Annotated in this window: 52 protein-coding genes, 5 tRNA genes, 1 other RNA gene and 1 pseudogene (2 of these 59 cut by a window edge); 30 read left to right on the plus strand and 29 right to left on the minus strand. The window is 73.4% G+C overall.

Annotation, left to right across the window (positions count from 1 at the left end; all coding sequences use genetic code 11):
- From F1615_RS05860 to ffs, 5 genes are all read right to left on the minus strand, one after another.
- Positions 1-154, minus strand: the start of a protein-coding gene (locus F1615_RS05860; protein ID WP_149547813.1) for a N,N-dimethylformamidase beta subunit family domain-containing protein. It extends 1,379 nt beyond the left edge of the window; the window shows 154 of its 1,533 coding nt (coding positions 1-154); its start codon is at positions 152-154; its stop codon lies off the left edge, out of view.
- Positions 155-386: 232 nt separating this feature from the next.
- The gene (locus tag F1615_RS05865; RefSeq protein ID WP_149547814.1) at positions 387-2,231 is read right to left on the minus strand and encodes a hypothetical protein; all 1,845 of its coding nucleotides are present in this window, start codon (positions 2,229-2,231) and stop codon (positions 387-389) included.
- A gap of 284 nt (positions 2,232-2,515) precedes the next feature.
- Positions 2,516-3,769 carry a phosphoribosylamine--glycine ligase gene (purD, locus tag F1615_RS05870; RefSeq protein WP_149547815.1) on the minus strand — a complete coding sequence of 418 codons (1,254 nt, stop codon included), beginning with the start codon at positions 3,767-3,769 and terminating at the stop codon, positions 2,516-2,518.
- Positions 3,770-3,910: 141 nt separating this feature from the next.
- The gene (locus F1615_RS05875) at positions 3,911-6,157 is read right to left on the minus strand and encodes a DNA polymerase III subunit gamma and tau (RefSeq protein ID WP_149547816.1); all 2,247 of its coding nucleotides are present in this window, start codon (positions 6,155-6,157) and stop codon (positions 3,911-3,913) included.
- 47 nt (positions 6,158-6,204) lie between these two features.
- Positions 6,205-6,303: signal recognition particle sRNA small type (gene ffs / locus F1615_RS05880), an RNA gene on the minus strand.
- Between the two features lie 72 nt (positions 6,304-6,375).
- On the opposite strand from ffs, the gene F1615_RS05885 reads away from it, so the two are divergent.
- Positions 6,376-6,463, plus strand: a tRNA-Ser gene (locus F1615_RS05885).
- A gap of 228 nt (positions 6,464-6,691) precedes the next feature.
- Positions 6,692-7,348: a DUF1326 domain-containing protein gene (locus F1615_RS05890; protein WP_149547817.1), complete on the plus strand. Its 657-nt coding sequence runs from the start codon at positions 6,692-6,694 to the stop codon at positions 7,346-7,348.
- 18 nt (positions 7,349-7,366) lie between these two features.
- On the opposite strand, the gene F1615_RS05895 is transcribed toward F1615_RS05890, so the two are convergent.
- The 6 genes from F1615_RS05895 to F1615_RS05920 all read right to left on the minus strand — a co-directional run bounded on the left by F1615_RS05895 (position 7,367) and on the right by F1615_RS05920 (position 14,400).
- Positions 7,367-8,203, minus strand: coding sequence for a DUF2182 domain-containing protein (locus tag F1615_RS05895; protein WP_149548210.1), 837 nt, complete (start codon positions 8,201-8,203; stop codon positions 7,367-7,369).
- A 98-nt stretch (positions 8,204-8,301) separates the two neighbouring features.
- Complete coding sequence (locus F1615_RS05900) at positions 8,302-10,104, minus strand: copper resistance CopC/CopD family protein (RefSeq protein ID WP_149548211.1); 1,803 nt, start codon at positions 10,102-10,104, stop codon at positions 8,302-8,304.
- Positions 10,105-10,261: 157 nt separating this feature from the next.
- Complete coding sequence (locus F1615_RS05905) at positions 10,262-11,035, minus strand: SDR family NAD(P)-dependent oxidoreductase (RefSeq protein WP_149547818.1); 774 nt, start codon at positions 11,033-11,035, stop codon at positions 10,262-10,264.
- Positions 11,032-11,511: a cupin domain-containing protein gene (locus F1615_RS05910; RefSeq protein WP_149547819.1), complete on the minus strand. Its 480-nt coding sequence runs from the start codon at positions 11,509-11,511 to the stop codon at positions 11,032-11,034. The genes F1615_RS05905 and F1615_RS05910 overlap by 4 nt, the downstream gene beginning before the upstream one ends.
- Positions 11,508-12,116 (minus strand): GNAT family N-acetyltransferase, encoded by a 609-nt coding sequence (locus tag F1615_RS05915; protein WP_149547820.1) that lies wholly within the window; start codon positions 12,114-12,116, stop codon positions 11,508-11,510. The genes F1615_RS05910 and F1615_RS05915 overlap by 4 nt, the downstream gene beginning before the upstream one ends.
- Entirely contained in the window at positions 12,109-14,400 is a 2,292-nt protein-coding gene (locus F1615_RS05920) for a penicillin acylase family protein (RefSeq protein WP_425385628.1), read from the minus strand. Before F1615_RS05920 ends, F1615_RS05915 begins: the two co-directional genes overlap by 8 nt.
- A gap of 118 nt (positions 14,401-14,518) precedes the next feature.
- Between F1615_RS05920 and F1615_RS05925 the strand changes: the two genes are divergently transcribed.
- From F1615_RS05925 to F1615_RS05940, 4 genes are all read left to right on the plus strand, one after another.
- Positions 14,519-15,241, plus strand: coding sequence for a siderophore-interacting protein (locus tag F1615_RS05925; protein ID WP_149548212.1), 723 nt, complete (start codon positions 14,519-14,521; stop codon positions 15,239-15,241).
- Positions 15,242-15,265: 24 nt separating this feature from the next.
- A complete protein-coding gene (locus tag F1615_RS05930; RefSeq protein ID WP_149547822.1) occupies positions 15,266-15,868 on the plus strand; it encodes an HhH-GPD-type base excision DNA repair protein in 603 nt (200 codons plus the stop codon).
- A gap of 229 nt (positions 15,869-16,097) precedes the next feature.
- Positions 16,098-16,394 (plus strand): type II toxin-antitoxin system VapB family antitoxin, encoded by a 297-nt coding sequence (locus F1615_RS05935; protein WP_004943146.1) that lies wholly within the window; start codon positions 16,098-16,100, stop codon positions 16,392-16,394.
- 179 nt (positions 16,395-16,573) lie between these two features.
- Complete coding sequence (locus tag F1615_RS05940; RefSeq protein WP_149548213.1) at positions 16,574-17,188, plus strand: LytR C-terminal domain-containing protein; 615 nt, start codon at positions 16,574-16,576, stop codon at positions 17,186-17,188.
- A 32-nt stretch (positions 17,189-17,220) separates the two neighbouring features.
- Here the strand turns inward: F1615_RS05940 and upp are convergent, their stop codons facing one another.
- Positions 17,221-17,856 (minus strand): uracil phosphoribosyltransferase, encoded by a 636-nt coding sequence (gene upp, locus F1615_RS05945; protein WP_149547823.1) that lies wholly within the window; start codon positions 17,854-17,856, stop codon positions 17,221-17,223.
- Between the two features lie 138 nt (positions 17,857-17,994).
- On the opposite strand from upp, the gene F1615_RS05950 reads away from it, so the two are divergent.
- From F1615_RS05950 to F1615_RS05980, 8 genes are all read left to right on the plus strand, one after another.
- On the plus strand, positions 17,995-18,237 hold the full coding sequence (locus F1615_RS05950) for a hypothetical protein (RefSeq protein WP_149547824.1): 243 nt from the start codon (positions 17,995-17,997) through the stop codon (positions 18,235-18,237).
- A 265-nt stretch (positions 18,238-18,502) separates the two neighbouring features.
- Complete coding sequence (locus F1615_RS05955; RefSeq protein ID WP_149548214.1) at positions 18,503-19,042, plus strand: hypothetical protein; 540 nt, start codon at positions 18,503-18,505, stop codon at positions 19,040-19,042.
- A gap of 65 nt (positions 19,043-19,107) precedes the next feature.
- The gene (gene tadA / locus F1615_RS05960) at positions 19,108-19,539 is read left to right on the plus strand and encodes a tRNA adenosine(34) deaminase TadA (protein WP_149548215.1); all 432 of its coding nucleotides are present in this window, start codon (positions 19,108-19,110) and stop codon (positions 19,537-19,539) included.
- 44 nt (positions 19,540-19,583) lie between these two features.
- A tRNA-Ser gene (locus F1615_RS05965) sits at positions 19,584-19,668 on the plus strand.
- 100 nt (positions 19,669-19,768) lie between these two features.
- Entirely contained in the window at positions 19,769-19,945 is a 177-nt protein-coding gene (locus F1615_RS35550; protein ID WP_167533673.1) for a hypothetical protein, read from the plus strand.
- Entirely contained in the window at positions 19,945-20,238 is a 294-nt protein-coding gene (locus tag F1615_RS05970; RefSeq protein ID WP_149547825.1) for a Dabb family protein, read from the plus strand. Before F1615_RS35550 ends, F1615_RS05970 begins: the two co-directional genes overlap by 1 nt.
- Before the next feature lie 207 nt (positions 20,239-20,445).
- Positions 20,446-21,282: an RNA polymerase sigma factor SigF gene (locus F1615_RS05975; RefSeq protein ID WP_208818267.1), complete on the plus strand. Its 837-nt coding sequence runs from the start codon at positions 20,446-20,448 to the stop codon at positions 21,280-21,282.
- A 246-nt stretch (positions 21,283-21,528) separates the two neighbouring features.
- The gene (locus tag F1615_RS05980; protein WP_149547827.1) at positions 21,529-22,440 is read left to right on the plus strand and encodes an RNA polymerase sigma factor SigF; all 912 of its coding nucleotides are present in this window, start codon (positions 21,529-21,531) and stop codon (positions 22,438-22,440) included.
- Between the two features lie 138 nt (positions 22,441-22,578).
- On the opposite strand, the gene F1615_RS05985 is transcribed toward F1615_RS05980, so the two are convergent.
- Complete coding sequence (locus F1615_RS05985) at positions 22,579-22,773, minus strand: hypothetical protein (protein ID WP_149547828.1); 195 nt, start codon at positions 22,771-22,773, stop codon at positions 22,579-22,581.
- A gap of 229 nt (positions 22,774-23,002) precedes the next feature.
- Here F1615_RS05985 and F1615_RS05990 point away from each other — a divergent pair, with 229 nt between their 5' ends.
- From F1615_RS05990 to F1615_RS37060, 3 genes and pseudogenes are all read left to right on the plus strand, one after another.
- A complete protein-coding gene (locus tag F1615_RS05990; protein WP_149547829.1) occupies positions 23,003-23,494 on the plus strand; it encodes a MarR family winged helix-turn-helix transcriptional regulator in 492 nt (163 codons plus the stop codon).
- A gap of 13 nt (positions 23,495-23,507) precedes the next feature.
- Entirely contained in the window at positions 23,508-26,012 is a 2,505-nt protein-coding gene (locus tag F1615_RS05995) for an MFS transporter (RefSeq protein ID WP_149547830.1), read from the plus strand.
- 55 nt (positions 26,013-26,067) lie between these two features.
- Positions 26,068-26,265: pseudogene (locus tag F1615_RS37060) on the plus strand (hypothetical protein); the annotation flags it as partial.
- Positions 26,266-26,356: 91 nt separating this feature from the next.
- Here the strand turns inward: F1615_RS37060 and F1615_RS06005 are convergent.
- The gene (locus tag F1615_RS06005) at positions 26,357-27,121 is read right to left on the minus strand and encodes an ANTAR domain-containing protein (protein ID WP_149547832.1); all 765 of its coding nucleotides are present in this window, start codon (positions 27,119-27,121) and stop codon (positions 26,357-26,359) included.
- Positions 27,122-27,241: 120 nt separating this feature from the next.
- Here F1615_RS06005 and F1615_RS06010 point away from each other — a divergent pair, with 120 nt between their 5' ends.
- Together F1615_RS06010 and F1615_RS06015 are read left to right on the plus strand one after the other, a co-directional pair.
- Positions 27,242-27,589 (plus strand): STAS domain-containing protein, encoded by a 348-nt coding sequence (locus tag F1615_RS06010; RefSeq protein ID WP_149547833.1) that lies wholly within the window; start codon positions 27,242-27,244, stop codon positions 27,587-27,589.
- Between the two features lie 9 nt (positions 27,590-27,598).
- Complete coding sequence (locus F1615_RS06015; RefSeq protein WP_149547834.1) at positions 27,599-28,069, plus strand: PPOX class F420-dependent oxidoreductase; 471 nt, start codon at positions 27,599-27,601, stop codon at positions 28,067-28,069.
- A gap of 16 nt (positions 28,070-28,085) precedes the next feature.
- On the opposite strand, the gene F1615_RS06020 is transcribed toward F1615_RS06015, so the two are convergent.
- The 8 genes from F1615_RS06020 to F1615_RS06055 all read right to left on the minus strand — a co-directional run bounded on the left by F1615_RS06020 (position 28,086) and on the right by F1615_RS06055 (position 38,243).
- A complete protein-coding gene (locus F1615_RS06020) occupies positions 28,086-28,859 on the minus strand; it encodes a TetR/AcrR family transcriptional regulator (RefSeq protein ID WP_149547835.1) in 774 nt (257 codons plus the stop codon).
- Positions 28,860-28,933: 74 nt separating this feature from the next.
- Positions 28,934-30,457, minus strand: a complete 1,524-nt coding sequence (locus F1615_RS06025) for an MFS transporter (protein WP_149547836.1) — start codon at positions 30,455-30,457, stop codon at positions 28,934-28,936.
- 65 nt (positions 30,458-30,522) lie between these two features.
- The gene (locus F1615_RS06030) at positions 30,523-32,631 is read right to left on the minus strand and encodes an ArnT family glycosyltransferase (protein WP_149547837.1); all 2,109 of its coding nucleotides are present in this window, start codon (positions 32,629-32,631) and stop codon (positions 30,523-30,525) included.
- Positions 32,631-33,992 (minus strand): bifunctional glycosyltransferase family 2/GtrA family protein, encoded by a 1,362-nt coding sequence (locus F1615_RS06035; RefSeq protein WP_149547838.1) that lies wholly within the window; start codon positions 33,990-33,992, stop codon positions 32,631-32,633. The genes F1615_RS06030 and F1615_RS06035 overlap by 1 nt, the downstream gene beginning before the upstream one ends.
- A 14-nt stretch (positions 33,993-34,006) precedes the next feature.
- Entirely contained in the window at positions 34,007-35,557 is a 1,551-nt protein-coding gene (locus tag F1615_RS06040) for a sensor histidine kinase (RefSeq protein ID WP_149547839.1), read from the minus strand.
- Positions 35,554-36,294 (minus strand): response regulator transcription factor, encoded by a 741-nt coding sequence (locus F1615_RS06045; RefSeq protein ID WP_167533674.1) that lies wholly within the window; start codon positions 36,292-36,294, stop codon positions 35,554-35,556. The genes F1615_RS06040 and F1615_RS06045 overlap by 4 nt, the downstream gene beginning before the upstream one ends.
- Positions 36,295-36,420: 126 nt before the next feature.
- Complete coding sequence (locus tag F1615_RS06050) at positions 36,421-37,326, minus strand: amidohydrolase family protein (protein WP_149547841.1); 906 nt, start codon at positions 37,324-37,326, stop codon at positions 36,421-36,423.
- 44 nt (positions 37,327-37,370) lie between these two features.
- Positions 37,371-38,243 carry a DUF2797 domain-containing protein gene (locus F1615_RS06055; RefSeq protein ID WP_149547842.1) on the minus strand — a complete coding sequence of 291 codons (873 nt, stop codon included), beginning with the start codon at positions 38,241-38,243 and terminating at the stop codon, positions 37,371-37,373.
- Between the two features lie 146 nt (positions 38,244-38,389).
- On the opposite strand from F1615_RS06055, the gene F1615_RS06060 reads away from it, so the two are divergent.
- The 3 genes from F1615_RS06060 to F1615_RS06070 all read left to right on the plus strand — a co-directional run bounded on the left by F1615_RS06060 (position 38,390) and on the right by F1615_RS06070 (position 40,900).
- Entirely contained in the window at positions 38,390-38,830 is a 441-nt protein-coding gene (locus F1615_RS06060) for a DUF7144 family membrane protein (RefSeq protein WP_149547843.1), read from the plus strand.
- A gap of 65 nt (positions 38,831-38,895) precedes the next feature.
- Positions 38,896-39,357, plus strand: a complete 462-nt coding sequence (locus tag F1615_RS06065; protein ID WP_425385624.1) for a potassium channel family protein — start codon at positions 38,896-38,898, stop codon at positions 39,355-39,357.
- A gap of 154 nt (positions 39,358-39,511) precedes the next feature.
- Positions 39,512-40,900 carry an FAD-binding oxidoreductase gene (locus F1615_RS06070; protein WP_149548217.1) on the plus strand — a complete coding sequence of 463 codons (1,389 nt, stop codon included), beginning with the start codon at positions 39,512-39,514 and terminating at the stop codon, positions 40,898-40,900.
- A gap of 78 nt (positions 40,901-40,978) precedes the next feature.
- Here the strand turns inward: F1615_RS06070 and F1615_RS06075 are convergent.
- Positions 40,979-41,051: transfer RNA gene (locus F1615_RS06075), tRNA-Arg, on the minus strand.
- Positions 41,052-41,239: 188 nt separating this feature from the next.
- Positions 41,240-41,330: transfer RNA gene (locus tag F1615_RS06080), tRNA-Ser, on the minus strand.
- Between the two features lie 181 nt (positions 41,331-41,511).
- On the opposite strand from F1615_RS06080, the gene F1615_RS06085 reads away from it, so the two are divergent.
- Together F1615_RS06085 and F1615_RS06090 are read left to right on the plus strand one after the other, a co-directional pair.
- On the plus strand, positions 41,512-42,006 hold the full coding sequence (locus F1615_RS06085; protein WP_149547844.1) for an SSI family serine proteinase inhibitor: 495 nt from the start codon (positions 41,512-41,514) through the stop codon (positions 42,004-42,006).
- Between the two features lie 217 nt (positions 42,007-42,223).
- Positions 42,224-46,723, plus strand: coding sequence for a PAS domain-containing protein (locus F1615_RS06090; RefSeq protein ID WP_149547845.1), 4,500 nt, complete (start codon positions 42,224-42,226; stop codon positions 46,721-46,723).
- Between the two features lie 93 nt (positions 46,724-46,816).
- On the opposite strand, the gene F1615_RS06095 is transcribed toward F1615_RS06090, so the two are convergent.
- The 3 genes from F1615_RS06095 to F1615_RS06105 form a co-directional block, all read right to left on the minus strand.
- Entirely contained in the window at positions 46,817-48,493 is a 1,677-nt protein-coding gene (locus F1615_RS06095; protein WP_149547846.1) for a long-chain fatty acid--CoA ligase, read from the minus strand.
- A 104-nt stretch (positions 48,494-48,597) separates the two neighbouring features.
- Positions 48,598-49,158, minus strand: a complete 561-nt coding sequence (locus tag F1615_RS06100; RefSeq protein ID WP_149547847.1) for a SigE family RNA polymerase sigma factor — start codon at positions 49,156-49,158, stop codon at positions 48,598-48,600.
- Between the two features lie 273 nt (positions 49,159-49,431).
- A complete protein-coding gene (locus F1615_RS06105; RefSeq protein ID WP_149547848.1) occupies positions 49,432-49,755 on the minus strand; it encodes a hypothetical protein in 324 nt (107 codons plus the stop codon).
- A 358-nt stretch (positions 49,756-50,113) separates the two neighbouring features.
- Here F1615_RS06105 and F1615_RS06110 point away from each other — a divergent pair, with 358 nt between their 5' ends.
- The 6 genes from F1615_RS06110 (at position 50,114) to F1615_RS06135 (ending at position 54,515) form a co-directional block, all read left to right on the plus strand.
- A complete protein-coding gene (locus F1615_RS06110) occupies positions 50,114-50,986 on the plus strand; it encodes a bifunctional DNA primase/polymerase (RefSeq protein WP_149547849.1) in 873 nt (290 codons plus the stop codon).
- 87 nt (positions 50,987-51,073) lie between these two features.
- Entirely contained in the window at positions 51,074-51,505 is a 432-nt protein-coding gene (locus F1615_RS06115; RefSeq protein ID WP_149547850.1) for a hypothetical protein, read from the plus strand.
- Positions 51,502-52,038, plus strand: a complete 537-nt coding sequence (locus F1615_RS06120; protein ID WP_244328648.1) for a DinB family protein — start codon at positions 51,502-51,504, stop codon at positions 52,036-52,038. Before F1615_RS06115 ends, F1615_RS06120 begins: the two co-directional genes overlap by 4 nt.
- 46 nt (positions 52,039-52,084) lie before the next feature.
- Entirely contained in the window at positions 52,085-52,483 is a 399-nt protein-coding gene (locus F1615_RS06125; protein ID WP_149547851.1) for a YunG family protein, read from the plus strand.
- Positions 52,484-52,728: 245 nt separating this feature from the next.
- Entirely contained in the window at positions 52,729-52,914 is a 186-nt protein-coding gene (locus F1615_RS06130; RefSeq protein ID WP_149547852.1) for a hypothetical protein, read from the plus strand.
- 470 nt (positions 52,915-53,384) lie between these two features.
- The gene (locus F1615_RS06135; protein ID WP_425385625.1) at positions 53,385-54,515 is read left to right on the plus strand and encodes an ice-binding family protein; all 1,131 of its coding nucleotides are present in this window, start codon (positions 53,385-53,387) and stop codon (positions 54,513-54,515) included.
- A 146-nt stretch (positions 54,516-54,661) separates the two neighbouring features.
- On the opposite strand, the gene F1615_RS06140 is transcribed toward F1615_RS06135, so the two are convergent.
- Positions 54,662-54,748: transfer RNA gene (locus F1615_RS06140), tRNA-Ser, on the minus strand.
- Between the two features lie 80 nt (positions 54,749-54,828).
- Positions 54,829-55,862, minus strand: the 3' portion of a protein-coding gene (locus tag F1615_RS06145; RefSeq protein WP_149547854.1) for a S1C family serine protease. It continues 499 nt past the right edge of the window; 1,034 of the gene's 1,533 nt are visible here — the last part of the coding sequence; its start codon lies off the right edge, out of view — the gene reads right to left on this strand; it ends in the stop codon at positions 54,829-54,831.

The following is a 55,862-nucleotide window of genomic DNA, read 5'->3' on the forward strand; positions in this document are numbered from 1 at the left end:
GGTCCGGGTCCACGTACCAGGGGACCACCTGGCCGGAGTCGCCGAAGTAGGTCTCGCTGCCGCGCAGCCACGGGAGGGGGCCCTGTCCGAAAGGATCGTTCACGGCGTGCGCCAGCGCCCCCGAGTCCCAGCGGCGGATCTGCTCCGAGCCCATGATCGCTCCCCTCCCTCGTACCCCCGGTGCGGTGCGGTGGGTGGTGCTGTTCGGCAGTCGCCTGACGGGTGAGGTCCCCGCGTCAGTTATGTGCCTGTCGTATGTCGCGCGCCCTTGCCAGTGAGCGCGAACGGTCCAAGCACATCACATAACGCACGCACTCCGTCACCGTTCGTTGTGAATTGACCGAAAGCGGAAGGGTGAGATCCGGGCGGGGGTGACGGCCGTGGGCTCAGACGAGCCGTACGGGCTTCTCGGCACGTATGCCGTGCTCGGTCAGCCACACGCGCAGCGCCGAGGGATCGCCGTCCTCGATCAGGGCCAGGACCTGGGGCGACAGGTCCCCCGCTCGTACGCCGCCCAGGAGGAGGGCCGGGCCGTCCAGCCAGTCGAGGCCGGGGGTGGCGCCCGCGGTGTCCATCGCCGCGCAGCAGACCATCGCCGTGATGTGGTCGGCGAGCAGTTCCCGGCCGGTGCGCGGGGGCCGGAGGGGGAGGAGCGGGAGCGCGCCGTCGTCCCGCGGGAGGGCGGCGTCGGTGGTGCCGGGTGCCGCGGAGCCTCCCGGGCCTCCGGCGGAGGCGCCGGCCGCGGCGGCATCCGCCACCACCTCCTCGCGCGCCAGCTCGGCGCTCAGCCGGGCGGCCAGAGCGGCACTGCGCGGGGTGGTGCCGGACAGGTCCTCGTCGTCGTCCGGGGTGGGGCCACAGGGCGGGAGCGGGGCTGCCGCCACGGGTCCCTGGGGCCGGCCGGGGTCCGGGGACGGGGCCGCGTGCGGCTGCTCCCCGGGCGCGGGGCGGGTCGCCAGATGGGTGAGGACGCGGGTGAGGGTCGGGCCGGCCGGGGCCGGGGGTTCTCCCGGAGCCGGGGGCGCGTGGAGGGTGTCCAGGACCCGGTGGAGGCGGGCGGCGTCGGTGCGCCACGTGCGGTCGACGACCTCCTCGGGGTAGTCGCCCCAGTGGACCGGGGCCCAGTCGGTCCCCGTCTCCGCGGGCCCTCCGTGGAACAGGCGGGCGGCGAGCAGCGAGGCCGCCTCGTCGACCGCGCCCGGCTCCTCGAGCAGGTCACAGGCGGGACGCTCGCCGAGGCGGGAGGCGAAGCCCTCCGCCAGCCGGTCCCGGCGGGACAGCTCGGTGAGCGCCGCCACCACCCCCGCGTTGAGCCGTGAGGGCCAGCGGCCCATCCGCCAGGCGGGCAGCGCGACCCGGGTGAGCAGCCGGTCCCAGCCCGCGTACGCCAGGCCCACCTGCTCCTGGGCGACGATCCGGAGCCCGTAGTCCACAGCCTGTGCGCGCTCGGCCGCCGCGGCGGCGACCCCGCGCTCCATCTCGGCGGCATGTTCCCGGCACCCGCGCAGCAGCAGCCGGACGACCCAGCCGACGCCCGCGGACACCCCGCGCGGAACCGGCCCGCGGCGCGGCGCCGAGGTCACGGCCACGGCTGCGTCCAGCCCCTGCACGAAGCGCCGGGCGGCGGCTATGTCCGGGTGCGCCGACGGTCCCGTACCGGCCACGACCGGGGCGAGCACCGCGCGCAGCTCCCCCACCCGCATCCACCACAGGAACGGGGAGCCGATCACCAGCACGGGCGCGACGGGCGCCCCGCGCGGTGGCCGCCCCGCACCCGCTATGTCGTCGTGCTCCTCGGCCGGCGGAGGGCCGTGGGCCGGGTGGGTGCGGTCCTCCAGCCAGCTGTCGCAGTCCGGGGTGAGCGCTATCGCGGAGGGTGCGGGAACGCCGAGGCGGTCGGCGAGGTCGCGCACCAGCCGGTACAGGTCCGGGGCCGCCTCCTCGGCGACCGGCACGGTGGGGCTCATGGCGGGCCGGGCCCGGGCGACGACCAGGGCCACCCCGGAGGCGAGGAGCAGGACGAGCACCGCGACGGGCGTGACGAACCGGCGGGCGAGGTCCCAGCCGGCACCCGGGAGATGTCCGGTGGACCCGCCGACCAGCAGGATCACGGCGACGGCGGCCGGCAGCAGCGCGACGGCCAGCGCGCGGCTGCGGACCCGCAGCACGGCCAGCGCACGGGACCGCGCGCTCAGCCCGCCCGCCTCCGCCGCCCTTCCGCTTCCGCTCATGGCCCGACCTCACCCCCTCCCGGCTCCGGACGCTGTCCTGGCGTTGCCATGCCACCACTGTGGCACCCGTCACCGACATCGCAATGCCGATGGGCCAAGTGCCGGAACGCTTGCGCGGCACCCTAGTTGGGGCCCCGGTTCACGTCAGCCGGATGGCGTATCGCTCACTCGATGGAATGGCTTTGGGGAAAGGTGCATGACGGACGGCAAGGGTCAGGCCCCGGATCCTGAGACGGATCCGGGGCCTGCGGGGTTCATCGGCGCCGGGAGCGGACCGGCAGGCGCTAGGCCTCCCGGGCCGCCTTCGCCGCGATGTCCGTGCGGTGCTGGGAGCCGTCGAGGCCGATGCGGGAGACCGCGCGGTAGGCGCGGTCGCGGGCCTCGGTGAGGTCCTTGCCGGTCGCCGTGACGGACAGCACGCGCCCGCCCGCGCTGACGATCGCGTCGCCCTCGCGCCTGGTGCCGGCGTGCAGTACGTAGGCGTGCGGGGCGTCCTGGGCGGCGACCTCGTCCAGGCCGGTGATCGGGTCGCCGGTGCGCGGGGTGCCGGGGTAGTTGTGCGAGGCGACGACCACGGTGACCGCGGCCTCGTCGCTCCAGCGCGTCGGCTCCAGGTGGGCGAGGTTGCCGGTGGCCGCGGCCATCAGCAGGCCGCCCAGCGGGGTTTTCAGCCGGGCCAGGACCACCTGGGTCTCGGGGTCGCCGAAGCGGGCGTTGAACTCGATCACGCGGACGCCGCGCGAGGTGATCGCCAGACCGGCGTAGAGCAGGCCGGAGAACGGGGTGCCACGGCGCCGCATCTCGTCGACGGTCGGCTGGAGAACCGTCTCCACGACCTCGTCGACGAGCTTCGGGTCGGCCCAGGGCAGCGGGGAGTACGCCCCCATGCCGCCGGTGTTGGGGCCCGCGTCGCCGTCCAGGGCGCGCTTGAAGTCCTGGGCGGGCTGGAGGGGCACGACCGTCTCGCCGTCGGTGATCGCGAAGAGGGAGACCTCCGGCCCGTCGAGGAACTCCTCGATGACCACACGGTCACAGCCGCGGGCGTGCGCGCGGGCCGCCTCGATGTCGTCCGTGACGACGACGCCCTTGCCGGCCGCGAGCCCGTCGTCCTTGACGACGTACGGGGCGCCGAACGCCTTGAGGGCCGCGTCGGCCTCCTCGGGCGTCGTGCAGACGTAACTGCGGGCGGTGGGCACGCCGGCCCCCGCCATGACGTCCTTCGCGAAGGCCTTGGAGCCCTCGAGCCGCGCCGCCTCCTTGGAGGGGCCGAAGACCGGGACACCCGTGTCGCGTACGGCGTCGGCGACACCGGCGACGAGGGGCGCCTCCGGGCCGACCACCACCAGGTCCGCGCCGAGCCGCGCGGCCAGCGCGGCCACGGCGGCGCCGTCGAGGGCGTCGACCTGGTGCAGCTCGGCGACCTCGGCGATGCCGGCGTTGCCGGGGGCGCAGTGCAGCGCGGTGACATCGGGGTCGAGGGACAGGGAGTGGCACAGGGCGTGTTCGCGGGCGCCGCTGCCGATGACGAGGACCTTCACGGGGGTCAGCCTAACGGGAGACGGCGGGTTTCCCTTGTGCGGGCTTCCGAAGGAGCGGGCGGAGGCGGTTCGTGCGTTCCTCCAACCGCCGCCCGCGGCGGAGGACGTCTCGGTCCGGCGGGAGGTCTCCGGAGCCGGGCACTAGTCGTTCGCGATCTCCTCGACGACCGTCGCCCCCAGCTCCCGTACCAGCAGCTCCTGACCGGAGAGGGCCGACTCGTCCAGGTCGGGGTCGTCGTCCTCGGGGACGTCGTCCTCGGGCGAGACGGGCGCCGTCGGCTCCGGGGCCGACGGGCGGGGGGCCGGGCCGGGCGCGGGCGCGGCGGCCGCGCCGGGCGCGCTCGCCGGCTGCGCGGGGGCGGCCGGGGCGGCGGTCCGGGGGGCGGAGGGTCGCGTACCGCCGGTGGAGCCGCCGTATCCGCCGCCACCACCGAAGCCCTCGCCGCCGCCGCCGCTGCGGCCGCCGGGCGGTCCGGCCGGGGCGGGAGCCGCCGTACCGCCGCCGGACGGGTCCACGACCGCCTCGATCTTCCACTGCACGTTGAACTGCTCGGCCAGCGCCTGGCGCAGTACGTCCTCGCTGCCGCTGCTGAGGAAGTTGTCCCGCGCTCCCGCGTTGACGAAGCCGATCTGGAGGGTGGTGCCGTCGAAGCCGGTCACCTGGGCGTTCTGACTGAGCAGGATCCAGGTGAAGCGACGGCGGTTCTTGACCGTCTCCAGGATGTTCGGCCAGAGCATGCGGGGGTCGAGACCACCACCGCCGCCGCCCGGGGGAGCGGGAGCCGGCGGTGCCGCCTGAGGTGTGTGCACCGGCGTGGGCGCGGGGGCGTGGGCGGGGGCGGCACTCGGCGCCGCAGCCGGGGGCCGGCCACCGCCCGTCGGCGCCGCCGTGGGCCAGCCGCCGGGCCGGCGGCCGCCGCTGCCGGCGGGGGCGGCGGTGGGCCAGGCTCCGGGCGCGCCGGCCGGCGCGGCCGGACTCTCGGCGGCCGGGGCGGGGACGGCCGCCGGAGCCTCGGGCTGCGCGGCAGGCGGGGCCGGGGCGGGAGCAGGCGGCGCGGGTGTGGGAGCAGGCGGCGCCGGAGTGGGCGACGGACCCGGTGCCCGTACCGCGGCCCGGACGGCGGCGGCACCACCGCCCGGCTCGATGCCGCCCTGCCCCTGCGCCGGCCCGTGGGCCTCCGGCCCGGGGACGTACCCCACGGCGGGCGCACCGGCGCCCGCGGAGAAGTTCACACCACGCTCGATCCGGTCCAGCCGGGCCATGACCGAGCGCTCGTCGCCGTACGCGGCGGGAAGCAGCACGCGCGCGCAGATCAGCTCGAGCTGGAGACGGGGCGAGGTGGCGCCGCGCATCTCGGTCAGCCCCTCGTTGACGAGGTCGGCGGCACGGCTGAGCTCGGCGGGGCCGAAGGTGCCAGCCTGGGCCTGCATCCGCTCGATGACGTCGACGGGGGCGTCGATGAGCCCCTTCTCGGCCGCGTCGGGGACGGCGGCGAGGATGACCAGGTCCCGCAGCCGCTCCAGCAGGTCCGCGACGAACCTGCGCGGATCGTTGCCGCCCTCGATCACCCGGTCGACGACCTCGAAGGCGGCGGCGCCGTCCCCGGTCGCGAAGGCCTCGACCACGGAGTCGAGCAGCGAGCCGTCGGTGTACCCGAGCAGGGAGGTGGCCATGGCATACGTCACACCGTCCGCCGTCGCTCCGGCGAGCAGCTGGTCCATGACGGACATCGAGTCACGCACCGACCCGGCCCCGGCCCGCACGACGAGCGGCAGCACGCCCTCCTCGACGGGGATGGCCTCCTTCCGGCACACCTCGCCGAGGTAGTCCCGCAGGGTGCCGGGCGGGACCAGCCGGAACGGGTAGTGGTGCGTCCGCGACCGGATCGTCCCGATGACCTTCTCGGGCTCGGTGGTCGCGAAGATGAACTTCAGATGCTCCGGCGGCTCCTCGACGACCTTGAGCAGCGCGTTGAAACCGGCCGACGTGACCATGTGGGCCTCGTCGATGATGTAGATCTTGTAGCGGCTGGAGGCGGGCCCGAAGAATGCCTTCTCGCGCAGGTCACGGGCGTCGTCCACACCACCGTGGGAAGCGGCGTCGATCTCGATGACGTCGATCGAACCGGGTCCGTTGCGCGCGAGGTCGCGGCACGACTGGCACTCCCCGCACGGAGTCGGCGTGGGGCCCTTCTCGCAGTTCAGGCACCGGGCGAGGATCCGCGCACTGGTCGTCTTGCCGCAGCCGCGCGGACCGCTGAACAGGTACGCGTGATTGACCCGGTTGTTCCGCAGCGCCTGCTGCAACGGGTCGGTGACATGCTCCTGCCCGATGACCTCGGCGAACGACTCCGGGCGATAGCGGCGGTACAGCGCGAGAGACGACACGCATACGAGGTTATAGGCGTCCACCGACAACCGGACCGGGCGCCGGAGACGCAAGCGCCCCCCACGCACCCGCCAGAGCCGACCTACCCTTGCTGCCTTCCGGCCCTGGGGGAGTTCAGTCAGATAGCGCCGCGTGAGGGGCTACGCAGAGGCTACCCCATGTCGCGGGCGGGGAACGAGTTCGCGAGCACCCCTTTCGGTCATGTAATGTTTCCGGCGGAGGATTCGCCTAGAGGCCTAGGGCGCACGCTTGGAAAGCGTGTTGGGGGCAACCCCTCACGAGTTCGAATCTCGTATCCTCCGCCAGTGCCTCACCGGGCACGAAGTCGAAGGGCCCCCTGGAAACAGGGGGCCCTTCGACGTTGCCCGCGTCACCGGATCCGCGCGACCTCCTCGGTGCCGGGGTTCCCGTCACCGCGGCGTGGGGTGCAAGCTGGAAGTGAGGCCGCCTCGTCGTTCCGGGCGCGGGCTCGGGACACGCGGTCTCGCCACTCCGAGTGGGCCCCGCCAGGGGCCCGGCGGGAGGGAAGCGAGATGACCGATCACGTCACCACCGCCACACGCTGGCACCTGACCGGCGACTGGTTCGACGTGTGCAAGTGCGCCATACCGTGCCCCTGCACCTTCGCCCAGCCCCCGACCTACGGCGACTGCGAGGGCGTGCTGGTCTGGCACATCCGGGAAGGCAGCTTCGGCGACGTGCGGCTGGACGGCCTGAACGTCCTGATGCTCGGCTCCTTCGTCGGCAACCCCTGGGCCGGCACGCACACCGACCCGTACGCGGCGGTCTTCCTCGACGAACGCGCCGACGAGCGGCAGCGCGCCGCGCTCGGTGCCGTCTTCGGCGGTGAGGCGGGCGGGTGGCCGGCGGAGTTCGGGGAGATGTTCCACCCGGAGATGCGCGGCATGGACGTCGCCCCCGTCCACGTCGAGATCGACGAGGATCTCGCCACCTGGCGGGCCGAGATCCCCGGCCGGGTCACGGCCGTGGCGGAGGCGCTCACCGGCCCGACGACGCCTCAGGGCGCGCGCGTCCAGGTCCACAACGCCCCGGGGGCCGAGGTCGGACCGGGCCAGGTCGCCACCTGGGGCCGGGCCACGGCCGACCGCGCCGACGCGTTCGGCTTCTCCTGGGAACGCTCGGGGAGGTCGAGCAAGCACTTCCCGTTCGACTGGAGCGGCCCCGACTAGCAGCAGCCGTCAGGAGCGTCACATGCCGTCCGTCATCGGCATCGGCGCCCGCAGCCCCGGCAGCAGCCAGTCCTGGAACGGCGCGAGCACGGCGAGTACGAGGAACGCGACGCCCACGCCCCGGGCGAGCAGCGGACCACGGGACCACAGCTTCTCGACGAAGATGACGACGGCCAGCCCGGCCATCGCCGCCACGTTCATCACGCCGAGCGGCACCAGGACGACCATCAGGCCGGCGCAGCAGCCGACGCAGTAGGCGCCGTGATGGACGCCCACCCGGAGGTCGCGGGCCGGCCGGCGGAACCCGGCGTAGCGCACCAGGTGGGCCATGGGGTCGCGGCAGTGCCGCAGACAGACGTTCTTGAGGGGGCCGAGCTGATACAGGCCCGCGAGCAGGAAGGCCACCGCGCCGATCCAGCGTCCGGCGGTCGGACGGTCGTCCACGAGGTCACCGGTGAGGGCGAGGGCCGCGTAGGCGAGCAGGCCGAAGGCGGTCCACACCAGCAGGTAGCCGCCCGTGAACTCGACGGTGCGCACGGTCCGTGTCCAGCCGGAGGACCGGCGGCCGATCGCGCGCACCCACGTGAGGGCCACCGGTGCCATGGACGGCAGCATCATGGCCGCCGTCATCGTCACCCACAGCAGCAGGAACAGCGGCAGCGCCGTCCCCATGGTGCCGGGTCCCACCCCCATGTCGCGGGCCTGCCCGATGGTCAGCACCCAGGCGGGTACCGCGATCAGGAGGACCAGGAGCCAGGCGGCTGCCAGATCCCGCGCCGGCAGCAGGCCTCCGCCCGCTCCGGCCGGCGCGGGGTGCCGGGCGGAGGTGACGGTGGACGTCCTGCTGTGGCGCATCGGCATGTACCCCTGAGGCTGCTTCCAGGACAGCACGGATGCCTCCGCGCCGCGACCGCGCCCGGTCGGCCCGTCGACGCCGGGCCGTGGGGAGAGCCTCAGCGCGTGATCCGCACCTGCCGGGTCTCGGTCACCTGGTCCACCTCCGAGACCCGGACCGTCAGCCTCATGGTCCAGGTGCCTTCGAGGGGGAGAACGACGTCGCTGGTGGCCCAGTAGCCGCCCCGGTCGGTCACCTCGGCGTCGATGGGGCCGATGTCCTCGGCGGCGAGGCTGAAGGAGACCCGGACCTCCGGTACGGAGGTCAGGGCACCGGTGGGGCCGAAGACCACGGCCTGCAGGCCGTTCTGGCCGACCCGGCCGGGGTCCATCGTGATCTGCACCGTGCCCCGGCCCCCGGGTGTGCCGACGTCGTAGGGGACCGTGAACGCCTCCGCACCGGGAAGCCCTGCCACCTGCGGCCGGGGCGCCTCGGCCGCCTCGGCCTCCGCGCGGGCGGGGAGGGTGCCGGTCAGCACCGTGGTGATCAGCAGCACGACGACGGCCACGGCCACCTCGGCCAGCACGGACCGGCGCAGGGCGCGGCGGTAGTGGCCGGAAGCCGGCGGCGTCCCGGGCACGTCCGGCCCGTCCGGCGCGTCCGGAACGTCCGGCGCCGTCTCCGCGGGCCCGGGTCGCGGGGGCGCGCCGGACGCTCCCACCAGCTCGGGCACCCGTGCCTCCACCGCCGCCTGCGCCTGCGCCCCGCTCACCAGGAGCGCCGTCCAGCGGCGGGACAGACCCGCCGCCAGCAGCAGGAAGACGGTCGCGGCCAGTTTGGCCGTCAGGGTCCGGCCGTACGAGGAGTCCGTGAGGGCGGCCCAGGAGCCCAGGCCGCGCCAGGACTGGTAGGTGCCGGTGACGACGAGCACGGTCACCGAGAGGAAGGCCAGGCGGGAGAAGCGGGCGAGGGTGGCGGGCGGGGGCGGGGTCTTCGCGCGGTACAGGGTGAGGAGCAGCGCCGTCAGGCCGCCGAGCCAGCAGGCCGTCGCCAGCAGGTGGAGGACGGACGACGTCATCGCCAGCGGGACCTGGATCCCGGCGGAGGCGTGTTCGGCCGCCGCCCAGGTCAGGGCGAGGGCGACGGAGAACGCGGCGCCGGCCGCCAGGCGCGTCCTGGGGCCGCCGCGCCGGGCGAGCGGTGCCAGGACGGCCGCCGCGAGCAGGAGCAGGGCCAGCCGGGTCAGCAGGGCCAGGCCCGGCCGGCCGGTGAGGGCGCCGGAGAACGCGGCGGGGTCGAGGGCGGCGGAGGGCGGCGTGCCGTTCTCGTACGGGGCGCGCAGGACGAGCAGGGCGGCCGTGGCCGCCAGCAGGGTCCACCAGCCGGTGAGCAGCGCCGGCCGCAGCGGGGTGGTGTCCGGCGGACGGCACAGCCCCGCGAACGCCGCCGCGCCGATCAGCAGGGCGGCCGCGATGTACGCGAGGTAGCGGCCGGTGTCGTAGAGGCTCTTGGTGACCGGGTGCTCGGCGTGGTCCGCGGGTGCCGCGGGCGGGTGGGGCGAGGGCGAGCCGACGGAGAAGGTGAAGGCGCCGGAGACCGGGTGGCTGTCGGCGGAGACCACCCGCCAGGCCACCGTGTAGGTGCCGTCGGCGAGGTCGCCGGGCAGTGCGGCGCGCGCGGTGTCGGAGGCGCCGTCCGCGTGCCGCGGCTCGCCCAGCCGGACCCGGCGGTTGTCGGGGCTGTAGACGCGGAAGGAGTCGTCGAGCAGGCCGACCGGCTCCGTGAAGGTCAGCGTGAGGTGCCGCGGGGCGGACCCGACGACGCTTCCGTCCCCGGGGTCGCTGTCCCGGAGGGCGGCGTGGGCGCTCGCCGGGGCCGCGCTGCCGAGGAGGAGCAGGACCAGCACGGTGCCCAGCAGCACCAGCCCTCGGAGCCGCCGGGTCCCGCGGCCCGCGGCCCCGCCCCGTCCGCCGTCGGCCACCGCCTCGCTGCGCCGTCGCTCCACGTCGTACCCGCCTCCCGGCAATCCGGCTACGGGGTAGGTACGGACGGCGGGCCCGGCGTGCTCACCGGGCGGCTCACCAGGTCGGCCGGGCCGACACTCCCCCGTCCACCACCAGGTCGTGGCCCGTCACCCAGGACGCGAGCCCGGAGGCCAGGAACACGCAGGCGTCGCCGACGTCCTCCGGGCGGCCGAGCCGGCCCACGGCGGACGCCTCCCGCCACCGGCGCACGCCCTCCGGCCAGGCGTCGGCCAGGCCCTCGCGCTCGACCAGTCCCGGCGAGACGGAGTTGACGCGGACGCCCCACGGCCCGTACTCCACGGCCGCCGCGCGGGCGTGCGTCACCACCGCCGCCTTCGACACGCCGTAGTGGGCGTGGCCGGGGGCCGGGCCGCGGGCCTCGACGGAGGCGATGTGGGTGACGGAGCCGCCGCCGTCCTGCTCGCGCATGAGGCGTGCCGCCGCCCGGGTGCAGGCGAAGACACCGGTGAGGTTCGTGTCCACGACCGTGCGCCACTCGTCCGCCGTCATCACCGCGAGCTCCCGGACGGGCTGGATCCCTGCGTTGTTGACCAGCGCGGTCAGCCGGCCGCCGCCCCACTCGGCCGCCTCGGTCACCACGCGGACGCAGGCGTCCTCGTCGGTCAGGTCCCCGCGGAGGACGACGGCCGCGCCGCCCGACTCCCGGATGCGGCCGGCGGTGTCCCGCGCGGACGCCACCGACGTACGGCAGTGCAGCGCGACGGCCGCGCCCTCCTCGGCTAACCGCCGCGCGATGCCCCGGCCGATGCCGCCGCCCGCGCCCGTGACCAGGGCGACCTGGCCCCGGAGCAGCCCCTGTCCGCTCATGGTCGGCACAGCTCCGCGATGAGCGCCGCCCGGCCGGGATGCCGCTCCGTCAGTTCCGCCGCGTCGCCGTGCTCGTAGCCCTCGTAGGTGAAGCCGGGCGCCATCGTGCAGCCGAACAGCGTCCAGGCGCCGCCCGCCGCCACCCGCGCGCCCATCCAGGTGCCGGCCGGGACGGTGAGCTGGACGTGCTGGCCGCCGAGGACGTCCGGGCCCAGGACGGGGGTCCGGGAGGTGCCGTCCGGGGCGAGGAGGAGGAGCTGGAGCGGGTCGCCGAGGTAGTGGTGCCAGATCTCGTCGGCGGGCAGGCGGTGCAGGGCGGAGAAGTCGCCGGGTGCGTCGGTGAGCAGGACGACGACGGCGGTGCCCTCGGGCCGGCCGTCGGGGCGCACGGGACCCGCCCAGGTCTGCCGGAACCGCCCGCCCTCGCGGGGGATCGGCTCCAGACCGTAGTGGGCGACGAGGTCCTCGGGGGTCACCTGCCGAAGGCTACCTCGCGGGTGAGGAAGGCGAGTTGCGCCCTCTTCTCCGGCAGATACACGTCGGGCAGGTCGATCTCCGGCAGCACGACCTCGGGGCCCGCGGTGAAACCCTGCTTCGCGAAGCGGGCGATCGCCTTCCCGTTGGCGACGTCCGGGTCGACCACCACCCGCTGCCGGTCCAGCACCAGCAGGACGTACGTGGCGACGGCGGTCAGTACACCGCCCGTCCAGCCGGGTCGCGCGCCGTCCGGCCCGGCGGGGGCGAGGAGCAGGTGGACGCCGATGTCGCCGGGTTCGACGGGGTAGCACGCGCCGACGCGGTCCGCCTGCGGTTCATACGTCTGGAGCAGCGCGGCCGGGGTGCCGTCCACGAGGACGAGGTACGCGTGGTGGGTGTCGAGGGTGTCCATGTGGGCGTAGATCTCGGCGACCTGACGCACGGTCAGGCCGTTCATGCCCCAGAAGACGGCGCGTTCCCCGCTCACCCAGCGGTGCAGCAGGGGCGCGTCGGCGGCCGGGTCGAGGGGCACGACGCGCACGGAGCCGATGCCGTCGACCTCCTGCTCGTGGACGGCCGGGCGGGGGGTGTAGGGGTCAGACATCGGTCTCCTTCGTCAGCTGCGCCCAGTCGGTGAGGACCGGGGCCAGATCTCCGGCGAGCCACAGGGGCTGCTGGTCGCGGTGGTGGGGTGAACCGGGCACGCCGCAGGCGCCGAACGGGACCACCCAGCGGCTGTCCTCGCGCCGGGCCAGGTCCCAGACGTAGCGGGCGGCCGGACCGCGCGCGGCGAGGTCGGTGAGGCCGGGCACCGGCGAGGTGCACAGCACGCAGTCGTGGTCGCCGGACAGACCGGGCTCGTCGTACGGCGTCCCGGGCGGCAGGGCCCGCCAGGGGGCGAGGCGGTGGGTGTCGCCCCAGGTGCCGGCGGGCGGCCGTGCCGCGACCTCCTCCAGCGCGGCGCGGACGGCCGCCGGGCGGTCGATGCCGTACAGGTCGCCGGCGGTGAGGAGGTGTTCGAGGGCGTGGCCGACGCGCGGGACCAGCGCGAGCCAGGGCCGGAAGACCTCGGGGTACGGGGGTGGCGTGGCCGCCGCCGCGAACGCGGGGTGGGCCGCGAGCCGGCGTACGAGCGCCGTGCGCAGCGCGGCGAAGGCGGCCGCGTCGGCACTGTCCGCGTCCATGTGGCGGTTCCAGCGCAGGAGGCGGTCGCGCAGGGCGGCGGCGGGCCCGGTGAGGCCCGGTGCGTCGAGGGTGGCGAGGTGGTCCAGGAGGGGGGCGGCGGAGGCGAGGTGGGTGTCCATGTGGAGGGCGGGCATGTCCGCGGCGGACCAGCGCGTCCGCCCGGCCAGCAGGGCGGTGATGCGGTCGGCGCGGTGCGGCGGGGCGAATTCGACGCCGAGGGGTGCGGCCGGGCCGCGCTGGTTCGCCATCACGGCGACACCGTCGGTCAGTCCGTCGCGCGGCGGGGTGTGCCAGCCCTGCCACGCGTGCCCGGGCTCCCAGGCGGGCACCACGCGGGTCCGGTTGGCCTCGTGGCGGACGGGGACCCGGCCGGCCACCCGGTGCAGGGTGCCGCCGTCGGTGTCGGCGGCGAGGACGACGTTGACCGGCTCGGCCCACAGGTCGACGGCCCGGTCCACGTCGGCCACCCGGCGGGCCCGCAGCAGCGGCAGCAGGGTGCCGAAGCCGAGGTCGCCGGTCACGCGGGGCGGGTAGCGGAGGGCGACGGCGAGCGGGGGTTCGCCGGGCGGGGGCACGCCGTCGTCGAGGCCCTCGGGGCCGCCGATGACGACGGGACCGCGGTCGGTCTCGATGACCTCGACCTCGACCGGCTCCTCGCCCGCCACCTCCACCGTCTCGGTGTGCCGGACGGCCCGCCGCCACGTCCCGTCCGGGCCGAGCGCCTCCACGCCGGCGCCGGTGCGCCGCAGCCGCTCGCGGTAGAGGTCCTGGTAGTCGGCCATGGCGTTGGTGATGGCCCAGGCGACCGTGCCGGTGTGGCCGAAGTGGGCGACACCGGGCACGCCGGGCACGGCGAGGCCGACGACGTCGAACTCCGGGCAGGACAGGCGGATCTGCTGGTACACGCCCGGGTCCTCGATGAACCGGTGGGGGTCCCCGGCGATGACCGCCTGCCCGGTGACCGTGCGCTCCCCGGCGACCAGCCAGCCGTTGCTGCCGGAGGTGCCGGGCCCGTCGGCGGCGAACAGCCCCACGGCGTCGGCACCGAGGTGGGTGGTGATGTGCTCGCGCCAGAGCTTGGCGGGGAAACCGGCGAAGAGGATGTGGGTGGCGAGCCAGACCGCTAGCGGCGTCCAGGGCTCCCAGCGGCCGGGCGCGAGACCGGCACGGGCGAACTCGGAGGCGGCGCTCGCACCACCGCCGGGACCACCGTCTCCCGGGCCCGCGGTCCCGCCGGGGCCCCTGCCCCGCGCGCCCGGGCCGCCCGCGGGACCCCCGGCCCGCGCCCCCGCGCCCCGGGACGGCGCCGGCGCCTCGCCGGCGCCGTCCCCGCCGGGGCCCCCGGGCCCGGCGGAGCCATTCCCCCGTCCGGCCGGGTCACCGGCAGACGCGTCGGTCCATGACCCGGCCCGCGCGCCCGAGTCCCGCAGGGACGTCAGTTCCTCGTTGACCCCCGCCACGTACGCCCGTACCCACGCGGCCGTTTCCGGGTCCCGGCGCTCCAGTTCGGCGAAGCAGCGGCGGGCCGTGTCGGCCAGGCGGGCGCGGCGGGCGAAGCGGTCCCAGGAGAGGGCCTCGGGGCCCAGGAAGGAGGCGGAGGTGCCCTGGGCTCGGTGGCGTTCCACCTCGAGCTGCCAGGCCCGGTCGAGGGCGGTGACCCGGCCCTGGGTGCGCGCGAGTTCGTTCGCGCTGTCCGCCCGCAGGTGCGGGATGCCCCAGGGGTCCCGGAAGATCTCGCCGGTCACTGTGCCCTCATTTCCCTTTAGGTTAGGCTCCCCTAAGTTAGCCGTGGCGGAATCGTACGCGAAGGGTGACGAGGCGATGGGGCAGGGGCGGGGTTGGGAGGGCGCGGTCCTCAGACTGCTGCGCGCGAAGGACTTCGAGTGCACCGTGACGGGCGGCGAGGACGTCACCGCCGGCTACCGGCGGGTGCGCTTCACCGACGGGGGGATGCTGGCGGCGACCGGCGTCCACCCCACGATGTGGGTGCGGCTGTGGTTCGACAACGCGGGCAGGCCGCACCAGCGCGCGTACACCCTGGTCGACCCGGACCCGGCGGCCGGCACGTTCAGCCTGGAATTCGCGCTGCACGAGGGGTGCGCCAGCGACTGGGCGAGGACGGCGAAGCCCGGTGACACCATCGGGGCGACCGTGCAGGGCACGGGATTCGAGCACCCCGACCCCGCTCCCTCCCACGTCTTCGTGGTCGGTGACGCGGCCTCGCTGCCGGCCGTCAACTCCCTGCTCGCCGCGCTGGGCTCCGCCCCGGCGACCATCTGGTTCGAGGGCACCCTCGACGGGCTGCCCTGCCTGGCCGACCCCGGCCGGCACGAGGTGCGCGAGGTGCCCCGGCGGGAGGCGGGAGCGGCGCTGGTGGAGCGCGTGCGGGCCGAGCTGCCCGGGCCGCTGCGGTCCGTCCCCGACCCCTACGTGTGGATCGCCTGCGACACCGCGACCACCCGGGAGCTGTCGGCGTTCGTGCGCAAGGAGCTGGGCGTGCCCAGGCAGCGGCTGCAGGCGCTGGGGTACTGGCGCGCGAGCTGACCCGCGACGCGGGATCATCGGGACATGGACGTCACTCTTCACCTCGCCCAGGACCCCGACGCCGACCGGCTGCTGGGCCGCAGCCCGCTCGCCGCGCTGACCGGGATGCTGCTGGACCAGCAGATCCCGATGGAGTGGGCGTTCAAGGGCCCGGCGACGATCGCCCAGCGGCTCGGCGCGGACGATCTGGACGCGCACGGGATCGCCTCGTACGACCCCGACGCGTTCGCGGCGCTGCTCTCCGACAAGCCGGCCGTGCACCGCTACCCGGGCTCGATGGCGGGCCGCATCCAGCAGCTGTGCCGGTACCTCGTCGAGCACTACGACGGTGACGCCGAGGCCGTCTGGCGGGACGTCGGCGACGGCAGGGAGCTGCTGAAGCGGCTGGAGGACCTGCCGGGGTTCGGCAAGCAGAAGGCCCAGATCTTCCTCGCCCTGCTCGGCAAGCAGCTCGGGGTGCGGCCCACCGGCTGGCGGGAGGCCGCCGGCGCCTACGGCGAGGACGAGTCCTTCCGCTCCGTCGCCGACATCACCGGGCCGGAGTCCCTGTCCAAGGTGCGGGCGCACAAGCAGGAGATGAAGGCGGCGGCCAAGGCGGCGAAGGCCGCGAAGAAGCAGGGCTCGTAGCGGGACGGGCGGCCAGGGGCGCGCCGGGACGCGCCGGGACGCGCCGAACCCTTTCGGGGGAATCAGCCGCGGGGCCGCCGGATCGGGTCCGGCCACCTCGGAGGCGTCGCCGAACAGCGGACGCGCCTCACCGGGGAAGCCCGTTTACGCCCGGTTCGCGTACCTTTTCCGGCGTCGCACTGCGTCGCCATGGCTGCGCCCGGAACGTCTTGACCGGTAGGCTTTCCGTGTGATCTTCAAGCGCATCGGAAACGGCCGGCCGTACCCCGACCACGGCCGGGAAAGCACCCGGCAGTGGGCGGACGTCGCGCCGCGCCCGGTCCGCCTCGATCAGCTCGTGACGACCAAGCAGCAGCTCGACCTCGAGACCCTGCTCGCCGAGGACTCGACCTTCTACGGCGACCTCTTCGCGCACGTCGTGAAGTGGCAGGGCGACCTCTATCTGGAGGACGGGCTGCACCGCGCCGTGCGGGCGGCGCTCCAGCAGCGCCAGGTGCTGCACGCACGCGTGCTCGAGCTGGACTGACACCCGCCCCCGGGAGCCGTTCCCTCGCTCCGGCACCCGCACGGGCGTCCGTTCGGAGTCCTTTCCACGGCCGGTTTGGCCCTTTCGGGTCGGACTGCACCCAGTCGAATGATCATCTAGTAGGCATTGCAGCCCGGGCGCACTACGCTGCGCTCATGAGCATGCTCACTCCACCTGGCATGGGCGGCCAGTACCGGATCACCGGCGACCGGTACCCGCGGATGCGCCGGCCCCGGCGACGCGGAAGGCTCGTCGCGCTGACCGTCGCCTCCGTCGCCGTGCTCGGTGTGGGCGGCTGGGGCACGCTGCAGCTCATCGACGTGTTCACCGGCGGCGGCGACTCCGCCTCCGCGGTCGGCACCAAGGCGGGCTGCGCCACCAGGGCGACCCCCGCGACCGCCCCCAAGGTGCTCCCCGTGCCCGGCACGATCACGGTCAACGTCTTCAACGCCACGACCCGCGGCGGCCTGGCCCAGAAGACGGCCGACGAGCTGAAGAAGCGCGGCTTCAGGATCGGCGAGGTCGCCAACGCGACCAAGGAGTACGACAAGAAGGTGAAGGGGAACGGCGTGCTGCTCGGGCCCGCCTCCGCCCTCGACACCTCGCTGCCGGTGCTCGGCGCCCAGCTCGCCGGCGCCGAACGCCGCACCGACCCCGCCCGCAAGGGCGGCGAGATCGACCTGATCATCGGCGACGCGTTCCGGGAGCTGACGAAGAAGGCGGACGCCGACCGGGCCCTGACCGCACTGGCCGACCCGGAACCGACGCCCGCCTCGAAGAAGAAGAAGTGCTGACGGGCGACCGCTGAGGACGCGGGGACCGCGGCCTACTCGGCCGCCCCGTACATCCGGTCCCCGGCGTCGCCGAGACCCGGCACGATGTAGCCGTGCTCGTTGAGCCGCTCGTCCACCGACGCCGTCACGACCGTCACCGGCGTGCCGGCCAGCTCGCGCTCCATGACCTCCACGCCCTCCGGGGCGGCCAGCAGCACCACGGCGGTCACGTCGTCCGCGCCGCGCTTGATCAGCTCCTGGATCGCCGCGACCAGCGTGCCGCCCGTGGCGAGCATCGGGTCGAGGACGTACACCTGGCGCCCGGAGAGGTCCTCCGGCATCCGGGTGGCGTACGTCGAGGCCTGCAGCGTCTCCTCGTTGCGGATCATGCCGAGGAAGCCCACCTCGGCGGTCGGCAGCAGCCGGACCATGCCGTCCAGCATGCCGAGACCGGCCCGCAGGATCGGCACCACCAGCGGGCGCGGGTGGGAGAGCTTGACGCCCGTGGTCCGCTCCACCGGCGTCCGGATGTCGACCTGTTCGGTGCGCACGTCACGCGTGGCCTCGTAGGCGAGCAGGGTGACCAGCTCGTCGGCGAGACGGCGGAAGGTCGCGGAGTCGGTGCGCTGGTCGCGCAGCGTGGTGAGCTTGTGGGCGACCAGGGGGTGGTCGACGACGTGGAGACGCATGTGGTCAACAGTAACCGGGCCCCGAGGGCCGGTCGTCCCCGCGCACGGCGAGCACCCCCGGGCACCCGTCACTCCTTCGCTGGCGATAAACCGGCTGTCCGGGGGAAAGTGGGAGGGACGGATTGGAGTGATGCCCCCATGCCTGAGCAGCAGGAAGACCGAGGCAATCCGTCGCCGCGCGAAACGCCCGGCCCTGCCGGGGGCCGCGGAGGCCCGAGGACCGGTGCCCAGCCCGAGTCGGAGGCCGAGCGCCGGCGGCGCCGCGCCCGGTTCCTGCGCGAACTCGCCGAGGCCCGCGCACTGCGCGAGCGGGTCCAGCCGCGCCGCGCCAAGGCCGCCCGGCTGCGGCACGCGATGCGCATGCGCACCTTCCGCTGGTAGGAAGCACCTCCCGAGTGCCGCGCGGGTGCGGCGGGCGGGGCCGCGTACGATCCGCACGTGGCGGCGACAAGGGCGTCGGCGAGTCCTTCGGGGCGCACTCGGTGAACCGCGATCGAAACTGGCGGACACAGGGAGCCGAAGACATCCCCTGACGGCCTTGTTTCTGCCACGATTCCGAGTGGGTGGGGCTCGTGACCGACCTCGCCCGCACACCTCCGCCGGGGGGATTCCCGACCGGCACCCTATGACCAGTGGGAGAGTCACGGTGTACTTCGCCGCACTGCTCGCGCGCACCGAAGACGGGTGGGAAGCGAGCGACACGGAGCTCGACGATGTGGAAACCCTGTCGGATCTGGCCGACCTGGCCCGGGAAGCCTCTCCCGACGAGGACACGGTGCTCGTGCTGATCGAGCAGGAGGAGGGCTGGTTCGGCGTCGTCCGCGTGGACGGCGAGGAGGATCCCCGGGTCTACGTCTCCGACGCCGCCGCGGCCGCCCGCAGCAGCTACGGCGAGATCCTGCTCACCGACGAGCTGCTCGGCCGTGAGCCCGGGGACGACGGCCCCGACCTGGACGCCCTCGACCTCGACGGCACGGAGGACGGCGAACCGGACGGCGAGGACGCCGACGACGGCGCCGCGCCCGCCGGCTCCGCCGACGCCGTGCCGCACGGACCGGTGGGGGACGCGCAGGTCCTGGAGGACCTGGGCGTGAGCGAGAAGGAGCTGCGTGCGATGACCGGGGACGCCGTCAACGAGATCGCCGAGGTCCTGGGCGCCTCGGAGGTCCTGGAGACCGTCCGCTGACCGTGCCGACCACCACCACCGCGTCCGGACGGCCGGACCCGGTACGCGACCGCTGGCGGGCGGCGATGCGACTCGCCCTGGACGAGGCGGCCCTGGCCGTCCGGGGCGGGGACGTCCCCGTCGGCGCCGTCGTGCTGGCCCCGGACGGCACCGCCGTGCTGGCCGCCGCCCACAACGAACGCGAGGCGGCCGGCGACCCCACGGCCCACGCGGAGGTCCTCGCCGTCCGGCGGGCCGCCGCGGAGCTCGGGGAGTGGCGGCTGGCCGGCTGCACCCTGGTGGTGACGCTGGAGCCGTGCACGATGTGCGCGGGCGCGATCCAGCAGTCCCGGGTGGACCGGCTCGTCTACGGTGCCCGGGACGAGAAGGCGGGCGCGGTCGGCTCCCTGTGGGACCTCGTCCGCGACCGGCGGCTCAACCACCGGCCCGAAGTGATCGGGGGAGTGCTCGCCGAAGAGTGCTCCCAGCTGCTCACGGAGTTCTTCCGCGAGCGCTGAATCCGATTTCAAACCACGCCCCACCTTGCTGTAAGGTCTCCCTCGGTAGCGTGTCCGAGCGGCCGAAGGAGCTCGCCTCGAAAGCGAGTGTGGCGCAAGTCACCGAGGGTTCAAATCCCTCCGCTACCGCTGGTGAAGGGCCTCGTCGTCGGACGGGGCCCTTCGTGCGATCATGGGCCCGCTCGACGCATGTGACGACCGTGCACACCGGTGACAGGGGAGGGCCGCGATGGCGGTGAACGCGAAGAAGGCCGCCGTCTACGTCCTCGTGGTCTTCGTGCTGTATCTGATCATCACGGACCCGGAGAAGGCCGGCGACTACGTCACGGTCGGGTTCGAGGGCATCTCGGACGCCGCGAAGGCCGTCGGCGACTTCATGACCTGGCTCGCCGACGGAGGAAAGTGATGATCCGACACCTGGTGCTCTTCAAGCTGAACGAGGGCGTCGAGCGCGACGACCCGCGGGTCGTGCGGGGCGTGGAGGCCTTCCGCTCGCTCGACGGCAGGATCCCGGAGATCCGCTTCTGGGAATGCGCCTGGAACATCAGCGACCGTCCCATCGCCTACGACTTCGCCATCAACTCCGCGTTCGACGACGCGGACGCGCTGCGCCGGTACGTGGAGCACCCCGAGCACCAGGCCGGTGTCGGACTGTGGCGCGAGTTCGCCACCTGGGTGATCGCCGACTACGCGTTCTGACGCTCCGTCCCCGAGGTCTGAGGACATCCCGGACGTCTCCCGAGGGCCCCCCGCCGTGACGGCGGGGGGCCCTCGGGCGTCATGTCGCCGCCCTTCGCCCCTCAACACGGAATATGCGGTGCTTGCACACAGTGAGTCTGTCTTGTGATGCTATGACCGCTTTTGACGGATGAGTTGACGGACGACGAGTGCGATGAAGAGGTGGCGTTGACCGTGTCGGCCAGTACTGCGCCGCCCCAGGACGAGGTGTCCCCCGATCCGGTCCAGACCCCCGCCAGGCGACGCGGCGCCGACACCCGGGCGCTGACCCAGGTGCTCTTCGGTCAGCTCAAGGACCTGGAGCCGGGCACGCCGGAGCACACCCGCGTGCGCACGGCGCTCATCGAGGCGAACCTCCCGCTCGTGCGCTACGCCGCCGCCCGCTTCCGCTCCCGCAACGAGCCGATGGAGGACGTCGTCCAGGTCGGCACCATCGGGCTCATCAACGCCATCGACCGCTTCGACCCGGAGCGGGGCGTGCAGTTCCCGACGTTCGCGATGCCGACGGTGGTCGGCGAGATCAAGCGGTACTTCCGCGACAACGTCCGCACCGTCCACGTACCGCGCCGGCTGCACGAGCTGTGGGTGCAGGTCAACAGCGCCACGGAGGACCTCACGACCGCCTTCGGGCGCTCCCCGACGACGGCCGAGATCGCCGAGCGGCTGCGCATCACCGAGGAGGAGGTGCTGTCCTGCATCGAGGCGGGACGGTCGTACCACGCCACCTCGCTGGAGGCCGCACAGGAGGGCGACGGGATGCCCGGACTGCTGGACCGGCTCGGCTACGAGGATCCCGCCCTGGACGGCGTCGAGCACCGCGATCTCGTCCGGCACCTGCTCGTCCAGCTCCCCGAGCGGGAGCAGCGCATCCTGCTGCTGCGTTACTACAGCAATCTCACCCAGTCGCAGATCAGCGCGGAACTCGGCGTCTCGCAGATGCACGTGTCCCGTCTGCTGGCGCGCAGCTTCCAGCGACTGCGGTCCGCAAACAGGATCGACGCGTAACCGGAACGAGCGAATCGCTCACGAGTGCCGTTCTGTGCTTTTCTGGGCCGAAAGGCCGTCAGACCCCTTGTTTCCAGGGCCGATTCGCATCTCGGATGTCGACATGTCACTACAGCGCGTTGCCGACATGTGACATTCTGCCGGAAGCGCGTTTGCCGGAGCCTCGGCGCCGGTATTCAGGTGAAGGCTGCGTTCCTCGGATCGGGAGCGTTCGCCGCGACCGTCCCGCGACCCAAAGGGGGTGGCATGTCCGCAGATCAGGGCAGCTCGAAGGTGCTCACGCTCGCGGAGAGCGAGAAAGCTCCCCATGCTCTCGACGCACTCGGCCCCATCGACGAAGGCCCGGCCACACCGGTTCCGGAACTCCCGGACACGACGGAACTGCCGGACACGGCGGCCCTCGACACCCGCACCCTGTCCCGCTCCCTGTTCCTGCGGCTCGCCGCACTCGACGAGGACAGCCCGGAGCGTGCCTACGTCCGGGACACGCTGATCGAGCTCAACCTCCCGCTGGTGCGGTACGCGGCGGCGCGGTTCCGCTCGCGCAACGAGCCGATGGAGGACATCGTCCAGGTCGGCACGATCGGGCTGATCAAGGCGATCGACCGCTTCGACTGCGAACGGGGCGTGGAGTTCCCGACGTTCGCGATGCCGACGGTGGTCGGCGAGATCAAGCGGTTCTTCCGCGACACGTCGTGGTCGGTGCGGGTGCCGCGCCGGCTGCAGGAGCTGCGCCTGGCGCTGACGAAGGCCGGCGACGAGCTGTCCCAGAAGCTGGACCGCTCCCCGACGGTCGCCGAACTCGCCGCCGTGCTGGGCGTGTCGGAGGAGGACGTCGTCGACGGACTCGCCGTCGGCAACGCGTACACGGCGTCCTCGCTGGACTCCCCCACCCCCGAGGACGACGGCGGCGAGGGTTCCCTCGCGGACCGCCTCGGCTACGAGGACACGGCGCTGGAGGGCGTGGAGTACCGGGAGTCGCTCAAGCCCCTGCTCGCCAAGCTGCCGCCGCGCGAGCGGCGGATCATCATGCTGCGCTTCTTCGCCAACATGACCCAGTCGCAGATCGGCGAGGAGGTCGGCATCTCCCAGATGCACGTCTCACGGCTGCTCACGCGGACCCTCGCCCAGCTGCGGGAGGGCCTCATCTCGGACTGAGGCACCACACGGCACGGGGCGTCCGCGGGACGCTCCCGTCCGTGGGTTCGGGACTCGTGGCCGCCGGGGCGCCCTGCACGGGCGCGACGGCGGCCGCCGCCTTGTCCGCTCGCGCTCCTTCAGCGCGATCCGCTCGCGCTACTTCAGCGCGAGCCAGGCCACCGCCGCCACGACCGCCACGGCGACGACGATGCCGACGATCAGGCCGATCCGCGGCCCGCCGCCGGTGGACGGGGCCTGCCGGCCCTGGGGTGCCTCGTCGACGAACGCGCGGAACATCTGGGTGTTGCCGGCGGGGTCGTGATTGCCCTGCGGGCCCTGGGTGTTAGCCATGTCCCGAGACCCTAGCGAATCCCCGACGGGCGTCCCAAGCGGGGCAGGGGCGGGGCACTCGGCCGACGGCCCCGGGACACGGCGGAACGGGCCCCGACCTCGCCACCTGCGCGTTTACTGTCGCGATTACTTGCCTTTGCCAAGTTTTTGAGCCGCTCCGCCCGTTTTTATTTGCCTGTGGCAACCATCAATCTCTACGGTTGCTTCAAGCAACGAAACGGGAGATGCCATGGCCGAGTCGGCGCAGTACGAGGAGCTGGTCCGGCAGTTCAGCGCCTTCGGCGCCGTCAAGCGCGAGATGAACCGGATCATGCCGGCCGACTGCCACGGCGGTTCCGCGTCCGTGCTGGCGCTCCTCGGCCGCCACGGCGACATGCGCATGAGCAGGCTCGCCGAGCTGCTCTCCGTGGACATGTCGGTCACCAGCCGCCACGTCACCCACCTGGCCGAGCGCGGCTGGATCGAGCGCTCCCCGGACCCCGCCGACAGACGGTCCCGCATCCTGCGCCTCACCCCCGCCGGCCGGGAACGGCTCGACGAACTGTTCCGGAGGACCACCGAGCTCCTCGCCGAGCGCCTGGGCGACTGGTCCGACGAGGAGGTCGGCCGCCTCATCCAGCTGATGGCCCGGCTCAGGGACAGCTTCGGCGACTGCCGCACCGTGCCCCGGCCGGCACCTCCCGCACGCGCAGAGACCACCCGTACACCCGCAAGCACATAAGAGAAGGACGCCCATGGCAACGACCACACCAGCCGGTGTGCGGGCTCATGCCAAGCACGGGGGAGGCTCCTCCGGAGACGCTCCGATGACCCATCGGCAGATCATGGAGGCGCTGTCCGGGCTGCTGCTCGGCATGTTCGCCGCCATCCTGTCGTCGACCATCGTCACCAACGCCCTGCCCGAGATCGTGGGCGACCTCGGCGGCGGCCAGAGCGCCTACACCTGGGTCGTCACCGCCTCGCTGCTGACGATGACCGCCTCCACCCCCCTGTGGGGCAAGCTCGCCGACCTGTTCAGCAAGAAGGTCCTGGTCCAGACAGCCCTCTGCGTCTTCGTCCTCGGCTCCGTCGTGGCCGGCCTGGCGCAGAACCCGGCGATGCTCATCGGCGCGCGTGCCATCCAGGGCCTGGGCGCCGGCGGCCTGTCCGCCCTGGCCCAGATCATCATGGCCGCGATGATCTCCCCGCGTGAGCGCGGACGCTACTCCGGCTACCTCGGCGCCACCTTCGCCGTCGCGACCGTCGGCGGCCCGCTGCTCGGCGGTGTCATCACCGACACCAGCTGGCTCGGCTGGCGCTGGTGCCTCTACGTCGGCGTGCCCTTCGCGGTGATCGCGCTGATCGTGCTGCAGAAGACGCTGAACCTGCCCCTGCTCAAGCGCCGGGTCAAGGTCGACTGGGCGGGTGCCTTCTTCGTCACCGCGGCCGTCTGCCTGCTGCTCGTCTGGGTCACCTTCGCCGACGACAAGTACGCGTGGATGTCCTGGCAGACCGGCGCCATGGTCGGCGGTTCGGTCGTCCTGGCGCTGGTCTTCCTGTTCGTCGAGAGCAGGGCCGCCGAGCCGATCATCCCGTTGCGCCTGTTCCGCAACCGCACCATCACCCTGGCCTCGCTGGCCTCCCTGTTCGTCGGCATCGCGATGTTCGCGGGCACCGTCTACTTCAGCCAGTACTTCCAGCTGGCGCGGGACAAGTCCCCGACCATGTCGGGCGTCATGACGATCCCGATGATCGGCGGCCTGTTCGTGTCCTCCACGGTCTCCGGGATCATCATCACCCGGACCGGCAGGTGGAAGAGCTGGCTCCTGGCCGGCGGCGTGCTGCTCACCGCGGGCCTCGGCCTGCTCGGCACCATGCGCCACGACACCCCCTACTGGCACATAGGCGTCTTCATGGCGCTGATGGGCCTCGGCGTCGGCATGATGATGCAGAACCTGGTGCTGTGCACGCAGAACCAGGTGGCCCCCGGCGACCTGGGCGCGGCCTCCTCCGTCGTGACCTTCTTCCGGTCCCTCGGCGGTGCGCTCGGCGTGTCCGTGCTCGGCTCGGTCATGTCGACCCGGATCAGCCACCACGCCCAGGACACCATCGGGCAGCTCGGTCCGCGGGAGCGGGCGGCGGCCGCCGAGGCCTCCGGCAGTGGTGCCATCCCCGACATGGACCTGCTGCCCCCGGGCATCCGCACCTGGCTGGAGAGCGCCTACGGGCACGGCATCGCCGACATCTTCCTGTACGTCGCACCGATCGCCCTGCTCGCCTTCCTGGTGACCCTGTTCATCAAGGAGGTCCCGCTGCGCACCACGGGCGCGCTCGCCCAGGCGGCGGAGGAGACGGCCGGGGCCGCCCCCACGCCGGCACCGTCCGCCGAGGGCACCGCGCGCCGGGCCGCGGCCGGCACCGGGGCCGACGCGACGGGCACGGCCGCCCGGCCGCTGCCCACGGTCGCCGGCCCCACCCGCCCGGAGGAGTCCGCCGGCGGCGGCATCCCGGTCCGCGGTGCCGTCCGCGGCACCGGCAGCGCGCCCGTTCCGCGGGCGGCCGTCACCCTGATCTCGCCCGGCGGGCGTCAGCTGGGCCGCTCGGTGACGCAGGCCGACGGGTCGTACGCGGTGGACGCGCCCGGGACCGGGTCGTACGTACTGATCGCGGCCGCCGACGGCCACCAGCCGCAGGCGTCCACGGTCGTGGTGGACGGCGAACCGGTCACCCATGACGTCCTGCTCGGCGCCACCGGCGGACTGGCCGGTCTGGTCCGCGATGCCGGCACCGGGCTGCCGGTGCCGGACGCGATGGTGATCGTCACCGATGTGCGCGGGGACCTGCTGGCCACCGGGAGCACCGGTGAGGCGGGCGAGTTCACGTTCACCGAGCTGGTGCCGGGCGCGGTGACCGTCGCGGTGAACGCCGCCGGGCACCGGCCGCGCGCGCTGCCCGTCGAGGTCGGCGGCACCGGCGTGACCCGGATCGAGGTCGGCCTGGAGACCGGCGCCCGGGTGCGGGGCGTGGTCCGCGCCCCGCACGGGCCGCTGACCGACGCCCGGGTCACCCTGGTCGACGCGGCGGGCAACGTGGTCGGCACGGCGACGACCGGCTCGGACGGGGCGTACGCCTTCACCGATCTGGACGGCGGCGAGTACACGGTGATCGCCGCGGGCTACCCGCCGGTGGCCACCGCGTTGACGGTCGCGGACGGCGGGACCGACGACCACGACATCGACCTCGCCCACCCCGGCGTGTAGCGAACCCCGGCCCGTGGCGGGCCCGCGCGTCCTGGAGCGGAGACGCGCCCCGCCGCGGGCCGAGGCGGACGCCGAGGGCGCCGTACGGGACCCCACCGCGCCGGCGCCGGGTGCGTACACCGCCGTCACGGCGGTGGGGCACGCGCCCGCCGCCGGTGCGATCGTCACAGATGGGGCGCCTCCCGCTCGAGCGAGGCCGAGAGATGGGGGACGACGGGCCGAGGCCGGGACGGTGACGGCCAGGTCGTCCGGGCCCGGCGTCGCCGCGATCGGCACGGCCCCGGGGGGTGGCGCTGGACGTCCTGGCCGTGCGGGGAACGCGCTCCCCGCCGTGTGAGACGCCGTCAGGGCTTGTCGTGGGCGTCGACGATACGGCGGGCGAGGTCGCGCAGCTTCACGTTCTCCCGCTGCGAGGCCCGCACCAGGCTGTCGAAGGCGCCGGCCGCGTCGATGTCCAGACGCTCCATGAGGATGCCGGTGGCCTGGCCGATCAGGTCCCGGGTGCGCATGGCCTCGGTGAGCTGCTCGCGCACGGTGGCGGAGTCGAGGGCGATGCCGACGTGCGCGGTGAACAGCCGGCCGACCCGCAGGGCTGCCTCGTCGAAGGCGCGCGGCTTGCGGGCGTACGCGGTGAGCACGGTCAGCCGGCGGCGGTCGGCGCGCAGCCGCAGCGACAGCACGGAACGCAGGCCGAGGTCGGACAGCGCGCCCTCGCCCCCGTCGCCCTCGCTGTCCTCCACCTCGGCCACCGGAGCGGTCCACAGGCGGTGCCAGTAGGGCCGTTCGCCGGCCGCGGGGCCGCCGTCCTCGGCGGCCCGCACCACCTCGTCGGTCCACGCGAGCGTGCGGCGGCGGTTGTCGCGCTCTATCACGGAGATGCCGGCGTGGTCGGCACCGGGCACGAGGTCGACCGCCAGACGGACGGCGGTGTCCAGGGTGCTGTCCGGGGAGGACGTCTCGTGCAGTCGGCAGGCCGCGGCCGTCAGCGCTTCCGCCACATCGGAACCGTCAGAAAATGGGGGCAAATCAGAAAACCGGGACGCAACCACCACGAACCTCTTCGGCGTGCACGACCGAACGGCCGTGCGCAGGAGAGCTCCGCAGCACATTCCCGACTGCGAGCACAGGACGTACAGAACTTTAGCCGCTTTCACGGACGGGCTCAGACATGGTCCAATGGAGGGACAGGTCAGGAAGCGGCCTCGCCGAACAATCCTGACGTCTGCCAGGTGAGTGCCGTGACCTTCCTCCCGCATCCCTCCGAGCGCGCGCTGGTCCCCTTCCCGCCGGAGATCGACTTCTCCAACGCCGACGGACTGCTGCCCCTGATCATGGCCCAGGCCCGCCCCCGCTCCGGCCGGCCGCCCGAGGTCGTGGTCCTCGACCTCACCGCGACGCAGTTCATGGACTCCCAGGGTGTGCGCCTCATCAACGACGTACGCCGGCTGCTGCGCCCCGGGCCCCGCGTGTACGTGGTCGCCCGCCCGGAGAGCGTGGCGAGCCGCGTGCTGGAAGTGACCGGCCTGCGCCGGGACGTCCCCGTGTACGACAACCTCCCCGAGGCGATGGCCGCCTAGGCTGACGCCATGGCACCGAACATCGCGACGAACACCCGTGTCTCCCTCGACGAGTTGCTGGACTTCGTGCGGCCCCGGCACCGGGCGGTCCTGCTGACCCGGCGGGCCGACGGCGGCCCCCAGGGCTCGCCGCTGACCTGCGGGGTCGACGACTCGGGGCGGATCGTGGTCTCCACCTACCCGGAGCGCGCCAAGACCCGCAACGCCAAGCGTGATCCCCGGGTGAGCCTGATCGTCCTGAGCGACGACTGGAACGGGCCCTGGGTGCGGATCGACGGCACCGCCGAGGTCGTGGACTCGCCCGAGTCCGTGGAGCCGCTGGTGGAGTACTACCGGAACATCGCCGGCGAGCACCCCGACTGGGACGAGTACCGGGCGGCGATGGTCGAGCAGGGCAAGTCGATCATCCGGATCACTCCGGAGCGCTGGGGCCCGGTGGCGACCGGCGGTTTCCCCGCGCGGCTGGCCGAGGGGAAGTAGGACCCCCGCGGCCTCGTCAGTCCCGGCCGCGGGCCACCATCGCCTCGATGCCCGCGATCAGCAGGTCCAGGGCGAAGGCGAAGTCCCGCTCCAGCATCTCCTCGACGGTGTCGCCGCCGCGGGCCTTCATGATCCTGGCCGACTCCTCGATGACCTCGGCCGCGTCCGGCGACTGCGTCGCCTCGCTCATGGCGTGCCGGTGGTACTCGTCGGGGGTCATGCCCGTGGCGGCGACGCGGGCGTGGAAGTGGCCCTCGATCGTGCCGTAGCCGTAGACGAACTGGAAGACGGCCGAGATGGCCCCCGTCACCCCGTGCGCGGGCAGCCCCGTCTTGCGGATGACCTGCTGGATCACCCTCGAGAACGCCAGCGCGTTGGGCCCGATGTTGAGGAACCTGCCGGCCAGCGGCGACAGCCACGGGTGGCGCACCAGCAGCGCGCGGTACTCGCGGGCGAGGGCGCGCAGCTGGTCGCGCCAGTCCTCGTCGGCGGCCGGATCGGGCAGCACGAGCTCCCCGAAGGTGCGGTCGAGGGCGAGTTCCAGCAGGTCGTCCTTGGTGTCGACGTACCAGTACACGGACATCGCCGTCACGTTGAGCTCGGCGGCGAGCCGGCGCATGGAGAACTTGGCGGCGCCCTCACCGTCCAGCAGCCGGACGGTGACCTCGGTGATCCGCTCCCGGTCCAGTCCCGACGGCTGTCCGCCGCCGCGCCCGCCGCCGCGGGACCTGCCCTCCAGCCAGACGCTGGAGCGCGGAGCGCTCCCGGACCGCTGGGCTGCCCTCACCATGGCGCACCTTCCTCGACGTGCCGACACCGGTTCCTGCCAGGCACCCGGGTCCGGGTGCGCGGACGGTCCGGCTCTCAGGCCTTCTCCGGAGAGTCTGCCCGGTCCGCCCGGCGCAGCAACGCCGCCGCGATCAGTCCGCCGAGCAGCACGGCCACCGCCCCCACCAGCAGACTCGTCTCCAGGCCCGCGGAGAACGCGCCGGTGATCCGCGCCCGCTCGCCGTCCGAGCCCGCCGCGGCCAGCGCCGCGGGGAGCGAGGTCGCCGCCACCGGCACCAGTGCCGCGAACCGCGCGCCCAGCACCGCGCCCAGCACGGCGACCCCGAGCCCGGTGCCGAACTCGGCGAGGGTGCCGTTGATCCCGGCGCCGACGCCCGCCTTCTCGCGGGGCACGGAACTCATCACCGCGTGCGCCATCACCGGACTGCCGATCGCCGTACCCGCCCCGATCATGACCAGGCCGAGCAGCGTACCGGCGTAGCCCTGCTCGGTGAGCACGGCGATGGACACCAGCCCGCCCGCCATCAGCGTCATGCCGACGGCTATGGACAGCGGCGTGCCCATCCTCGCCGCCCATCTCGTGCCCACGCCCGTGAAGTTAAGGGCGACGACGGTCATGGCCATCGGCGCGGTGCGCAGGCCCGCCTCCAGGGGGCCGTAACCGAGGACGAACTGCAGGTACTGGGTGAGCAGGAAGAGCGCCCCGCCCATGCCGAAGGTGATCAGCACCAGACCGCCGACCGCCCCCGTGAACCGGTGGTCGCGGAAGAAGCGCAGGTCGAGCATCGGGTACGGGACGCGGGTCTCCCAGTACGCGAAGAGGCCGAGGACCAGGGCCGCCGCTGCCGCCGTGACCGGCACCCGGCCGGAGGTCCAGCCGTGTTCGGGGCCGGAGATGATCGCGTACACCAGGGCCGCCATGCCGAGGGTGGAGAGCACCGCGCCGACCAGGTCGGGCCGGTCGCCCTGCCGGTTCCTCGACTCGGGGACGTGGGCGGCGACGGCGGCCAGGCCGAGGGCCACGACCGGCAGGTTGATCAGGAAGATCGCGCCCCACCAGAAGTGGTTCAGCATGAATCCGCCCACCAGCGGGCCGGCCGCGAAGCCCAGCGAGTTGACGGCGCTCCAGATGCCGATCGCCTTGGGCTGCTCCTCGGGCGTGAAGATCTGCATAACGACGGCGAGGGTCGTGGTCAGCAGCAGGGCGCCGCCCACGCCCATGCCGGCCCGCGCCGCGATCAGCTGACCGGACGACTGGGCCAGCCCGGCCACCAGGGACCCGGCACCGAACAGGGCCAGGCCGACGAGCAGCATCTTCCTGCGGCCGTACCGGTCGGCGGCGTTGCCCGCGCTGAGCAGCAGACCCGACTGCACCAGGGAGTACGCGTTGATCATCCACTGGATGTCGGCGGTCGACGCGTCCAGCTCACGGGTGAGCGAGGGGATCGCCACGTTCAGCACCGTGTTGTCCAGCAGCACGGTGAGCTGGGCGAGGCAGATGACCCCGAGGATCAGCCAGCGCCGGGGGTGGCCCCGCGGCTCCCGGGACGCCCGGTCCGGGGACCGGTCGGGGGCGTGCTCCTGGGGGGACGTCGTCATGCTGTACACCGTAGAACACTTCCCATACGGTGTACAGCGTGACGGTCGTCGTGAGCTGCCGGGGGTCAGCCGCCGGTCGTCTTCCGGGTGAGGTCGTAGAAGGTCACCGAACCGGCCGTCACCTCCGCGAAGTTCTCCTCCACCCAGGACGTGATCTGCGCGGAGGTGCCGGAGCCGCGGCCGCCACCGCCCATGCCGCCGCCGGAGACGAAGTAGTGGATCCTCCCTTCCGCCACGTACTCCTTGAACCGGGCCAACGTCGGGGACGGGTCGGTGCCGTTGAAGCCGCCGATCGCCATCACGGGCTCACCGGTGGCGAGCTGATAGCTCGCGGCGTTCTGGGCGCCGACGGCCGCGGCGGCCCAGGTGAAGTCACCGGCGCCGGCCGTCAGCAGCTCCTTCGCCTCGGCACCGACACTCGCGCCGCCGAGGAGGCCGCCCATGCCGCCGCCCGCGCCACCGCCGGGCAGGCCGGCCTCGGCGCTGTTCCCGGGGGCGGTCTGCTGGTTGCCGCCCCCCGGGGACCGGCCGTTCGGCCCGGGGGCGGCGTTCCCGCCCGCCGGACCGCCGCCGGGGAAGCCGCCGGTGCCGTCCGCGGCGCCGCCGGGCGGGGTCCGGCCGCCGCCGGGGAAGCCGCCGCCTCCGGGCCGGCCCCCGCCGCCCGTGCTCGCCCCCGCCGGACCGGCCGTGACGATGGAACCGGAGTGCCCCTCCTGCACGGTGCTCAGCGTGTACGCCGTCGGACCGGCCAGCGCCGCGACCAGGCCCAGCCCCGCCGCCCCGAGCGCCACCCGGCGCCCCACCCTGCCCGCGAGGACCAGGCCGAGCGCGGCCACCAGCCCGCCGACCAGGACCAGCCACTTCAGCCACGGCAGATAGCCGGGCGTGCGGTTGAGCAGCACGTACCCCCAGGCCGCCGTCGCCGTGACGGCCGCCGCGAGGGTGAACGACGCCCAGAACGCCCGCCGCTTCTCCCACAGGGCCACCGCGCCCATACCCACCACGGCCGCGAGACAGGGGGCCAGGGCCACCGTGTAGTACTGGTGGAAGATGCCGGCCATGTAGCTGAAGACCGCCGCGGTCATCAGCAGCGATCCGCCCCACACCAGGAAGGACGCGCGGGCCGGGTCGGTCCGCGCGGCCTTCCTGGTGAGCACCAGCCCGCCGGCCAGCAGGATCAGCGCGGCGGGCAGCAGCCAGGAGATCTGGCCGCCGATCTCGGAGTTGAACATCCGGTCCCAGCCGGTCTCCCCCCACCGTCCACCGCCCGCGCCGCCGCCGACGCTGCCCGTCTCCTCGCCGTTGAGCCGGCCGAGGCCGTTGTAGCCGAAGGTCAGCTCAAGGAAGCTGTTGTTCTGCGAGCCGCCGACGTACGGCCGCGAGGACGCGGGCCACAGCTCGACGACCGCGACCCACCAGCCGCCGGAGACGACCAGCGCGACGGTCGCCACGGCGAGCTGCGCCAGCCGCTTCCTCGGCCGCACCGGGGCGCAGACGCCGTAGACGAGCGCGAGGGCGGGGAGGATCAGGAACGCCTGGAGGGTCTTGGCGAGGAAGGCGAAGCCGATCGCGACGCCGGCCCACACCAGCCACTTCGTGCGGCCGTCCTCGAGGGCCCGGACCACGAGGTAGCAGGCGACGGACATCAGCAGCGCCAGCATCGCGTCCGGGTTGTTGAACCGGAACATCAGCGCCGCGACCGGCGTGAGCGCGAGCACCGCGCCCGCGATCAGCCCCGCCGCCGCGCCGAAGCGGCGGCGGACGGCCGCGTACACGACGGCGACCGTGCCGACGCCCATGAGCACCTGGGGCACGAGGATCGCCCACGAGTTCAGGCCGAAGATCCTGACCGACAGCTCCATCGGCCACAGTGAGGCCGGGGGCTTGTCCACGGTGATGGCGTTCGCCGCGTCCAGCGAGCCGAAGAAGAACGCCTTCCAGGACTGGCTGCCCGCCTGCACGGCCGCCGAGTAGAAGGAGTTGGCGTATCCGGAGGCGCTGAGGTCGTAGAGGTAGAGCAGCCCGGTCACCAGGAGCAGGGCGAGGAGGGCGGGGCGCGCCCAGCGGGGGTCCTCCGGGGTGGGGGGCGCCGCGTGGCGGGGCGCCGTCGCCGGCGGTGGTCCCCAGGTGGCGGGGTCCGCCGGGGGGCTCGTCCGGTCGTGCTGCGTGGTCATCACAGGTCCCTCGGGTCGTGGTCGGCCGGGTGGGCCGGACGGGTGGGAAGCGGCGGACGGACCGGCCGGAGCGGCACGGCCGCGTCCTGCCGGGAAGGGGCGGCGGGGGCGGCGTGGGACGGGGCGCGGTCCGGGAACACCCACGCCCGGAAGAGCAGGAACCGCAGCACGGTCGCCGCGAGGTTGGCGACGACGAGCACCGCGAGCTCGGTGGAGTGGGCCGGGTCGCTGCTCGCCGTGTCCAGGGCGAGCAGCGAGCCGCTGGTCAGCGCGAGTCCGATGCCGAAGACCACCAGCCCCTGCGCCTGGTGCCGTACGGCACCGGCGCGCCCGCGCACCCCGAAGGTGAGCCGGCGGTTGGCGGCGGTGTTGGCGACCGCCGAGACGAGCAGGGCGAGCCCGTTGGCGGTCTGCGGACCGGTGAAGGACCGGAAACCGCTGTACAGCAGCAGGTAGAACAGGGTGGACAGCGCACCGACGACGCAGAAGCCGACCAGCTGGCGGGTCAGCCCCTGCGGCACGTCCTCGATGTCCCGGTCGCGCGGATCGTCACCGAAGGGCCGGGCCAGCCGGTCCAGCGGCAGCGAACCGGTGGCCAGGGCTTTGCCGACCCGCCAGACGCCCCTGAGGTCGTCGGTCGCCGTCCGCACCAGGTGCACGGTGGAGCGGGGGTCGTCGACCCAGTCGACCGGCACCTCGTGGATCCGCAGCCCCGCGCGTTCGGCGAGCACCAGCAGCTCGGTGTCGAAGAACCAGCCGCTGTCCTCCACCAGCGGCAGCAGCACCCGGGCCACGTCGCGGCGGATCGCCTTGAACCCGCACTGCGCGTCGGAGAAGCGGGCCCGCAGCGAGCCGCGCAGGATCAGGTTGTACGAGCGGCTGATGAACTCCCGCTTGGCGCCCCGCACCACCCGTGCGCCGCGGCTCAGCCGGGAGCCGATGGCGAGGTCCGAGTGGCCGGAGATCAGCGGGGCGACCAGCGGCAGCAGGGCGTTGAGGTCGGTGGACAGGTCGACGTCCATGTAGGCGAGGACGGGTGCGTCCGAGGCCGACCAGACGGTGCGCAGCGCCCGGCCGCGTCCCTTCTGCTCCAGGCGGACGGACCGCACCTCCGCGACGCGTTCCGCGAGCCGTCCGGCCACGTGCGGTGTGCTGTCGGTGGACGCGTTGTCGGCGATCGTGATGCGGAACGCGTAGGGGAAGGTGCGGGTGAGGTGCTCGTGCAGCCTGCGGACGCACGGCTGGAGGTCCTTCTCCTCGTTGTGTACGGGGATCACTACGTCCAGGACCGGCGTGCCGGCTCCGGTGGCCGGGAGGTGCTCCCGCGCCGGCAAGGTGCCGGGAGAGGAATCGGTTCGCATGGAACCGACTCTGATCAAGCGCCCTGTCGTGCCCGTGTGGTGAGGCTGTGCCGTGGCTGTGAGTGCGGCTCACGCGACAACCCGGCGGGCACGGCGGGCAGATGGAGGGTGAACACGGTCCGTCCGGGCACGCTGTCGACGGTCACGGCACCACCGTGGGCGGCCGCGACGGCCTGCACGATGGCCAGGCCCAGACCGGTCGAACCGGTGGCCCGGGTGCGCGCCGAGTCGCCCCGCGCGAACCGCTCGAAGACGTGCGGGAGCAGGCCGGGCGGGATGCCGGGACCGTCGTCCGCGACGTCCACGCGGAGCCAGGGGCCGCCGCGGCGCACCCGCGCGGTGACGGTGGTACCCGGCGGGGTGTGGGTGCGGGCGTTGCCGAGCAGGTTGACGAGAACCTGTTGAAGGCGGGCGGCGTCACCGGTCACGAGGGCGGGCTCGTCCGGCAGTTCGAGCCGCCACGTGTGGTCCTGGCCGGCGGCACGGGCGTCGCTGACGGTGTCCACGACGAGCGGTACGAGGTCGGTCTCCTCGAACCGCAGGGGCCGCCCGGCGTCCAGGCGGGCGAGCAGCAGCAGGTCCTCGACCAGCAGGGTCATCCGGCCCGCCTCGGACTCGATCCGCCCGAGCGCGTGCCGGGTGTCGGGGCCGGCCTCCTCCCCTCCGCGCCGGGTCAGTTCGGCGTACCCGCGGATGGAGGCCAGGGGCGTGCGCAGTTCGTGGCTGGCGTCCGCGACGAACTGCCGTACCCGCGTCTCACTCTCCTGGCGGGCGTGCAGGGCGCCGTGGATGTGGTCGAGCAGCCGGTTCAGCGCCGCTCCGACCCGGCCGACCTCGGTGTGCGGATCGCACTCGGACTCCGGGACGCGTTCCTCGAGGGTGACCTCGCCGGTGTGCAGCGGGAGTTCGGAGACGCGGGTGGCGGTGGCGGCGACCCTGCGGAGGGGACGGGTGGCGACACCGACGATGACGGCTCCGGCCAGGGAGGCGGCGACCAGTCCGGCGGCGGTGACACTGACCTCGACGAGGATCAGGGTGTTGACGGTGCTGTCGACGCCGCTCGTGGGGAGCGCCACGTAGAAGGCGCCGTTGGGGCCCACCTGGTGGGCGACGCGGTAGCTCCCGAGACCGGGTATGTCCACGGTGTGTTCCTCGCGGTCGCGCGGAACGGTCCCGAGGGCCGCCAGCTGGTCGCCGGCGAGGTCACCGGCCTCGGGCGTGTTGACCCCGTTCACGACCTTCTTGTTGCTCACGACGCCGTCGGTCACCCGGCCGTGCTCGACGGTCGCGCCGATGACGCCGAAGCCCTGCGGGCCCTTGGTGACGAAGTCGAGGGGGTCGTCCTGGTTCAGCGGCTCGGGGCGCGGCCGGCCGTCCACCGGACCGCCCGCCGCCCGCATGGCCACCTCACGCAGCTGACCGTCCAGCTGCTCGTACAGGTGGGACCGCAGCGCCAGCGTCGTCACCGTGCCGATCACCGCGCACACCACCGCGATCAGCGCCACGGACGCGACGACGAGCCGCGTCCGCAGGGTCCGCGGACGCGGTCGTCGCCGGCCGCTCACGACACCGCGGGCTTGATCAGGTATCCGGCGCCGCGCCGGGTGTGGATCATCGGCTCCCGGCCGGCGTCGATCTTCCGGCGCAGGTACGAGATGTACAGCTCGACGACGTTGGCCTGCCCGCCGAAGTCGTACGACCAGACCCGGTCGAGGATCTGGGCCTTGCTGAGCACGCGCCGCGGATTGCGCATGAGGAAGCGCAGCAGCTCGAACTCGGTGGCGGTGAGGTGGATGCCGTCCCCGCCCCGGGTGACCTCGTGGCTGTCCTCGTCGAGGGTGAGGTCGCCGACGACCAGCACCGATTCCGACCGGCGGTCGGCGGCGCCGGAGCGCCGGATCAGCCCGCGCAGCCGGGCGACGACCTCCTCCAGGCTGAACGGCTTGGTGACGTAGTCGTCACCCCCGGCCGTCAGCCCGGCGATGCGGTCCTCGACCGCGTCCTTGGCGGTCAGGAACAGCACGGGGACGTCCGGCAGCTCACGGCGCAGCCGCCCGAGGACGGACAGCCCGTCCATGTCCGGCAGCATCATGTCCAGGACGACGGCGTCGGGCCGGAACTCGCGCGCGGACCGCACGGCGCCCTGGCCGTCCCCCGCGCTGCGGATCTGCCAGCCCTCGTACCGCAGGGCCATGGAGAGCAGTTCGGTGATCGACTGCTCGTCGTCCACCACGAGCACCCGGACGGGGCTCCCGTCCGGCCTGAGCAGTTCGGTGCGCCCCCGGGGCGAGATCGTGGTCATACCGCACACGATGTCCGGGGCCTCTGAGAGCACTCTTTCGGCACCCTGTGTTTTCCCTGAGAAAGCCACAGGCGCGGCTGCCCGCCCACGCGCGGGCGCGTCCCGGCCGGCACCGGCCGGGGCCGTTCACCGGACGGCGGGGCCGAAGAGCCGGGCCGCGTTGTCGTGGCACACCCCCCGCAGCCACTCCTCCCCGAGCCCCAGCCGCTCCAGCGCGTGCAGCTGGTGGACGTACGGATAGGGGATGTTGGGGAAGTCCGAGCCGAGCAGGATGCGGTCGCCCAGGGCGGCCAGCCGGGGCAGGGCCCGCCGGGGGAACGGCGCCAGGCGTTCGCTGAAGTCGGTGAACGCCATCGTGGTGTCCAGCCGCACCTGCGCGTACCGCTCGGCGAGGTCCAGGAAGTCCTCGTACTCGGGCATCCCGAGGTGAGCCACCACCAGCCGCAGCCGGGGATGCCGCGCCAGCACCCGGGCGACCGGCCCGGGTCCCGTGTGCTTGCCGGGCGCGGGTCCCGACCCGCAGTGGATCACCACGGGCACACCGGCCGCGGCGAGCAGCCCCCAGGCGGCGTCGAGCGCCTCGTCGGCCGGGTCGTACGCGCCCACCTGCACATGCGCCTTGAAGACGCGCGCGCCCGCCTCGACGGCGTCCCGGACGTAGTCCGCGACGCCCGGCTCGGGGAAGAGCGTCGCGGTGTGCAGACAGTCGGGCGTGCGCCCGGCGAAGCCGGCCGCCCAGTCGTTCAGCCAGCGGGCCATGCCGGGCTTGTGCGGGTAGAGCATGGCGGTGAACGCCCGTACGCCGAACGCCCGCAGCACCTCGGCCCGTTCGCCCTCCTCCTCGCGGTACGTGATCGGCCACTCGACCCCGCCGGTCAGCGGCCCGAGCGCGTCGAAGTAGGCCCACACCTTGCGCAGCACCCGCTCCGGCATGAAGTGCGTGTGCACGTCGATGAGCCCGGGCAGCCCGAGCCCCTCCCAGAAACGCCGCACGTCGCCGGCTTCGGTACGGGTGTCGGGCCGATCGCTCATGCCGCCACGATCACCCGTGACCCGGCCCGCGGTCCAGGGGCCGGTCAGAACAGCCCGTCCTGCGCCGCCGTCCTCTCCCTCAGCGCCCTGACCGGCACGGCGAACTCCCGCCCGCCGGACGGCACCAGCCCCCATCCGGCCAGCAGCCGGGTGTCCAGGACCACGACCCCACTCGCCGTCGCCAGATGCAGATCGGGACCGGCGGCGGCCACCAGCTCACCGCTCACCGCGCCCCCGGCGACCAGTTCGGCGACCTCCCCCACGGCGGCGGGCACCCCCGGCAGCCCGAACACCTCCGCGTGGTCGGCCGGTTGGAACGGCGCCGGGTCCAGCGATTCCGGCCACCCGCTCAGGGCGACCGCCCGGGCGTGCAACCCGGCGATCTCCGCCGCCCGTTCCTGCCTCGTGGCCGGGAGGGCCGCCCTCGCCGCCCGCTTGTCTGCGTAGGGAATCCGGTCGGGCACCCCGAGCGCCGCGCGCAGCAGCTCCTCGGTGCGCCGCGCCGCCATCAGCGGCCCGGTGCCCAGCCACGTGAAGACGACCGCCCCCTGCTCCAGCAGCCGCGCCGCGCCCCGCCGCGCCCCGGTGATCCCGACCTTGACCATCCCGGGCCCGAACCACGCCAGATAGACGCGGTAGGGCCGCGGATCGTCCGCGAGGGTGTCGGCGGCCACCGAGTGCGCCCGGTCGAGCCGGGCGCACTCCTCGCAGCGCGCCCCCGTACTGCGCCCCGGAACCGCCGCACCGAGCGGACACGCGTGCCCCCGTGCCCCCACGCACGTCCGCACTCCCCCCTCCACGACCCCGAAGGCCACCCGCTTCCCCCGGGGCAGCGCGGAACTCCGGCCGCCGTCCCACACCAGCACGGGACCGTCCGCCGACCACCGCAGCCCCGAGCAGCTCCATGCCTGTGCCATCCCTGCCGAGACTAGGGGGCACCACTGACAACGGGTCCGCCCCGGATGGCCACCGGGCGATCGCGGGCCGAGGTGCCGGTTGCGATCAGGGGTGCCAGTCTGGATGAGGCATCGCACCGCTCGGGGACGTCCGGAAGGCCGAGAACATGGCGAGCAATGTCAGCGGTACGCGCCACCACCGTGCCGGGTGGGAGGCGGAGAGCCCTTGGGCGACGAGCTGGACGGCCGCCGCGGCGGTCCTGATGACCTTCGGCGGCATCATGGCGGTCCTGCAGGGCATCGCCGCCATCGCCAAGGACGACGTGTTCGTCACCACTCAGAACTTCACCTACGAGTTCAGCCTGACCGGCTGGGGCTGGGTGCACCTGATCCTCGGCGCACTGATCACCGCCACCGGTCTGGCCCTGTTCACCGGCGCGACCTGGGCCCGTGTGGTGGGCATCGCGCTGGCCGGGCTCAGCATGATCGCCAACTTCCTGTGGCTGCCCTACCAGCCGGTGTGGTCGATCGTCCTCATCGTCATCGCCGGCTTCATCATCTGGGCCCTGTGCGCACCGCGCCGCGAGAGCCGCGAGTCCCGCGCGTAGAGCGCGCGTCCGGGACCTGGAGCACCCTGTGGCCCCTGCTGGCGCAGGCGGCGGGGGTGGCGGTGATGGTCACCGCCTACTTCCTGCTGCCGCTGGACGGACTGGGCCCGCGTCGCCCGGTGCTGAGCTGGGTCCTCCTCGGCATGGCGCTGGGGCTGATCGCCGTCCTGCTGCTGAGGCAGGTCGTCCGGGTGCTGCTGTCCGTCCCGGGAGCCCGTCCGGGGCTGGTCATCCCGCCGCTGATGAGCCTGTCCATCCTGGTCTTCGCCTCCGCCTACCAGGCCCTGGCCCAGGACCCCGGACAGCTCGACGGCATCACCACCCGCCTGGACGCCCTCTACTTCACGCTCGTCACCCTCGCCACCATCGGCTACGGCGACATCACCCCCCACGGCCAGGCGGCCCGGCTCGTGGCCATCCTGCAGATCCTCTACAGCTTCGTCTTCCTCACCGCGGCGGCCACCGCCCTGACCCAGTCGTTCCGTGCGACGCTCCGTCGCCGCGACGCCCCCCGCCGGCCGCGCTGACCCTCCCACGTCGCGCACCCATGTGACTCACGTCACACTGGAACGGTGGGGATTCGATCCCCGGGCCCCTGGACGACGGCCGATCCGCCGGTTCCGTCCACCCGCGGCCATCCGGTACCGCAACCTTCCCGAGGGGTGTCCGCTCATGAGCGGCATGGACGCAACTGCTCTCGACAGCCTGCGCACGGCCTTGCGAGGACGTGTCGTCACACCACAGGACGCGGACTACGACGAGGCCCGCAGCATCTACAACGCCATGATCGACCGGCGTCCCGCCGCCATCGCCCGGTGCACGGGCACGGCGGACGTACGGACCACCCTGGCCTTCGCCCAGGAGACGGGGGCCGATCTAGCCGTCCGCGGGGGCGGGCACAGCGGGCCTGGCCTGTGCCTGATCGACGGCGGGCTCACGCTGGACCTCTCCCCCATGCGCTGGGCGCGGGTCGACCCGGAGGCCGGCACCGTGCAGGTGGGCGGGGGCAGTCAGCTGGGCGACATGGACCACGAGACCCACGCCTTCGGGCTCGGGGTACCCGCCGGGATCAACTCGACGACGGGGATCGGCGGTCTCACCCTGGGCGGCGGACACGGCCACCTGACCCGCGCGTACGGGCTGACGGTCGACAGCCTGATCGCCGCGGACGTGGTCCTGGCCGACGGCAGCGCCGTCACCGTCTCCGAGAAGGAGCACCCGGACCTGCTGTGGGCGCTGCGGGGCGGAGGCGGCAACTTCGGTGTGGTCACGTCGTTCACCTACCGGCTGCACCCGGTGGACACCGTCGGGGTCGCGGTCACCGTGTGGCCGGTCGACCGCACACCGGAGGTGCTGCGCTGGTACCGGGAGTTCCTGCCCGCCGCGCCGGAGGAGCTCAGCGGGTTCTTCGCGGTCATGACCGTCCCGCCCGGACCGCCCTTCCCGGAGCCGGTCCAGGGCCGGAAGGTGTGCGCGGTGATCTGGTGCTACACCGGGGACCTGGCCGACGGCCGCCTGGAGGACGTGCTGGCCGTGGTCAACGACCCGGCCCCGCCGGCCTTCCACTTCGCCACGCCCATGCCCTACCCGGCCCTGCAGACCATGTTCGACGAGCTGGTCCCCAAGGGACTGCAGTGGTACTGGCGCGGCGACTTCTTCGACGGCATCCCCGACGACGCGATCGCGGTCCACGAGCGCTACGGCCAGGCGCTCCCCACCGAGCTGTCGACGATGCACCTGTACCCCGTGGACGGAGCGGCCCACCGGGTCGCCCCGGGCGAAACGGCCTGGGCCTACCGGGACGCGGTGTGGTCCGGCGTCGTCGCCGGCATCGACCCCGACCCGGCCAACGCCGAGCTGGTCCGGCAGTGGTGCGTCGACTACTGGACCGACCTGCACCCGCACTCCATGGGCGGCTCGTACGTCAATTTCCTCGGCGAGTCCGAGGGCCCCGAACGCGTCCGCTCCACCTACCGCGACCACTACGACCGCCTGACCGCGGTCAAGCGCGCCTACGACCCGCACAACTTCTTCCACGCCAACCAGAACATCCCGCCGTCCGCGGCCTGATCCGGGCGCCCGCGAGAACGTCGTCGGCACCAACGCCGGAGGCCCCGTGGATCACTCCACGGGGCCTCCGGCCTGCTGTGCACTCGGCAGGATTCGAACCTGCAACCTTCTGATCCGTAGTCAGATGCTCTATCCGTTAAGCTACGAGTGCTTGTCTCTTCAGTTTTCTCGCCGCTCCCGGCCCTTTCGGCCCGCTCGCGGCGACAGGAAGAACATTACATGACTGCCGCCGCCATGTGAAATCCGTTTGGCCCACCCCTTGTGAGCTGCGCAAACGCGGGATCTGGGGGTGACAACGACGAAGCCCCGGCCGCAGGGGCCGGGGCTTCGTGATGAGGGCGGAGGCGGAGGGATTTGAACCCTCGATGGGCTTTAAGACCCAAACCGCATTAGCAGTGCGGCGCCATAGACCGGACTAGGCGACGCCTCCATGCACAGGTCCTCCCGCGCGTGAGCACGAGCGGGTCGGTGCGTGCCGATGATGACACAACCGCGTGGGGTGTCACCAATCGGTCCCCACGGTACTAGGCGGGGAGGCCGCAGGGCAAAGCCCTTCCCGCGATCACGCCGGCGTGGCGCAACGTCCCGGGCGGTGGCGCGTTGATCAGGTCATGTCTCAGAAACTCGCGCAGGTCGCGCCGCGCGCCGCCCGCCCCGTGCCGCTCCGGCTGGTCGCCGGTGCCGCCGCCTCCCTCGCCGCCTTCACCTGCCTGTCCGCGGCATCCCCCGTGGCGTACGCGCAGGAGCCGCCCGGGCGCGGCGACCGGCTCACCGTCACCGTGCGCGGCACGGGCGGCGGAGCGGACAGGACGTACGAAGTGCGCTGCCGGCCCGGCGGCGGCAGCCATCCCGACCCCGCCGGGGCCTGCGCGGCCGTCGAGCGGAACACGCGGTGGGGTGCGGACCCCTTCGCCCCCGTGCCGCGCGACGCCGTCTGCACCATGCAGTACGGCGGGCCGGCCACCGCCCGGGTCACCGGCACGTGGGCCGGCCGCCCCGTCGACGCGACGTACGACCGTACGAACGGGTGCGCGATCGCCCGCTGGGACCGGCTCGTGCCGCTGCTGCCCGAAGCGCCGCGGCGAGTCGGGGCACGGGGGGCGTAAAGGTCCCGCGAAGGTTCGGGCCGCGTCGGCGCAGGCAGCCACGGGTCCGGGGCGTACCGGGCGTCACACCGTCGTCACTTCCTGATGCGATGTCCGTCCCATCCGGCGTCGCGGGCGCAACCCCAGCCCTTAGACTCCCTCGCGTGACACGTTGCGGGCGGGTTGGCAAGATGGCCCGAGCGGTCGGCACGTCGCGGTAACAGGGAGGAAGCGTCTCGTGAGCAGCAGGCCATCCCGAGGCGCTGCTCGCCTCGCAGCCATACTGGACGCGCTTCCCGACGCCCTGGTGCTGGTCAACGCCAACGGGACCGTCGTCAACGCCAACACCATCGCCCTGGAGGCCTTCGAGACCCCGGGCACCGCCCTGGTGGGGCGGGGGCTGCTGGATCTGCTGCCGCAGTTCGACAGCAAGCTCATCCCGGGGTCCATGCGGCGGCCCGACCACATCGACCCGCGCGCGCGTACCAAGCCGACGCGGATGATCGCCCGGCGGACCGACGGGAGCGAGTTCCCGGTCGAGGTCACCAGTGCGAATCTGGAGACCGGCCAGCAGGCGTACGACACCTACGGCTACACAGGCGACGAACTCCTGATGCTGGTCGTCCGCGACCTCTCCGGCACCGTCGACACCGAGGCCGAACTCGCGCGTTCGCAGCGGCAGACCGAGATGATCCTGCGGGCCGCCTCCGAGGGCGTCGTCGGCACGGACACCGACGGCAGGGTCGTCCTGGTCAACCCGGCCGCCGCCCAGATACTGGGCTACCGGGCCGGCGAACTCGGCGGACGCGAACTGCACACCCTGGTCCTGCACTCCCGCGCCGACGGCTCCCCCTTCCCGTACGACGAGTCCCCGCTCGCCGACACCCTGCGCTCCGGGCGCAAGCACCGGGTGCGCGGGCAGGTGCTGTACTCCAAGAGCGGCGACAAGGTGCCGGTCGACCTGACGACCGCGCCCGTGCGCGACGGCGACCAGCTCGTCGGCGCCGTCATGACGTTCCTCGACCGCCGCCCCTACGACGCGCTGGCCAAGGAGAAGGAGGCGGCCGAGGCGGAGCACGCCGAGGAGCTGGAACGGCTCGCGGAGGAGCACGGCTCCGAACTGACCGCCCTGCGCCAGGGCCACGTCACCGAGCTGGAGCAGCTGAGCGAGCGGCACGCGGAGGAACTCGCCGCCCACGAGGAGCGGTACGCCGCGCTCGGCGAGCGCGAGAAGGACCGCTACGAGGCCCTCGCCGCCCGGCACGAGCAACTGCTCACCCTGCTCGGGCAGTCCCTGCGGGGCCCGCTGGACGAACTGCGCCGCGAGCTGTCCGCGCTGGCCGCCGACGACGCCGGACAGCTGTGGCCCGAGGCCAACCAGGTGCTCCACCACCTGTCGGCCGGCTACGCCCGCATCACCACCCTCATCGACAACGTCCTCGGCTACCAGCGGCTCGACGCCGGGGCCGAGCAGGTGGCCCGTACGAAGGTGATGCTGGACGCCGTCGTCGCCGCCGGGGTCGACGGCGCCGTGGAGCTGATCGGCCCCGGGCGGGTGCAGTTCGCCGTGCACGCGCCGCCCATCGAGGCGGAGGTCGACCCGCGGCTGCTCGCGACCGCGCTCGCCCACCTGGTCGCGGACGTCGCGGGTGTCGACGCGACCGGCAACACGCCGCTGTCGGCGGGCGGTTACCTGGACAACACCGTGGTGGTCGCGGCGGCGCAGCGCGGTGAGGTCGTACGCATCGAGGTGCGCGGACCGTACAGCGGCGGGGACCCGGTGCACGAGCCGATCGTGCGCGGGATCGTCCGGGCGCACGGTGGCGTGCTGCAGACGCACGAGGTGCCGGGGATGAGCGGGAGCGCGTTCGTCCTCGAGGTGCCGATCGGGGGCGGGGCGGGGGCCGTGGCGGCCACCGCCGCGCCGGCCCCGGCCGAGGAGCCCGCTCCCGCCGAGCCGGCCACCGGTGGCGGTAGGCGGCGCGCGCGGCGCTCCTCCGTGGACGCCTTCCTGGACGGCGAGGTGCCGGACGCGCCCGACGGGGCCGGCGCCGAGGCCGCGCCCACCGGCCGGCGCAGGCGCCGGGCGGCCGCCGCCGAGCCCGCCCGGGCACAGCTTCCGGCCCAGGCGTCCGGCGAGGACGCGGCGGTCTCCGGCGGCACCGGACGCCGGCGCGGCCGGCCGGCCGAGGACGCGCCGGTCGGCGCCGAGCTCGAGCTCTCCGGTACCGGGGTCTCCGAGGGGGCCGTCGTCACCGCCGCCGAGCATGCGGCGGGGGCCGCCGCGTCGAACACGGGGCTGGGCGGGACCGTACCGCCGCAGGGGGTGCCCGCGCCCTCCGGCCGGCGCGCCCGGCGCGCGTCCGGCGAGCAGCACGCGCTGCCGCCGGCGCTGCCCGCGCCGGCCAGCGGCGGGAACGGCTCCGCCGAGGTGGCCGTGCACGTACCGGCCCAGGCATCGGGGCAGCCGCAGGAGCAGCCGACGGGACGCCGGCGGCGTGCGCTGGCCGCCGCGACCGAGCGGGCGGCGGCACAGGAGGCCGCGCCGCGCACGGTGTTCGCGCTGCCGCCGGCCGAGGCGGACCAGGGGGAGCAGACCGGACAGGCCGAAGTCGTCGGCCGGGCCCCGCAGTCGGGCGTGGCGGACGGGTCCGCCGTGCCCGGTGACGTTCCGGCCGACGCCGGACGCCATGACGCCGTACCGCACGACCAGGCCGACGACCACACCCCGCCGCAGCCCCATCCCACCAGCGCCCCGACGGGCCGCCGACGGCGAGCGACCGCCCCGGCGGCTCCGGGCGGTCAGGCAGCGGCGGCGGCAGCCGCCGGGCAGGCGCCGAGGGCTCCGGAGCAGTGGGGAGCAGTGCCCGCGCAGGGGGTGCCCGTCCCGGCCCACGGGGCACCGCAGGCTGCCCCCGTCCCGCAGCAGGGGGCCCATGGGGCAGCCGCGGCGCCACAGGGTGCCCCCGTCCCGCCGCACGGGGCGCCCGCAGCTCCGCAAGGCGCCCCCGTCCCGCAACAGAGTGCGCCCGTCCAGCCGCACGGGGCAGCCGCGGCGCCACAGGGTGCTCCCGTCCAGCCGCACGGGGCAGCCGCGGCGCCACAGGGTGCTCCCGTCCCGCCGCAAGGCGCCCCCGCCCAGCAGCAGGGCGCGCCCGTCCCTGCCCACGGGGCGCCCGCGGCACCACAGGGTGCCCCCGTTCCGCCGCACGGGGCGCCCGTGCCCGGTCAGGTCGACCAGGGGCAGGGCGCACCGGGGGCCGTCGCCGTGCCGGTGACGCGGGACCCGGCTCCCGGGTCCGGGGCGCAGGGGCCGGAACAGGCGCAGCGTCCTGCCGCCCAGCCGCTCCCCGCCGAGGCCGCCCCCGGACCGGGCACCCCGGCCCCGCAGCCGTGGCCCGCCGCCGGTGACGGCACCGGCGCCGGTACGCCCGTACCGCAGGCCCCGAACCCGCCCCAGCCGACGCCCGCCGCCGGCACCCCGCTGCCCCCCGAGGGCGCACCGGCACCGGCGCGGCGAGCCGCTCAGCCGCTGCCCGCGGAGGCGGAGGCGCCGGTGGACCCGAACTCGACGCAGGGGCGGGCGATCAGCGTGCGGACGCTGGGGCAGGGCGTGCCGTTCAACCGGCAGGCCGCTCAGGTGCAGCAGCCGCTGCCGTCGGCCACGCCTCCGCCGCAGCAGCCGGGCGGGTCCGGGCGCCGCCGCAAGCTCGGTACGCGTCCCGACCCGGCCGCGGGCAACGAGCAGAACGGTCGCCCGCACCCGGCGGCCGAGCCCGCCGCCGCGCAGGCACCGGCACCGGCGCCCGCACAGGCACCCGCCGCCGCGCAGGCACAGCCCCAGCACTCGCTCGCCGGCCAGTCCCGGCTCGCCCCCGGTACCGAGGGCACCGGGCGTTCGTACGCCATAGGGGCGCCCGACGCGGACGCCGCCGAGGGACCCGAGCCGCTGGACGGCCCGGGCGGGGCCGTGGAGGTGGCGGACACCCCGCGTCCGCAGCCGATGGACGACGAACTGCCGCCGGAGCCGCTGGACAACCCGCGCCGGCTGCTGGTGTGGCCCGCGCCGGACGTCTCGACGCAGCAGGCGCTGAGCGACCGCGGCTACCGGCCGGTGATCGTGCACTCGCGCGAGGAGGTCGACGCGCAGATCGCGGCCTTCCCCGCCGCGCTGTTCGTGGACCCGCTGACCGGGCCGATCACCCGTACGGCGCTCCAGTCGCTGCGGCAGGCGGCGGTGGCGGCCGAGGTGCCGGTGCTGGTCACGGCCGGGCTCGGACAGGCCTCGCGCGATGCCGCGTACGGCGCCGATCCCGCGGTACTGCTGAAGGCGCTCGCGCCGCGCGACAGCGAACAGCACCCTCCGCGCGTGCTGCTGATCGAGGAGCACGCGGAGATCGCGCTGGCGCTGACCGGGACGCTGGAGCGGCGCGGGATGCAGGTCGCGCGGGCCGCGAGCGACGCCGACGCGGTGGCGCTGGCGGGGCAGTTCCGCCCGAACCTCGTGGTGATGGACCTGATGCAGGTGCACCGCCGGCAGGCCGGGATCATCGACTGGCTGCGGGCGAACGGGCAGCTCGACCGCACCCCGCTGGTCGTCTACACGGCCGCCGTCGACCAGGCGGACCTGCCGCGGCTGGCCTCGGGCGAGACGGTGCTGTTCCTCGCCGAGCGGTCCACGAGCACCGAGGTGCAGGACCGGATCGTCGACCTGCTCTCGCGGATCGGGACGAACTGACGGGTGACCGCGCCGCCGGCGGACGAACGACGCGCGCCGGGCGGTCAGCGGGGAATTTCCCGCTGACCGCCCGGCGCGTTCTCCGTCCGTGCGTCAGATCCGGGTCACGTCCAGCGAGCCCTCCGCGTACTGCCTGCGCAGCACCTTCTTGTCGAACTTGCCGACGCTGGTCTTCGGCACCGCCTCGATCACCGTCCAGCGCTCCGGGAGCTGCCACTTGGCGATCCTTCCCTCCTCCAGGAGGAAGGTGCGCAAGGTGGTGAAGTCGGCGGTGGAGCCCTCCTTGAGGACGACCGTGGCCAGCGGGCGCTCGCCCCACTTGTCGTCCGGGACGGCGACGACGGCGGCCTCGGTGACGTCCGGGTGGGACATCAGCGCGTTCTCCAGCTCCACCGAGGAGATCCACTCGCCGCCGGACTTGATGACGTCCTTGGCGCGGTCGGTCAGGGTCAGGAAGCCGTCCGGGCTGATGGTGCCGACGTCGCCGGTCTTCAGCCAGCCGTCCTCGCTGAACTTGTCGGCGGGCCGGAGGGGTTCGGCGTCGGGGCCGTTGTAGTAGGCGCCCGCGATCCAGGCGCCGCGGACCTCCAGCTCACCGGCCGACTCGCCGTCCCAGGGGAGGCGTTCGCCGCCGGGGCCGGTGAGGCGGGCCTCGACCCCGGCGGGGAAGCGGCCCTGGGTCAGCCGGTAGGCGAACTCGGACTCGGTGCCGACCGCGCTCGCCGGCGGGCGGGCGATGGTGCCGAGCGGGGAGGTCTCCGTCATGCCCCAGGCGTGGCAGACCCGCATGCCCAGCGTGTCGAACGCCTCCATCAGGGAGGGCGGACAGGCGGAGCCGCCGATGGTGACCTGGGTGAGGGAGGAGACGTCCCGGGGCTTGGCGGTCAGCTCGGCGAGCAGGCCCTGCCAGATGGTGGGGACCGCCGCGGCGTGGGTCGGCTTCTCGCCCTCGATCATCTCGGCGAGCGGGGCGGGCTGCAGGAAGCGGTCCGGCATCAGCATGTTGACGCCGGTCATGAAGGTGGCGTGCGGCAGGCCCCAGGCGTTGACGTGGAACTGCGGGACCACGACCAGCGAGGTGTCCTCGTCGGTCAGGCCCATCGACTGGGCCATGTTGACCTGCATGGAGTGCAGGTAGATCGAACGGTGGCTGTAGACGACGCCCTTGGGGTCACCGGTGGTGCCGGAGGTGTAGCACATGGCGGCGGCGGCACGCTCGTCCAGCTCCGGCCAGTCGTAGGCGACGGGCTGTCCGGCGAGCAGGTCCTCGTACTCGTGCACGCGGGCGGTGGCGTCCGCCAGCGCCGAACGGTCGCCGGGGCCGGAGACGACCACGTGCTCGACGGTCTTGAGGTGCGGCAGCAGGGGCGCGATCAGGGGGATCAGCGAACCGTTGACGATGATCACGCGGTCGGCGGCGTGGTTGACGATCCACGCGAGCTGCTCGGCGGGCAGGCGGAGGTTCAGGGTGTGGAGGACGGCTCCCATGGAGGGGATCGCGAAGTACGCCTCGACGTGCTCGGCGTTGTTCCACATGAGGGTGGCGACCCGGTCGTCGCCGGTGACACCGAGGTCCTCGCGCAGGGCGTGGGCCAGCTGGGCCGCGCGGGCGCCGATCTCCGCGTAGGAACGGCGCTGCGGCTCGCCCTCGCCGGTCCAGGTGGTGACCTGCGATGTGCCGTGGATCGTCGACCCATGGGTCAGGATCCTCGAGATCAGCAGCGGTACGTCCTGCATGGTGCTCAGCACGGCGTCCTCCTGAGGCGACATCGCCTACGCGTCGGTACGGGTTGCGCTGATTCTGCGCACATACCGCGTGGTATGTCACTAGGGGAGCGGATGATCGATCACGCCCCACCGGAGGACTTTTTCCGTCAGCTTCGAACAAGTCCCAGCTCAGCGTCGTCGCGGAGCTTGCTGAGAGCCCTCGATACGGCGGACTTGACCGTACCGACCGATACGCCGAGCACCTCGGCGGTCTGGACCTCGCTGAGGTCCTCGTAGTACCGCAGCACGACCATCGCCCGCTGCCGCGCGGGCAGCCGCATAATCGCCCGCCACATCGCGTCGCGCAGCGCCTGCTGCTCGGCGGGGTCGTCGCCGCCTGGCACCGGATCGGGCTCGGGCAGCTCGTCACAGGCGAACTCGTCGACCTTGCGCTTGCGCCACTGCGACGTGCGTGTGTTGAGCAGTGCCCTGCGCACGTAACCGTCCAGCGCGCGGTGGTCCTCGATGCGCTCCCAGGCGACGTACGTCTTGGCGAGCGCGGTCTGCAGCAGGTCCTCCGCGTCGCTCGGGTTCCCGGTCAGCGACCGGGCGGTACGCAGGAGCACCGGCTGGCGGGCCCGCATGTACGACGAGAACGACGGGTACGGGAGGAACTGCGTCGGTGGAGCAGCGGCGTCCGAAGCGCTGGTGCAGACGGGTGTGGTCATGTCTCCACGCTATGAGCGGGCCCCGTCCGGCGGATCGGCCGCAGGTCCCGAAGCCGGGTCCCCCTCAGGTTGTAGGGGTGGGGCCGGCCACACCTCCTGAAGGTGGACGAGCGGGTGAGGGGTACTGCGGGTCGCCCCCTGAGGACGGCCGCGCGGCGTGCGGGCCGTCGGCGGCGAGGCGCCCGGGAACGCCTGCGCGGCGGCGCCGGAGCACCGCCGCGCGGAACGCCTCGCACCCCACGAAGCACACACGCTCCCGTCAGAAGGCCGGCCTCACCACAGCGGGGTGAAGCTGATGGCCACGTTGTCGGTGCCCTGGTTGACGGCGGTGAACGCGGAGCCGTTGACCTGGGCGGAGTTGCTCTGGTTCGCGGCACCGGGGCCGGTGGCCTGCTGCTGCGCGGTGGCCGAGGTGCCGAAGTTGTCGCCGCCGACGCCGCTGCCGAGGGCGTCGGCCGCGGAACTCGTGGCCGTCGCGTTCGATCCGTCGTCCGCGAGGGCGCCGCTGTCCGCCGCCGCGACGCCGGCGAAGAGGGCGGCCGCGAGCGGAAGCGCGGAGACCGCGGCGATGACGCGGGCGGTACGGATGCTTGCCATGTTGTGTTCCCTCCAGAACCAAGGACGCACCGGCTTATGGCCGTCTGTGCGTGAAGTACGGCTTTCACCGGGGAAGTCGACCCCCCGCCCCGGTGCTGTGCACGACGTCGCGAGATCAGGGTTGCCCACCGGATCCCGCCGAACCACCCCGGAAGCCGCCGTTCGCACGCAAGCGTGACAACAGGTAGGTAAACCCCGTCACGCTCCCGCAGTCGCACGGCGCCTCGTCCGGGACACCGGCACCCCGGGCACCGCAAGGGCGGAAGCGTTCCGGCACTTTTCCCGCCAACGCCACCGCCCCGGCGTGTCGGACCCCCTCCCCCTTCCCATACTCGAACATGTGTACGAACATAGAGGCATGGCCACCACCGACCGGCAGGCCACGACGCTGGCCCTCGCACACGCCCTGTCAGCCGCCGAACGCGGACTGGCCGTCATCCCCCTGTCCCGGACGAAGCTCCCGGCCCTGCGCTCCCCGCACCGCGACGCCCCGGACCCGGCGGGGCCGCCCTGCCACGGCGAGTGCGGCCGCTACGGCCACGGCGTCCACGACGCCACCACCGATCCCGCCCGGATCCGCGAGCTGTTCGCCGCCGCGGCCCACGCCACCGGCTACGGCATCGCCTGCGGTCTCCCCCCGCACCACCTCATCGGCGTCGACCTGGACACCAAGACCGGCGCGGACTCCTTCGCGGCGCTGCGCGAACTGGCGCGGCGTCACCTCTTCACGATTCCCGCCACGGTGGTCGTCCTGACCCCCAGCGGCGGCCGCCACCTGTGGCTGAGCGGACCCCCGGACGTCGTCGTCCCCAACTCCGCCGGCCGCCTGGCCCCCGGCATCGACATCCGGGGCGCCGGCGGCTACCTGGTCGGCCCCGGCTCCCGCACGGACCACGGCACCTACACGCCCGCGCCCGGCACCGCACACCTCGCCCCGGCGGCCTGTCCGCCCGCACTCCTGCGCCTGCTCCTCCCACCGCCCCGCGCGCACCACCCGACGCCCCCGTCCACCGGCGGACACGGCCAGGGCCTGGTCCAGTTCGTCCTCGCGGCGCACGAGGGCCAGCGCAACACCCGGCTGTTCTGGGCGGCCTGCCGTGCGTACGAGGAGGGCATCGGCCCCGCCCTGGCGGGTTCCCTGGCCGACGCCGCCGTCAGCACGGGCCTGTCCGAACGCGAGGCCCGCGCGACGATCGCGTCGGCCGCGCGCATGACCGCCCACCGCCCTTGACCTGTGTCCCTTCTCCTCCCGCCCGGCACACCTCCCCGCCCGAAAAACCGAAAGCCTTGGATGCACCACCGCTCTAAAGTGCCGACCATGGCACTCGCCCGCGTCGTCCTCACCTCCGGCCGCTCGGTCGACCTCTCCGAGCTGCGGATGTCGTCGACGTACGGCGGGCTGCTCGAGGGCTACCCGTGCAAGATCCTGAACGACCGCCGGATCGACGGACTGCTGCGCACGTCCGAACAGGCCTTCCCGGGCACTCCGGTCCACCTGATCCCGCCCCCGCGCGAGTACCCCGACCAGTACGCGGGTGCCTTCGGCCCGGTGGAGGTGCTGCCGGCCGTGACCTGCGTCGGCAGCTTCCGCTCCGAGGCCCTCGACCCGGCCCACGACCGCGCCCTGTACCGCTCCCGCCTCACCGTGGTCTGGTTCCAGCCGACCTCGTGCGTGCCCTCGGGCTGCGACGCTGAACCCGCCCTCCGGGACGTGTCCTGGGAACAACTCGCGACAGACGAGGAGCTGTGACCATCCGTACCTCAGCCACGCCCCACACCGAGCTGCTCCGCTGGCAGTTCGAGCTGACCTGGTCCCTGTTCGAGTACCACCTGGAGCGACTGGAACCGGAGGACTTCCTCTGGGAGCCCGGCCCGCACTGCTGGACGGTGCGCCGGTCCCCCGCGGGCACCTGGGTCCCCGACTGGGCGGAAACCGAACCGGATCCCGTACCCGTGCCGACCATCGCCTGGCTGAGCTGGCACATCGACTGGTGGTGGAGCGTGACGCTGGACCACGCGCGGGGACGCCGCCCCCGGGAGCGGACCGACGTCATCTGGCCCGGCGAGGGCGCGCCCACCGTCGACCGGCTCCGCACCCTGCGCACGGAATGGCTCGCGCTCCTGGACGACCTCACCGACGCCGACCTGGAGGCCACGGCCCCCTTCCCCTGGCCGGACGACCCGGCGCACACCAAGGCCCACACGGTCGCCTGGGTGAACGCCGAACTGATGAAGAACGCCACGGAGATCGGCCAGCTGCGCCTGCTGCGGGCAGCGTCCTGACCCGGCTCCCGGGCCCTGTGTCAGTGCCGGCTGCGATGCTGCCGGCATGCCGCCCTGGAACCTGCTCGACCTGGACGGGGCCCTGAGGGCCTGTTGGGCCGCCGACACCTGCTCACCCGACGACCTGCCCGACTGGCAGCCGGACAATCCCGCCCGGGGACACTGCGACATCACTGCCCTCGTCGTCAACGACCTGTTCGGCGGCGAGCTGGTGGTCGGAGAGGTCCACCTGGACGGGTCCCAGCACGGCTACCACTGGTGGAACCGCCTCCCCAGCGGCGTCGAACTCGACCTGACCCGCGAACAGTTCCGCCACGGCCAGACCATCACGGCCGCCCGCGCCGTCGAACGCCCCCCGGGCCCGCTGCCCCACCGCTGGGACGAGTACCTCCTCCTGCGCGAGCGCCTCGTCCCCCACCTCGGCCCCCTCCCGGACCCCGCCTGAGGCCACAGCCCTCGGCACCCACGCGCAGCGGCAATGCGACAACGCGCACAGTCACCTCGGTACGGCCTTTCGTACGGCCTTTCGTACGGCCTGATTACCGCTTGCGCGAGCGCGCCTGCAGAGAACCGCACAATCTCGCTCGAAGCATTCGGGTGATAAGCGTAAAAGTCTGCACCGAAAGGGGAAGCATGAGACCGCCAAGCTTCGTCGAGCCAATCGGCGCCCACCACGTCAAGGAGACATAAATGCGTCGGATCACCAGCGTGCTGATCACATCGGCGGCTCTTGTCGCCGCCCTCGCCTCCCCGGCCATCGCCGACGACGACCACAGAGTCCTCGGCCTGATTCCCGTCAAGGCGGACAACGCTTACCTCCTGAACAACACTCACGCTCTGGAGAACGCCAACATCGAGCTCCTGACGCAGCGTTGACAGGTCGGTGCCCCCGGCGTCGTCGGGGGCACCCACAGCTGGACTCCGCCGCGCCTACCGACGTCCAGGACCACCGCATGTGCCGGGGGACGCACCCGCCCGCTTTCCTTCGCCCCCGTGACGCCGCGTCGACGGCTGCGACAACGACTAGCCCCCGGATTACCGGGACCACCTTCCGGGCGATCATCCGTGGGCGCCCACCCGGAGCGGGCAGTCAGCGCCATCCGGCCCAATAGGCATTTTTATCCATGGCGCGACGGGTTGGTCAATTCAAGCGAAAACGCCCGAATTAGCCGTGAATTGATCCCTTCCTCGAATAATATGCAGCCATCAGAGTCGCCAATTAGGCGCCACCCACTCACAGGAGTTGGCCCTCGATGTCGCTGAATATCCTTGGTGCACCACGACGCACCTTGTCGCTTTGGATCGCAGCGGTAGTGACCGCCGTGATCGCCGCTGCCGTAATCGCGATGTCACCGACACGTGCAAGTGCCGTTGCCACGGCTGTGCCTCTGGGCACGGCAGCGGATTTCGGAGTGCTGGCCGGGTCGACCGTCACCAACACCGGCCCGACGACGGTCGAGCGCAGCGTCGGGGTAAGTCCGGGTAACGCGGTCGTGGGGTTCCCACCCGGCGCAGTGCTGCCGCCCGGCACCATCCACGCCGGAAACGCCGTCGCTCTGCAGGCGCAGAACGATCTGACCACCGCGTACAACCAGGCGGCCGGGCAGGCACCGGACGTCACGTACACCGGGGACCCCGTGGAGCTCGGTGGACAGACGCTGACTCCGGGCGTCTACAGGGTGCCCGTCAGCGCCCAGCTCACCGGCACCCTCACCCTGAACGGCCAAGGTGACCCCAATGCCGTCTGGGTGTTCCAGGTCGGTTCGACGCTGACGACGGCGTCCAACAGCAGCGTACTTTTCACCAACGGCGCCAACCCGTGCAACGTGTACTGGCAGATCGGCAGCTCAGCCACTCTCGGTACCGACACCACGTTCGTCGGCAACGTCCTGGCCCTGACCTCGATCAGCGCCAACACGGGGACGACTGTCAACGGCCGGCTGCTGGCCCGCAACGGCGCCGTGACGCTGGACTCCAACACGATCTTCCAGGGTGACTGCGGCACCACTCCGACCGGCACCGCCACTCCCACCGGCACGGCGACCCCCACCGGCACAGCCACCCCCACCGGCACAGCCACTCCGACCGGCACCGCCACTCCCACCGGCACGGCGACCCCCACCGGCACAGCCACCCCGACCGGCACGGCGACCCCGACCGGCACCGCGACCCCGACCGGCACAGCCACTCCGACCGGCACCGCCACTCCGACCGGCACGGCGACCCCCACCGGCACAGCCACCCCGACCGGCACCGCGACCCCCACGGGCACGGCCACCCCCACCGGCACAGCCACCCCCACGGACGGCGGTGACCACGACGGCAAGAAGCCCGGTGAGCACGGCCACCACAAGCACGACGGCGACAAGAAGCCCGGTGAGCACGGCCATCACAAGCACGACGACGGCAAGAAGCCCGAGGAACACGGCCACCACAAGGACGGCAAGGACGGCGAGTACAAGTGGCCGTGGGAGTGAGGACACAACCGTAACCACGGCAAGCCCCACTGAAGTGTGTCCCGGGACCGGATCGAGCCGCTGACGCCGGGCGGACGCACAGCCCGAGCATGCGAACGACCCCTGACCAGATCTCCAGGACAGGGGTCGTTCTGCTGCTCTCAGAGCGGAGGCGGTGGGATTTGAACCCACGGTGACATCGCTGCCACGACGGTTTTCAAGACCGTTCCCTTCGGCCGCTCGGGCACGCCTCCCCGCGCCTGCCGGTGATCGGCGGCGCGGGGACAAGGGTAACGGGTTCGGGGTGCGGGGGTGCGGGGGTGCGGGGGTGCGGTCAGCTGTCGCCCACACGGGAGCCCAGGGTGAGTTCCGTGGTGCGCTCCTTGCCGCCGCGCTCGTAGGTGATCGTGACCTCGTCACCCGGCTTGTGGGTCCAGATCTCGCCGATCAGGGTGGGGCCGGAGTCGATGACCCGGTCGTCGAGCTTGGTGATGACGTCGCCGGGCTTCAGGCCGGCCTTGTCGGCGGGGCCGCCGGGGTCGACGGGCTCGGAGCCGCCCGCGCCCTGCTCGGTGATCTTCGCGCCGCCCGCGGTGTCCTCCAGGGAGACCGACGCGCCGATCTTGGCGTACACCGGCTTGCCCGTCCTGATCAGCTCCTGGGCGACGTACTTGGCCTGGTTGACCGGGATGGCGAAGCCCAGGCCGATGGAGCCCGACTGACCCGTGCCGAAACCGCCGTTGCTGGTGGACTGGATCGCGGAGTTGATGCCGATGACGCTGCCCTGCGCGTCCAGCAGCGGACCGCCGGAGTTGCCCGGGTTGATGGACGCGTCGGTCTGCAGGGCGCTCATGTAGGAGGCCTGGCTGCCGCTGCCGTCGCTGGAGGCCACCGGGCGGTTCTTGGCGCTGATGATGCCCGTGGTCACCGTGTTGGACAGACCGAAGGGCGCGCCGATCGCGATGGTCGAGTCGCCGACGGCCACCTCGTCGGAGTTGCCCAGGGGGAGGGGCTTCAGGTCCGAGGGGGCGTCGTTGAGCTTGATGACCGCGACGTCGTAGCCCTGGGCGTGGCCGACCACCTCGGCCTCGTACTTCTTGCCGTTGGGGAACGTCGCCGTCACCTTGCCGCCGTCGACGGCCTCCGCCACGACGTGGTTGTTGGTGACGATGTGGCCCTCTTTGTCGAAGACGAACCCCGTGCCGGTGCCGCCCTCGCCGCTGCTGCTCTCGGCCTCTATGGTGACCGTGCTGGGCAGTGCCCCCGCGGCCACGGCGGCCACCGTGCCCGGGTCGCGCTTGACGTTGCCGCCGCTGGTGGACGACGAGACGGTCGTCGAGCCGTTGCTGTCGTTCTCCTTGGCCAGCG

It is taken from the genome of Streptomyces marokkonensis, from assembly GCF_008312835.1.
Lineage (GTDB): Bacteria > Actinomycetota > Actinomycetes > Streptomycetales > Streptomycetaceae > Streptomyces > Streptomyces marokkonensis_A.

Bases quoted from the DNA above. Each gene is read 5' to 3' on its own strand.
- F1615_RS05865 (WP_149547814.1), bottom strand. From the start codon at position 2,231: ATGAGCGGAAGCGGAAGGGCGGCGGAGGCGGGCGGGCTGAGCGCGCGG.
- F1615_RS05890 (WP_149547817.1), top strand. From the start codon at position 6,692: ATGACCGATCACGTCACCACCGCCACACGCTGGCACCTGACCGGCGAC.
- F1615_RS05895 (WP_149548210.1), bottom strand. From the start codon at position 8,203: ATGCGCCACAGCAGGACGTCCACCGTCACCTCCGCCCGGCACCCCGCG.
- F1615_RS05905 (WP_149547818.1), bottom strand. From the start codon at position 11,035: ATGAGCGGACAGGGGCTGCTCCGGGGCCAGGTCGCCCTGGTCACGGGC.
- F1615_RS05915 (WP_149547820.1), bottom strand. From the start codon at position 12,116: ATGTCTGACCCCTACACCCCCCGCCCGGCCGTCCACGAGCAGGAGGTC.
- F1615_RS05925 (WP_149548212.1), top strand. From the start codon at position 14,519: ATGGGGCAGGGGCGGGGTTGGGAGGGCGCGGTCCTCAGACTGCTGCGC.
- F1615_RS05930 (WP_149547822.1), top strand. From the start codon at position 15,266: ATGGACGTCACTCTTCACCTCGCCCAGGACCCCGACGCCGACCGGCTG.
- F1615_RS05940 (WP_149548213.1), top strand. From the start codon at position 16,574: ATGGGCGGCCAGTACCGGATCACCGGCGACCGGTACCCGCGGATGCGC.
- upp (WP_149547823.1), bottom strand. From the start codon at position 17,856: ATGCGTCTCCACGTCGTCGACCACCCCCTGGTCGCCCACAAGCTCACC.
- F1615_RS05950 (WP_149547824.1), top strand. From the start codon at position 17,995: ATGCCTGAGCAGCAGGAAGACCGAGGCAATCCGTCGCCGCGCGAAACG.
- tadA (WP_149548215.1), top strand. From the start codon at position 19,108: ATGCGACTCGCCCTGGACGAGGCGGCCCTGGCCGTCCGGGGCGGGGAC.
- F1615_RS35550 (WP_167533673.1), top strand. From the start codon at position 19,769: ATGGCGGTGAACGCGAAGAAGGCCGCCGTCTACGTCCTCGTGGTCTTC.
- F1615_RS05970 (WP_149547825.1), top strand. From the start codon at position 19,945: ATGATCCGACACCTGGTGCTCTTCAAGCTGAACGAGGGCGTCGAGCGC.
- F1615_RS05980 (WP_149547827.1), top strand. From the start codon at position 21,529: ATGTCCGCAGATCAGGGCAGCTCGAAGGTGCTCACGCTCGCGGAGAGC.
- F1615_RS05985 (WP_149547828.1), bottom strand. From the start codon at position 22,773: ATGGCTAACACCCAGGGCCCGCAGGGCAATCACGACCCCGCCGGCAAC.
- F1615_RS05990 (WP_149547829.1), top strand. From the start codon at position 23,003: ATGGCCGAGTCGGCGCAGTACGAGGAGCTGGTCCGGCAGTTCAGCGCC.
- F1615_RS05995 (WP_149547830.1), top strand. From the start codon at position 23,508: ATGGCAACGACCACACCAGCCGGTGTGCGGGCTCATGCCAAGCACGGG.
- F1615_RS06005 (WP_149547832.1), bottom strand. From the start codon at position 27,121: ATGTGCTGCGGAGCTCTCCTGCGCACGGCCGTTCGGTCGTGCACGCCG.
- F1615_RS06015 (WP_149547834.1), top strand. From the start codon at position 27,599: ATGGCACCGAACATCGCGACGAACACCCGTGTCTCCCTCGACGAGTTG.
- F1615_RS06020 (WP_149547835.1), bottom strand. From the start codon at position 28,859: ATGGTGAGGGCAGCCCAGCGGTCCGGGAGCGCTCCGCGCTCCAGCGTC.
- F1615_RS06025 (WP_149547836.1), bottom strand. From the start codon at position 30,457: ATGACGACGTCCCCCCAGGAGCACGCCCCCGACCGGTCCCCGGACCGG.
- F1615_RS06030 (WP_149547837.1), bottom strand. From the start codon at position 32,631: ATGACCACGCAGCACGACCGGACGAGCCCCCCGGCGGACCCCGCCACC.
- F1615_RS06035 (WP_149547838.1), bottom strand. From the start codon at position 33,992: ATGCGAACCGATTCCTCTCCCGGCACCTTGCCGGCGCGGGAGCACCTC.
- F1615_RS06045 (WP_167533674.1), bottom strand. From the start codon at position 36,294: ATGACCACGATCTCGCCCCGGGGGCGCACCGAACTGCTCAGGCCGGAC.
- F1615_RS06050 (WP_149547841.1), bottom strand. From the start codon at position 37,326: ATGAGCGATCGGCCCGACACCCGTACCGAAGCCGGCGACGTGCGGCGT.
- F1615_RS06055 (WP_149547842.1), bottom strand. From the start codon at position 38,243: ATGGCACAGGCATGGAGCTGCTCGGGGCTGCGGTGGTCGGCGGACGGT.
- F1615_RS06060 (WP_149547843.1), top strand. From the start codon at position 38,390: ATGGCGAGCAATGTCAGCGGTACGCGCCACCACCGTGCCGGGTGGGAG.
- F1615_RS06065 (WP_425385624.1), top strand. From the start codon at position 38,896: ATGGTCACCGCCTACTTCCTGCTGCCGCTGGACGGACTGGGCCCGCGT.
- F1615_RS06070 (WP_149548217.1), top strand. From the start codon at position 39,512: ATGGACGCAACTGCTCTCGACAGCCTGCGCACGGCCTTGCGAGGACGT.
- F1615_RS06085 (WP_149547844.1), top strand. From the start codon at position 41,512: ATGTCTCAGAAACTCGCGCAGGTCGCGCCGCGCGCCGCCCGCCCCGTG.
- F1615_RS06095 (WP_149547846.1), bottom strand. From the start codon at position 48,493: ATGTCGCCTCAGGAGGACGCCGTGCTGAGCACCATGCAGGACGTACCG.
- F1615_RS06100 (WP_149547847.1), bottom strand. From the start codon at position 49,158: ATGACCACACCCGTCTGCACCAGCGCTTCGGACGCCGCTGCTCCACCG.
- F1615_RS06105 (WP_149547848.1), bottom strand. From the start codon at position 49,755: ATGGCAAGCATCCGTACCGCCCGCGTCATCGCCGCGGTCTCCGCGCTT.
- F1615_RS06110 (WP_149547849.1), top strand. From the start codon at position 50,114: ATGGCCACCACCGACCGGCAGGCCACGACGCTGGCCCTCGCACACGCC.
- F1615_RS06115 (WP_149547850.1), top strand. From the start codon at position 51,074: ATGGCACTCGCCCGCGTCGTCCTCACCTCCGGCCGCTCGGTCGACCTC.
- F1615_RS06125 (WP_149547851.1), top strand. From the start codon at position 52,085: ATGCCGCCCTGGAACCTGCTCGACCTGGACGGGGCCCTGAGGGCCTGT.
- F1615_RS06130 (WP_149547852.1), top strand. From the start codon at position 52,729: ATGCGTCGGATCACCAGCGTGCTGATCACATCGGCGGCTCTTGTCGCC.
- F1615_RS06135 (WP_425385625.1), top strand. From the start codon at position 53,385: ATGTCACCGACACGTGCAAGTGCCGTTGCCACGGCTGTGCCTCTGGGC.